A 57,671-nucleotide genomic window follows, 5' to 3' on the forward strand; every position below is an offset into this window, starting at 1 on the left:
ACGCCCACCCCATACACACATTTCGAGCATTAACCCAGCATGCCGCTGTCGGGAACAGCGAATGGGCAAATAAAAACGTGTGCCGAGTGCAGCTGACTGTTGCCAGCTGCACTCGGCACACGCCCAAGGACTGTCTGCCTTATCCCTTCACTGCGCCTGCAGCCAGGCCCGCCCGCCAGTAGCGCTGCAAGGCAAGGAAGAGGACGATCAACGGGATAACACCTAAAAGCGCTCCCAGCATGACCGCACCCTTTTGAGGTGCGAAGTAGCTCATCATGCCGTACAGGCCAAGGGTCACTGGTTTGATCTCCGGGGATGAGACCATCATCAGCGGCAGCAGGAAGTTGTTCCATGTCTGCACGAAGATAAACAGGAAGATCGTGACCATCGCGGGGCCGAGGAGACGCAGGACAACTGTGAAGAAGATACGTACCTCTCCGGCTCCGTCAATGCGTGCCGCCTCCAGCAGCTCGGTCGGCACTGATGTAGACGAATACACCATGCCGAGGAACACACCAAACGGTGAGACCCAGCTTGGAATAATGATCGCCAGCATGGTGTTGGTCAGACCAAGAGAGTGGAACACGATGTACAGCGGCACTGTCAGCAGTGCTATCGGGATCAGCATACCTGCCATGATGGTTCCGAGTACGATTTTCTTTCCCGCGAAGTTGAACTTGGACAGTGCGTAGCCGCACGCCACTGAAATCAGTGTGCCGATGACGCCGGCAACGGTTGAATACAGCAACGAGTTTCCAACCCAGCGCCAGAAGAGGCCACCAGTCCATTCGTTGAGCTTGTAGTAATTTTCCGCCAGGTTCATGCGTGCGAACCAGAAGCCGTTCGAGGAGGCAAGGTCAGCGTTGGTTTTTGTGGATGAGAAGATGACCCACACGATCGGGATCAGGAAATAGATCAGCGCACCGATCAAAACAACAGCTGTGATGACGCGTGCAAATGTGGACGGTGCCAGCGACCGTGGAGGTTCGGGTCGGCTGCTTTCACGGCGTGCGGCTGGCTTACGGAATTTTGCGCTCCATGGACGAGTGTGCGTTGCGATGCTCATCGGCTGACCTTCCGTTGGACCAATGCGTAGATTGCGGCAAGAACACCCGCAATGATCGCCATCACTATTGACACGGCGGAAGCCGGGCCGTCACCGGATGGTGAAAGTGTTCCCATCATGGTGTTGTAGGACATCATCATCGGCGTGTAGTCCTTACCCATCCAAGTGTTGACTGTTTCCATTACTGTAGGTTCGTTGAACAGCTGGATCGTGCCGATGATCGACAGAAGAACGGACAGCAGCAACGCGCCTCTGACCATGGGGACCTTGATATGTCGGACAACTTTCCAGCCGTTCGCACCGTCAATGTAAGCCGCATCGTACAGGTCGTGAGGAATTGACTGAAGCGCGGCCATGAAGATCAGCATGTTGTAGCCCGTGTACGTCCATGTCGTCATATTCGCCATCGACGCGAGGATGATGTTCTTCGACATGAAGTCAATGCTGATGCCAACTGATGCCAGCCCTTTAACAATCGGGGAAATCTCGGGGGTGTACAGGTACAGCCACACCATGGCAGCAACAATTCCAGGAATAGCGAACGGAAGGAAGTAGCCGAGTCGGTAAACGGTGACGTGGCGAGTCAGGAATGAGTCGAGCAGAAGCGCCAACCCCAAAGCAGCCAGTGTCATGACGGGGATCTGGAAGAGCGCGTAAATGAGAACGCGTCCGACACCTGCCCAAAAGCGCGGATTTCCCAGCACTTCCTGATAGTTCAGGAATCCGACGAACTGTTCAGTACTTTCGCCGCCGCCAAATAGCCCGCCTCCTTTGGGAACCAGTTTGAAGAAGGACTTGTACAAGGACACGAAGATAGGAATCAGGAAGACGAGGACGAATGACAGGAAGAACGGGAGCGCGAAGCCCCAGCCTGCAATTGATTCCCTCCGGGCGCGCCTGTTCGATCCGCGGCGTGGCGTGGCGTGAATGGATGATGTTCTCGGTGAGTCCTGTCTCACCGTTGTCCCTGTCATACCTCTACTGCTCCTTTGAATCATCTACGGCAGGCGCGCTGAGCATATGCGCTGTATGTTCGTGGCGTATACAGTGATCAGTCGGCCAGAACGCCTGCATATCTGTTCTGACCGACTGATCATCGTGATAGTTATTCGGCAACCGGCAGACCGTTGTCCTTCAATGTCTTAATTGAAGTCTCCTGTGCTGCCTTGTAGACGTCAGCGACTTTTCCTGAGCCGTCTGCAGCGCCTGCCGCAGCTTCCTGCATCTTCGGCACCACTGCCGAGAAATAGGGCATGAAGCTGAAATTAGGCGCCATTGCTTCGTTGGCCTTTGCGAGTTCAGCGAAGACATCCTGACCACCGTAGAAGCTCATCACAGCTTCCGGTGTCTTCATTTCGCCAAGCGCGGCCACGACTAGGCCTTGGGAAACGAGGTCATCGATCTGAGTGTTGAACCAGTCGTTGAATTCCATGGCCTGTTCGGGGTACTCGCATCCCTTCATGACTGCCGTACCGGACCCACCGTCAGGTCCGGTCAGTGCGCCTGCACCATAATCGGGGAGCTGAGCGACAGCCCATTTGCCTTCATTGTCGGTGCCCTTCATGGTGTCCATGAGCAGAGGAGCTTCCCAGCTGGCGCCGACAGTGCCAATGAGCTTTCCTTCGACAAGAGCCTGGGCGAATGCGTCGCCCCAGCGCTCGAGAGGCAGCGTGGTCTTGTCGTCGAGCATCTTCTGCCAGAAGTCGGCAACGACTGCGGACTTGTCTGAGTCTGCGTTGACCTTCCACTGGTCATTTTCAGGTGTATACCACTCACCACCAGCTGCAGCGGCCTGAGCGCTGTACCAGTGTGCTTCGTCAGGCAGGAATGCTGAGATGTACTTGCCGGCTTCAGCAGCCTTCGCAGCTGCAGCCTGAAACTCTTCGAGGTTCGTCGGAACATCGATGCCGAGCTCTTCAAATGCAGCCTTGTTGTAGTAGTAGACCAGCGGGCCGGTATCCTGCGGCAGGCCAACGGTCACGTCGCCGACCTTCATCAGGTTGAAGACGCTGGAGTAGTGATCTTTGTACTGATCCGCCAGCTCGGTCACGTCCTCGACCAGGCCTTTGACATACATTTCGGGGACTTCGGCGTATCCGAGCATCGCCAGGCAGGGGCCCGAGTTAGCCTTGATATCCGTTTCAAGTTTCTTGATCATTTCGTGTGCGGCACCATCGAACTTCGTTGTGGTGACGTGAATATCAGGATGCTCCGCGTTCCAGCGGTCAGCAATTTCCTGTACCTTCACCATGCCGTCGCCGTCAGGCAGACGGTGCATGTAAGCAATCTCCACTTTTCCGCCGTCACCAGCCGGAGCGGCCGTTGACTGACCGCCAGATGCGGAATTCGACTCACCGCCGTCACCATTGGAGCATGCTGCAAGTCCCATCATGCTGAGGGATGCCACCGCTCCGAGAGCGGTCACCTTCTTCAGTGAATTGGCCATCGTGTTGTCTCTCCTTCGAGCTTGAATGTCTGAGGCTCTTGACGCAAACCTCAAGTTCACATAAATAGTACCCGTGCCACATGGATCTTTGCCAAACCGATCCTCGTGACACGTAACATTCGTTAACGATCTGTGACACATCGCCGCGTCATCAGTACCACTCCTCCGGCGCAGCCGAGAAGAGCCCCAAACAGTGCCAACGCGCCATTTCCACCGGTTCTTGCAATGAATGTGAGGCCTTCGTGTGAATGGCTGGCGTCGTCATCAGGTTTCACTGCGGGACGTTGGTCTGTTCCCGGTTGAGCAGCCTGGTCACCTTGATTACCGCCATTTTCTCCCGGATTCTCGCCATTGTGAGAATTTTCATCACTTTCCGGATTATTTCCGCTTTGGGGCTCTTCGCAGACTTCGTTCAGCGGATAGGCATAAGCTTCGAGCGCTGCCACGGCGACTACCGGCTGAGCCCACACCTGACTCTTGAGGGTCAGGCGGATAAATCGTCCTGTTGTTTCCGGCAATTCAATAAGCTGCCATGAGGTGCCTTCGACAAATTCACCTGAGACCAGTGGTTTCGTCCAGTTTTCTCCATCAACGCTGGTCGCGACTTCAAAGTGGCGAGCCTGGCCGTTCATGCCGATTTGACGAGGCCAGTAGTTCAGTGCCGTGATGCGCCTGACTTCTCCAAGGTCGATGGTCACCCAGTGCGGGAAAGGGAGGATTTCTGGCTGCCATTGCGAGTGCCACAGTTTTTCGGGGTCAAGATTGAGCACATTCTCCGGCAGTCCGTCCCAGTTCGAATCGGAGGCTGACGCTTTGAGCGGGACGAACGTGTAGCGGAAACTTGCCCCTGCCTGCGTGCTGTGTTCCTCTGCCCCATCGTTCCAACTCACGGTTGCCAGAACTTGTGTCTGACCGAAATCAGCACACCGTGGAGAAAGGACAAGTGGCACCTCGACGCTCTGGCCGTCTTCAATGGTTTCCGGAATGGCGCCTGTCGATTCGACTGTCCACTTTGGTGTTTCCTCGACGGTGAGCTTCACGTTGGTCACTGTTGCTCCGCTGTTATTTGTCAGCACAGCTGTGATGGCTGCTGATTCACCGTAGTGAACACGTGGTTCGTCAAAGTTCAGAGCCAGGCCGAAAGCTCCAACTATCTTCCAGCGGGCCTGCGTCTTGTCATATGGGAGCTGCGCAGCGCGAACATCCTTGTCAGCCATCAGCATCATTGACGCCGCGTTCATCACCACCGCGTTGTTGTGGTCATTGCTGATCTGCCACTTTTGTCGTGACGTATCACTGCACGCGGCCAGAGCCAGTGATCCGCCCTCGTCAGCTGGAACCTGGAGGCGTGTGGGCTCACCTGCCAGGTCAAGACACTTGCCGGTCACGGAGTCTCTGATCGTGAAGTAGCCGTCATCAGTTTGCTGGACGTTCCACACATACCGGTTCTGAGTCAAATGCGCTGACTTGTCATCAGCGACATTCAGGTATCGCCCATTGTCTACCAGTTCGATCGTGTAATTCCCATCGCGCAGCGTGGGTTCCGTGGGTGGTATCCACTTTGCTGAATGCCCCAGTGTGTCGATCAGCGTCTTGAACTCGTCCCATGTATCCAGTTCGTATGCGTCTGACCACGTAATCTGTGCGACGTAGCGCACCGGATCATTCTGGAGGCGTTCGACCTGGTTCTGAGTCTCGGCAGCGCTGTTATCCGGCCACAGGCTCATCTTTGCGCCCAAAACGTTGGGATGAGGCGCGCCCAATTCCCCGACCTTTTCGTCCTTGTCGAAGTTCGCTACGCTGAAGCGTTCGCCATAGAGCCTGGGGGTGTCGATTTTCAGCGAGCCGCGCGTCTGATAGAGCGCCACATTCGCATTCATGACCTGATGACCGCTGTCCACTAGGTTCTGTGCTTTTCGATCCTTGGCCAGCCAGTGTTCCACAATGATGTCGGTGTCAAGAGCCTGAGTTCCGGTCTCAAGCGGGTAGCCGTCATTCCAGATTCGCAGCGTCTTTCCGTACGTGTCCTTGACGTAGTCGTTGACACGGTTGACAAAATCCACATATGCATCGCGCGGAATTGCGGACTGGCCCCACTTGTTCTTCGCATACTGCGCCATCTGCGGGAAGTCTTCGTATCGTCCCCAGATGTATTCATCTGCTCCCATGTGCCAGTACTGTGAGGTGAACAGCTTCATGTACTCGTCGATCAGGCTGGTGTAGAAGTCGAATGCTTCAGGCGTGGTGATATCCAAGTCGCCCTCGTATTTCTTGCCGTGCCTGTCGGATAGCTGCAGGTCCGGATAGTTTCTGATCCATGGTTCCATGTGTCCGGGCGAGTTGATCTCGGGAATCACGTCGATTCCTCGTTCGGCCGCATATTCCAGAATGTGGTGAACCTGGTCGGGCGTGTAGTACCCCCATTCGCTTGATTTCGGGTAGTTTTCGTTGGGGATCTTCACTTCCAGCAGCACCTGGTTCAGCTTGAAGTAGGCCATGTCGTCGAGGAGACGCTCGATGTAGTCCATCGACAGGTAGAGCCAGTTCGCTGAGAGGGTCACGCCGCGCTCAGCGTAAGCGGGCTGGTCGTCGACTTGCCCACGCGGGACGGTGAGCTGCTGGGAGAAGATCTGCGCGACGGTTTGGCTGCCGTACAGTGCTCCAATTGACGAGGGCGACGCGATGCGCACCGAATCATCAATCGTCAATCGGTAACCTTGCGCTCCCAAGTTGTTCAGGCTGACGTCCTGCATGATCGCAATGTCGCCGGATTCGGCCTGTTCGATCGGAACGATTTCATGAGAGCTTCCTGTGGCGCGGTCAAGTTCGCTTTTCAACGCGCTGGCAGCCAGTTTGGAGTTATCATCAGCCGCAATCTTCGCGGTGGCGCCAAGCGTAAACGTCGTGTCCTGGAGCGTCCATTGTCCGGTCAGCGAAGGAATGACATGTGGCATAGCGACTGCTTCGGCGACTACCTCGGAAGCTGTTGCGGCACTGTCAGCCGAGTCTGCTGCATACGCAGCGTCTCCACCTCCCACGCCGAGGGCAAAGCACACGACTGCTGCAATGCCGAGAACGCATTTATACCTAAAGCGATTATTCGTCATATTCTTCTCCAATGCATTCATCGTTGAATGGCATCGAGACTAACATCATGCTGTCGCTTTGTCTGCCGGTCAGGGCAGTAGTTTGATACGTCTTGACCGAGTCAGCATGGCTGTCCATTGTCGGTTTTGGACTCAGCTCTTTGTCAGTGTAAGAGACGGATCCTTGACGACATATGCCTCGCCTCCCGCATAGTCAGTGAAGACCGCATATCCGAACTCAGCATCGAGTGAGTAAAAGGCCGATTGCCATCGTCCTGTTTCCCCATTCATCAGTCCTGTCGAGCAATTCTGGCCTTCGATAAAGCCTGGCTGATCAACCATCTTCATCTCATTTCCATTGATGTCGTAAGCGGCCAAGTTGAACTGATAAGGACCATGACATTCTTTGTCTACGGTTTCACTTGTCGTATTAGTCCACATGATGTCGAAGTACCACAAGCGCTGCCCCTCCGGAGGGACAAAACTTGGCTCGTAGTCGGGAAAAGCAGAGTTAATCATGTCTCTCTGCTCGATGGTCACCACGGTGAACGTCGCGGAAGGCAGAACAATCTCCTCTCCGACGGTGTAGGTGTCGACCATTTGCTCGGTGGGTTCGGGTTTCGAAGGCATCGACTGCTGTGTTGGTATAGAGGACTGTTCGGCCGTTGTTGTCGCGGTAGTCCCGCTCTCTTTTATCGCCTCATCTGTCGAATTCGCTCCGCATGCACTGAGTGCGAGGGATGCTGAAAGTGCGAGGGATGCTACGAGCCGAGCTCGCTTGTGAATAAGAGTATGCACGTACTCATATTACGGCACGTCTGGCAACAGCACTCTCTCGCATCTCTGCTCGCCATCTCGCCCAGCGCTCTGGAGGTACGAAGACGTCCGGGTTCCGAGCATCGTTCGTTGTACAGTAAGTAGTGCTCGCGGTCCCCTTGCGCTTCTTCTGATCAAAGTATCTGACAGCCCCCTCAGACCGCTGGTAAGACAAGCTGCAAGCTTCGACCTGAGTCTCTACAAAATCGTGCAACAAATCTCAGTGGAAGAGCACCCACTCATCGAAGTCATTAGTCAACGGAAGGCCACTGCAGTCCAGCGAAAAGGACTGATCCTCATTTTACGGGAGCACCTATGGGCAGCGAGTCGCTCCACCCTCAGGAACGATTTCGCCGCAGCCCGTAATGCCCCTCACCAGTTTCTACCAATAATTGCTCTCGTCTCCGCAGGGAAATTTCTCGCAGCTATCGCGGATCTTTTCCCGAGCTCAATTAGATAGCGACACGCAACACGTTGCGTAGCTCGTCGCAGGGCTGGCACTCCCCCACAAACTTGAAACTAAGATAGCAACTCAGGCAGACGATTCTCACGCAGCGCCTCTTTGATGCGTATTGACATAGGAATCTCCAACACGCTTCTTAAGCAGACGGTGATTGCCTACCGTATGGACAATCTCCGCGCTCAAGAGAGCAAAACAGTCTTCCCGTGCCCCCGAGACGATTCGAACGTCCGACACCCGCTTTAGGAGAGCGGTGCTCTATCCCCTGAGCTACGAGGGCAGTGCGCCAAGGCGCAAGGAATAGAGTATCACCCTCGTTTTGGTTCACCACATCGCGGCCGCATGCGACTTAGGGCGTCTCAGCTACCTTGCCGCGCTCAGCACTGGCTAGCACACTACCGCCATCTGTATTGAGACGCTCGGAACTGACCAGCGGCACGCTAGGTACCGTGCGCCGCTCCGAACTGACTAGCGGCGCTCCCAAGTGCCTTGCGGCGCGGGTGAGTCATCTGTGCGTTCAGAGGGGACGATCATGACCGGGCAGGTTGAATGGCCCAGAACCGTCTGAGAAGTCGATCCCAGCAAGACCCCTGCAAACCCACCGCGCCCACGTGTTCCCACAACCACTAAGTCAACGGCTGTTGAGAACTCGATGAGAAGCGACGCGGGCGATCCGTCCAACGCGTGACGCGCCACATGGATGTCACGGCCAGCCAGCGCAGAATCAATCGCCATGTTCAGTCCCTGACGCACGTCGGCCAGCAGCGCTTCGCGGTCAATTGACGTCGGCATCCACGCCATCATCGAGTTGCCCTGCGCGATCGGTACCGCCGAAATTGCCGTCAGTTCAGCGTCCCACACTTCAGCTTCATCAATGGAGCGCTTCAAGGCGGCAGAGGCAACCTCGGAGCCATCACTGCCGACCACGATTCGCTCCACAGGGGTGAACGACTTGCCGCTGGTATGGCGCGGCACGACAACCACAGGGCACTTCGCGTGAGCCGGCAAGGCGCTGGAAACTGTTCCCAGCAGCCGATCGGCAAACCCGCCACCGCCGCGCGACCCGACAACGATCATGTCCACTTCTTTGGACATGTCAACCAGGACGCCTGCAGGATCTCCCGGCTCAATCGAACTGGAAACGTGGATGTCTCCCTGCTTCTTCGCATGTTCGACAGCTTCATCGACGACAGTTTGTGCCCCACGCTTGAGAGCTTCGTCGTCCAGCATGGCGTACCCGCCGTCGAGGGCGGCCGCAGAATACGAGGCAAGCGCATAGGTACAGATCACATGGACTCGCGCACCCGTTCGAACCGCGCGGTCACTCGCCCACTTCACAGCAGCCAGAGACTCAGTGGAACCATCCGTTCCGACGAGGATAACTTCCTTGGACCCCATATTGTCCTCCTTCATGAAGTGTTACCACCATTGTGCCTTGAAGTTGGCCTTTGTGGGGCGAATAGAGATCGAAACGGCGTAAAACGATTCCTGCTCGCATGAAAACGTGGGCCTCACCTTACGGTGAGACCCACGCGTGACAATCAGGTCAGAGCCCGCATCCAAGGAGCCCTGCCGCCTTGCTGAGGTCAGTGAGCGACGCGGATGAACTCGTAGCTTCCCCACAGACCCTGGACCTTGGTCACGGATCCAGGTGTGGTGGCTTCGATAACCATTCCGTTTCCGGCGTAGATGCCGACGTGGCCGTATGCGTGCCACACGAGGTCACCAGGCTGAGCTTCCGATGCAGGAACCGACACGCCGGCCGCTCCCTGCGCTCCGGAGGTGCGGGGAATGGAAATGCCCGCCAGGCCGTAGACGTACTGTGTGAAGCCCGAGCAGTCGAATCCAGCCGGTGAGGAACCACCGTAGACGTAGGGCACACCCAGCAGAGACATGGCGATCGAAACAATATCGCCAGAAGCAGCGTTCACTGCGATCGGAGCCTGCTCACCGTCGGTAAGTTCCGCGCGCGCCTCATCGCGGTTGGCGGCCTCCATCCCGTCAGCTTCTTCAGTAGCTGGCGCTGCCTCTTCAGGGGCTGCTGCCGTGACTGCAGCTTCGTCACCGATCAGGTCAGATGCTTTCCAAGCGATGTTCGGAACGCTCAGGGTCGGTGCTGCTTTTTCAGTGCCAGCAGTAATGCCTTTGACGTGAATGGAAGGCGCGTCAGAACCTTCCGGGGTTGCCTGAGCGGTGCCGACAACAGCAGCGGTCAAAGCAAGACCCGTCACGGAAACAAAAGCTGTCCCACGCACGGGCTGAAGGGTAACCGACGATACGGCATCAGTAATCGGTGTCAAGGGTGTCAAAGGGCGGCATGCCTTGCGATGCCGCAGAACGGTTTTCGTTCGTTTCACTTCTTTTAAAATCTCCACTTATTCGCTTACGAGGTCAGCTGTCGGGTTCGGACTGGAGTGTCCGGTCCACTTTGGGACTTCACCCCAAGATCGCCAGGCGATCACGTCAGGTTTTGGGTCCCCCGCGCCAAACAGGTGCTTCCCACGCTCACCATTGTTTGGCTTAAGCGGATGGTGTGTGGGTGGATGCGTCGCAACCAAGAGATACATTAGCGCGTCTACCCCTCAAATGTCACGCAATGGTAACGGTGATGTACGCAATCTTTTGGAGCACCCCTACTTGCGTTCCATCGCAAAGAACAGATGCGGGACGAAAGCCACATTCAGCCGAAGGAAATGAGCGTCCTCGCCCTCGTCGCTGAGCGCCCGAATCAGGACATCTCCCGTCTTCTCATCAGCCACGGCAACCGCCATGACCGTGGGAAACAGGCCGAGTTCTTCGAAGCGTGCCAGCACATCAACCTCTGCCTGGATGGGTTCACCAATGCGTGCAATGGGAGCTACAACACGTTCCGATTCTCTGAGCGCAACCTCCACGGACACTTCCGGACGGTCGATCTCAATACCCGGAAGAGGGTTGCCATACGGATCCGTCTGGGGGACACCTAACAGTTTGACCAGGCGCGCTTCGACCTGTTCGGACATCACGTGTTCCCATCGGCATGCTTCCTCGTGGACGTCCGCCCATCCCAGACCGATGATGTCGAGGAGGAGGCGCTCAGCGAGACGGTGCTTGCGCATCACTTCCCGCGCCCGGTACCATCCGTCTCGCGTCAGTTCAAGGCGTCGATCCCCCAACACGTGCAGCAAACCATCGCGCTCCATGCGCGACACCGTCTGTGAAACAGTAGGGCCGGAGTGACCGAGCCGGTCGACGATCCGGGCACGCAGAGGTGTGACCCCATCTTCTTCCAATTCAAAGATGGCCTTGAGGTACATCTCCGTCGTGTCGATGAGCTCTCCCACTGTGTCCTCCATCCCCATTTCGTGACGTGGTATTAGCCACAACGTTAATGACTTTAGTGTCGAACAGTGAAAAACGCCGCAGATAGCTGCAGAACGCCGAAAAGTCAAGGTGCCTGCCGGCCGCTGTAAACGCTCGTATTCGGAAGGCGGGCGTTGCCTTATTCGCGGCGGTGCTCATGCAGCGCAGATGCTTCGACGGCACGAGTGTCCACCCCGCCAAGGCTGGCACTCTCGAGCCTGAAAAGGGACTACCTTGGGGGCTATGACAGATCAGTTGGACGCTCAGTGCCCTCGCATTCCTGACACGCTCTTGCCTCACGATGGCCGGTTCGGCTGCGGCCCGTCGAAGATTCGCACCCAGCAGCTCGACGCGTTGATGCGTCCACTCGTCATGGGAACGTCTCACCGTCAGCAGCCTGTCCGCTCCATTGTGGCATCGATCCGCAGTGGGCTATGCGATCTGTTCTCCCTGCCCGAAGGGTGGGAGGTCGCCCTCGGCAATGGTGGATCCACAACATTTTGGGCCGTCGCTACGACCTCACTGATTCGCAGGCGCAGCGCCCACGCCGTTTTCGGCGAGTTCGGCTCGAAGTTCGCTGACGAGGCCGCCCGCGCGCCCCACCTTGCCGCACCCCTGATTGTGAAAAGTGAGCCTGGCACGGTGGCCACACTCATTGACGAGGGTGCCGTCGGCCATGATTCAGGGGAACCGATCGACGTTGCGGCATACCCGCATCACGAGACTTCCACTGGTGCTCTCAGCCCGCTGTATCGGGTCAACGTTGATGACTGTCTGACCGTTGTGGACGCCACGTCGATCGCCGGTGGTGTACGCGTCGATCTGAACAATGTGGACGTCTACTATTTCAGCCCTCAGAAGTGTTTTGGCTCCGACGGAGGCCTGTGGGTCGCGCTGCTCTCCCCTGCGGCTCAGGAGCGCGCCGAAAGGTTGCACGGCGATGATGCACGCTGGATGCCGCAGATCCTGGATCTGTCAATCGCATGCAGGAATTCGAGCAAGGATCAGACGCTGAATACTCCTGCCATCGCCACGCTCATCATGCTGGATCAGCAGATTCAGTGGATGCTGGCCGGTGGTGGCCTGCAGGTGATGGAAGCTCGCTGCCTCGAATCTTCGGACGTGCTGTACCAGTGGGCGGATGCGCACTCGCACCTGACGCCGTTCGTCTCCAATGCTCAGTGGCGCTCCCCCGTTGTTGTCACGGTGGACTGTGACGACACCGTCGATGCGGCGCGCGTATGCCGGATTCTGCGTGCCAACGGGGTTGTCGATGTCGAACCGTACCGTAAGCTCGGGCGCAATCAGCTGCGCATCGGTACATTCCCCTCGGTGGAAAGCCGGGACGTTCGCGCACTCGCACAGTGCGTGGACTGGGTGATCGACAATACCCTCGCCTAGCGCCTGAACCAGGTCGCTATCCACCTTCGGATGCGCGTCGGGTGGCCTCGGCCGCATCCTGAGCGGCCCTGGCGCGTTCAACAGGGCCGACCGCTTCGAGCGGGTGGAATGACCAGTGCAGTCGGACGCGGATTTCCCAGTGGATAATCGCCCACACGCCGGCTGCAATAGCGATCAGGAGGGAGAAGATTCCTCCGATCAGGATTGACCAGCGGGCACCGAACTGCTGCCCTATCCAGCCGATCAGCGGGGCTCCCAGCGGAGTGGATCCCATGAAGATCATCGAGTACAGTGCCATGACCCGTCCGCGCATCTCCTCAGCAGTGGAGATCTGGATGGCGGCATTGGCCGCGGTAATCATGGTGAGCATCGCCAGGCCAGTCGGAATCGAAATGAGAGCGAACGACCAGTAGTTGGGTGCAAGTCCCAGAATGATTTCAACCAGTCCGAATGCTGCTGCAGCCAGAACAATCAGGCGAAGGCGCGGTACGCGTCGACGTGCTGCGATAAGGGCGCCGGTCAGCGCTCCGATCGCCATGAAGGAACCAAGAATTCCGTAGTCGCCGGCCTGACGGTGGTAGACCTCTGTGGCCATCATGGCGGAGGTCATCTGGAAGTTCATGCCAAGGGCTGACACCACGGACACGACGATGAGGATCAGGATGATGTCGGGGCGCGAGCGCACGTAGGCGAGACCTTCGCGGATCTGGCCCTTCTCGCGCTTGACGTGGCGCTGAGCGTTCAACTCATCTGTGCGCATCAGTGCCAGCGCAATCACAGGCGCCGCAAACAGCGCACCGTTGATGATGAAGACCCAGCCCGGACCCACCCAATCAATGACCAGGCCAGATAGTGCCGGTCCGATGAGGCGGGCCGAGTTGAAAGCAGTTGAATTCAGTCCCACTGCGTTCGGCAGTGATTCAGCGGGAACAAGTTCGGACACGAATGCCTGGCGGGCAGGTGAATCGAGGGTCGATCCGATTCCACCGATCAGGGCCAGCACGTAGACGTGCCACAGTTGGGCGGTGCCCGTCAGCACGAGGGCACCCAGGATCAGCCCGAGAGCCGCAGTCAAGACCTGCATGGCCTGAATGAGGTGTCTGCGGTTGAGGCGGTCTGCCAGGACACCGGCCCATGGTGACAGCACCAGCAGTGGTATGAACTGCAGTGCTGTCACCACGCCGACCTGGAACCCTTCGTTATCCGTCAGGACGGTGAGAACCAGCCAGTCCTGAGCCACACGCTGCATCCACGTACCGGTCGAGGCAATGATGTTGCCGATGAACCAGTAGCGGAAGTTGGTATAGCGCAGCGAGTGGAAGGTCCGGGACACCTGACGAGCTACTCCTTAAAGGTTGAGCGTTCAGCCAAGCAGTGCGCGCTGAATCGGGCCCAACGCGAAGTAGGCCACGAACAGAATCGACACGACCCACATGAGCGGGTGAATCCTGCGTGCTTTGCCGATCGCTATTTGAATGGCTGTGTAAGCGATGAATCCAACGCCGATACCTACCGAAATCGAGTAGGCGAACGGCATGAAGGCAATCGTCAAGAATGCCGGAATCGCTATTTCGGGCTTGTGCCACTCCATGTCGGTGACCTGCACCATCATGAGGAACCCGACGAAGACCAAAGCCGTTGAGGCAGCCTCGGTCGGCACCAGGTTGACGATCGGTGCAAGGAAGGTCGAGACAAGGAACAGACATCCCGTCACTACCGATGCTAGACCAGTTCGTGCGCCTTCGCCCACGCCGGCCGCTGATTCGATGAAGGACGTGTTCGAGGAGACGCCACCCATACCGCCAGCCATTGCTGAAACGGAGTCGATGAGCAGAATCTGCTTGGATCGCGGCGGGTTACCCTTTTCGTCCAGCAGGTCACCCTCGGCGCCCACGGCCACCATCGTTCCCATCGTGTCGAAGAAATCAGCCAGCATCAGCGAGAAGACCAGCAGAATCACTGCGAGGGGTCCCAGCTTGCCGAATGCGCCGAACATGTCGACCTGGAAGAGGGAGGAGAACTGAGGAAAAGCCACCGGTGCGCCATCGATTTGAGGAACTGACTGTCCCCAGCCGGTCGGGTTTTCGTCGGACTTCTGCCCGATCTTCACGAACGCCTGGATGATGATGGCCAGAACGGTCGATGAGAGGATGCCGATCAGGATGGCGCCACGCACCTTGCGCACGTACAGGATGATCGTCAGGAACAGGCCAAAGACGAAGATCACTGCGGGCCACCCGTCGAGGGAGCCGTCAACACCGAGCTGGACGGGTGTTCCGCCCGGACGGATGATGCCGGCGTTCAGCAGACCGACAAAAGCGATGAACAGACCGATGCCCACAGAAATAGCGGTCTTCAACTGGCGCGGAACCGCCTTGAAGACCGCTTCCCTGAAGCCTGTCAGCACCAGGATCGTGATGAGGATACCTTCCCACACGATCAGGCCCATTGCTTCCTGGAAGGTCAGACCTGATGCGCCGACCAGGGTGAATGCCACCATAGCGTTCAACCCCATGCCTGCTGCCAGGCCCAACGGGTAGTTGGCGACGACACCCATCAGGACGGTCATGATGCCTGCAACAAGCGCGGTGCCGGCGGCGACTGCCTGGGTCGAGATGTTCTCAGGAAGAGCTGACGACAAGATGATCGGGTTAATCACCAGGATGTAGGCCATCGAGAAGAAGGTGACGAAGCCGCCGCGGATTTCCCGGCCCACCGTGGAACCACGTTCGGTGATTTGGAAGAAACGATCGAGACCGTTTTGTGCAACACCGCTGCTTGCAGAACGCTGTGACTGAGCTGCGGCGTTTTTCTGATTCTTTACACTGTGATTGCGCGCATTGTTGCGCTGCTTGGAATTTTTGGAGCTCACCTGAAAATGGTGCCCCGCTCGACGTGACTTTTTCAAGCTGGGTAGTGCTGAAAGAGACCGATATAACGCCGCGCCACCTCGTCAGGCACCTTAAGGCCTCGTCACGGGCACAAATTGACGAGGGAGACCTGCCTGGTTCGCCTGCCCCAGCTCGACCGTTTCCACTCCAAAATCGTTGACGTGAGATGGGCGCACAGGCCACTGAGTTTTCCGATTCGGTGTATCGGTTTCCGAGTGTGCACCACACGCATGGTCGAGGCTGACAACCTTTCCATCGTCCTGAGCCCACTCATTGGCACACACACCAAATACGGTGCGGAACTCCCCTGGCAGCTTCACCAGGAATCCACAGGTCGAACACGGATTATTCGCCAGGCGGCCTCGTGCCGGACCCTGCTGAGAGTGGTACCAGCGTTCGCTGGCACTGCGACGGCCCTCGGTTGAAAGGATGCGCGCACGGCCCAGGCCAAGCTCACGCGTCGTCGGCAGGTCTGGATTCTCCCCGGCGTCCTCGTAGGACTGATCGAGGCGCTCATCATCTGCGCGATACGGCAGGACATCTGAGCGTGAAAGGTCGTCGGGAGTCAGACGCTCAGCCCATGGCACCCACGGCGGTGCAAGCAGCGAGTCGTCACCGGGGATAAGGGCGACTTCGCAGATCGTTGCTTTGCGTCCACGCGGAACGCGGGCAACTGTCACTGCCCATGTCCACCCGCGGTAACCGGGATCGAGGTTGTCGAACAGATGGGTGAGCAAGCGGTCACCGTCGACGCGGATGCCGACGTGTTCACCAACTGTGCCGGGGCGTGCGACGTCTTCAGCGGCTTGGCGCGCAATCTCAACCGCGCCTTCCAGCACGACGTCTTTCTTGCGACTCCTGGGTCGCGTTGTCTTTTCAGGCATCGAAATCCTCTGCGACAGCTTGCAGCATTTTGGCTACCTGTCGCGCATTTTCTGGGTAGTGGCCACGTCGAAGTGAGTTCGACGCGTCATCGAGCAGTTTGATGAGGTCCTCAACAACGGGAACCATGGCTTGGGGACGGCGACGGTGCGCTTTTGCGATGGAGTGAGCTTCCTTAATGACGCGCACGGAAAGAGCCTGGGGCCCTTTACGTCCGTCAGCAACCGAGTACTCAACGCGGGTTCCTGATTTGAGCGTAGGTGTCTCGGGTGGCAGCGCAGAGGCATGGAGGAAAACCTCAACTCCATCGTCTCCACCAATGAAGCCGAAGCCACGGTCAGCATCGAAGAACTTCACTTTGCCGGTCGGCACGATCGCGCTCCTTTTAAAGTAGAGTCCCTCAGGGCAGCTGTGCCGCCCTTCGGGGTCGGTGTGCGCGCCGCGGTGGCGCGCATGTGTCCTGTCTATGATAAGCCGGGAACCTGTCCCGGGCGATTCTCCAGGCTGTTTTTCGCCAGCCGCGCAGCGAGGCGACCGACGGACACCCTCATAAATCTATCGAAGAAACGTCGAAAACAGTAGGCTATCAAGAGAAAGAATTATGCCGACATTCTGATGAAGCGGCAACCCGTGAGGAGCAGCGATGAAGACGTTGAAACGAGCATGGATGCTGGCGATCGGGTTGATTGCCGCTTGCGTGATTGCCTCACCTTCGTGGGCAGTATCTCCCGATGAGCTGGATTTTGAGTCAGGATCGTGGGTGGTGGATCCGTCTTCGATGCTCTCGCCAGATCAGCACTCCACCCTGCAAGAACGTGCATCTGCGGCGCAGAGCGACGGCCACCCGGTACTTTTTGCCGCTATCTCCTCATTTGATTCGCTTTCTCCTGAAGACTGGTGTGAGGACGCCCTCGACAATTTCATCGACGCGACCGGGCAGGACAAAGCGAGCCTGTACGTGCTGGCCTTGGATGACCAGCTTCAGGGCATGTGCGGGCATTCCGAAGCCAACTCAAACCTGTCTGCAGCATTCGACGCGGCAACTGACGTCATCAATCAGGGCAGTGGGGCCATTACGAGCGATGAGTTCGTCGCCGCAAGTACCGCGGTTGCTGATGCCTTGACCAGGTCGGGTGCACCGTCACCGTCAGATTCCTCGTCAGGCTCGCCGTCGCAGTCCGGGTCGGGCACCTCGTTCTGGGCGATCGCGGTGGTGATCGCGGGCTTTCCCGTGCTGTTCATTGCCCTGTATTGGCTCAGGCGCCGCAACAGGCCGCAGCAGGGGCAGCAGGGTGCGCGTGGTCAGTATGCGGATATGAGCACCGAGGAGCTGGTATCGCTGGCGGGTCAACGCCTGCTCGCCGCTGACGAAACTGTTCGCAGTGCCACCGATGAGCTGTCGTATTCTCGCGCCCAGTTTGGTCGCAACCGCACTCAGGACTACGACGAGGCGATCCGCCGCGCGCGCAAAACTGTAGACGCTCAATTCGCGAATCAGCAGAAACTGCTCGAATCAGATGACGAGGGCACGAAGCGACAAGCCGCATTGACTATCCTCCAGGCGCTCGAAGAAGCGATGGGGCCACTCGCTCAACAGCACGACGAGTTCGCTGTGATGCGTGAGAAAGAGGCCAGCGCTGATGAGCGTGAACGCGCTGTTCGCGAACGCATCAACCAGATCGAAGGCAATATTCGCGTTGCCGAGGGCGAATTGCGCACCCTGACGGCTGCATATTCGCACACGATGATCGCCTCGCTGCTCGACAACCCTGAGCAGGCGCGCACCTTGATCGAATCGGCTCGCACTTCTGCCGATGAGGCTCACGGACTGTTGAATACGGACCGCGGGCGCGCCAACCAGCTTCTCGATATTGCCGAGCGCGCGCTGGGTCTTGCGCAGGTACAGGTCGACGCGATTTTGAAGGCGCAGGAAAATGTGGCGCATGCTGCGGACAATCTGTCGCGCGCGATTGCCTCGATCAGCTCGGATCTTGCGGACGTGACGAAGTTGGGTGCCGACCAGGAGGCCTTTGCGCCGATGCTTGCCGATGCGCATGAGGCGGTGGATAAGGGCAGGCTGGCGCTGAAGAAGCAGGCGGATCCGCTGGAAGCCCTGGAGTCGCTACATCTGGCAGAAAGTGCACTCGACGCCGCGTTGGATCCATTGCGCTCCCAGGCTGAGCAGAGCGAGCGCGCAATTGAGCGTGCCCACAAGCAGCTGTCCAGTGCACGACTTTGGATTGAGCGTGCGCGTCAATTTGTGCGCTCCTCGGGCGCTTATTCGCCTGAGGATGCTCGCTCAGCTCTCGCCCGTGCCGAAGAAGCCTTGCGGCGCGCTGAAGAGCTGGTTGACTCCGACCCCGCTCAATCCGAGGAAGCGTCCAAGACTGCCTATCAGGCGGCGCATCAGGCCATCGAGGCGAGTAAGCGTGGCAATCAGGATAATCTCTTCGATTCCGATTCGTTGCTGAGCAATCCCTTCTTGTGGACCCTGTTCGGCTCCACCCTGGGTTCTAACCGCGGCGGAGGCTACTGGGGCGGTTCCGGTTCACGCTACGGTGGCGGAAAGTTTACGCGTCGCGGCGGTGTGGGTGGCTCTGTCGGTGGCAGTTTCACGCGTCGTGGCTCTAGCGGCCTCGGCGGAGGATTCGGCGGAGGATTCGGCGGCGGCTTCAGCCGCGGCGGTTTTGGCGGGAGCTTCGGCGGCGGCTTTAGCCGCTGACGTCTTGGCAGCGCCTTTGGCGGCGATTTCAGCCGCTGGCCCCTCCGGTTCACTGACGACACCGGCTCGCTGGCAGGGAGCCTTCCTGGCGCGCGATTCACTTACTCGCTCGAGCCAGCCAGGCCTTCAGCCACGTCACCGTCCACTCGCGTCAACCAGTGATTTCCTCCCCCCCTTACCACTGGCCTCTATGCGCGCGATAAACGGGAGGACCGCATCAAAGTAACCCTGCGGCCGCGAGCGCCGCACATTGTGCACTCCGCCGTGCACGATCACGCATTCCACACACCGGTTGCCGATTTGGCGCAGGATCTCCATCCCCTCGAGCCCGACCCGCGATTCACCCACAACATCGCCAGTGACAACCAGGGTCGGCACCTTCAGTCCTGCCATGACTTCTTCCCATTTGATTTCGGGCGCGACGACTCCCGTCTGAAGAAGCCGCGGGTCACACTGCTGGCTCGCCCACAGACCCGGTAAAATCTCACTGCTCGGCGCGGCCCCTGCCGCCAGCTCACGCGTCAGTGCACCGACCAGGTCATTCGCAGTTTCTTGAATCTTAGCTGCGCGCAGTTTCCCTCGTTCATGAAGTTCTTCCAGCGAGCGCGACCCAAAACGTGCGGGGTCTTCAGCCACGACTGCGTCCACGAGGTCCGGCCTGCGCAACGCGACTGCCGCCGCCGTCGCTGCTCCCATCGAATGCCCGATCAGGATTGTTCGCGGCCCACGATTTGTGCCCGAGGGGGACGCTGCTTGGTGAAAGATCTGGTGCGAGGGAGATCGTCTGCACGCCCGGTCCCGTTCGATCGCGTTCACAACATCGTCGATCAGCTGGTCGCCTGCTCGCGCAAGTTGATCGTCACTCCAGCGAGGCGATAAACCGTGTCCCCTGGCATCCAAGGCGATAATGCGACGCGAAGGATGCGCCAAGCGAAGCTGAAGGTCGGCCATCGCACCGGCGCAGCTCGTGATGCCGTGGAGCAGGTAGATCGTGGTAGGGGCCGAGGGATTGCCGGTTTCAATGCGCGCGAGCGGCTGGCTGTCTTCATCTGAGTGCTCAGGTGCACCAACCGTGGGTGAGGGTGCGCCCCAGCTGGGAGCGCCGTTCGCAGGTGCGGGCGCACCCTGGTCAGGTGCACCCCGGTCGAGAGCATCGTTCTTCGGTGTGGGTGAGCCCTGGTCAGAGTCACGTGTGTGCCTGTTCAGCATTTCTTGCCCCTTCCATGGCATCGCTGAGAGCCGAAAAGTAGCTGAGTTGTCGTCGTCACCAGGCAGCGGATGCCACAGATCTATAGTATTGAATCGAAGCGTGAGACGAATCACGTCATGAGATACGGGAGGAGCCCCGATGGCAGAGAAGCAGACAATTCTAGGACGGATGGCACAGCTGGCGAAAGCCAACATTAACGCTTTGCTGGATCGTGCCGAAGACCCACAAAAGATGCTTGATCAGCTGATTCGCGATTACACCAACTCGATTGCGGAAGCTGAGAATGCTGTCGCACAAACAGTTGGAAACCTGCGCCTGGCCGAACGCGACCATGAGCAGGACACCAAGCTTGCTGCTGACTGGGGTCAGAAGGCGGCTGCTGCCTCGAACAAGGCTGATCAGGAACGCGAAGCTGGCAACCAGGAGGAAGCCGACCGCTGGGACAAGCTCGCGCGAGTCGCAATCGGCAAGCAGATCCAGTTCGAGAACGAAGCCAAGCAGGCTGAGCCGATGATCGCCTCGCAGACCGAGGTTGTCAACAAGCTCAAGGACGGCCTGGCTGTCATGAAGGACAAGCTGTCTGAGCTGAAGTCGAAGCGCGATTCTCTGGTTGCTCGTCAGCGCACCGCCGAAGCACAGACGAAGGTCAACGATGCGCTTGGCACAATCAACGTGCTGGATCCGACATCTGAATTGTCACGCTACGAGGATCGCGTCCGCCGCGCCGAGGCGCTCGCTCAGGGCAAGATGGAAGTCGCGTCCTCCAGCATTGAGGACCAGTTCGCAGAGCTGGAAACCGATTCGTCGCAGATTGAGATCGAGCAGCGTCTGGCTGCATTGAAGAAGCACGAGTAGTTCGCCGCGTACACGCCGAGATTCTTCAAACGTCCCATCACCTCTATTGTGATGGGACGTTTTATATGTTGAACTTTTAACAGACTGAGTATGAAAACACGTTTCCTTTCTGAAACGCCTGGGACTAATCTGTAATCCATGGATGAAATAACATATTTAGTCGTCGATGGCGAAAACATAGATGCAACATTAGGTATGTCAGTTCTGGAACGCCGCCCTAATCCGGAGGAACGTCCCCGCTGGGACCGCGTTCTCGATGCAGCGACCCACACATGGAGCCAGCCAACGAAAGGATTGTTCTTCCTCAACGGTTCCAATGGGCACCTCCCGATGGGTTTCATACAGGCTCTGACCGCCATGAATTACACACCAATCCCTCTGGCATGCGAGTCCCCCACCGTCAAGGTTGTCGACGTCGGTATTCAAAAGACCCTGTCAGCCATCGCAGAACTCGATGGCGCCTCAGTGATCCTGGCGAGCCATGACGGAGACTTTGTCCCGCAGGTCCGCGAGCTCCTGTCAATGGGGCGCAAGGTCGCGATCGTATGCTTCAAGGAGTTCCTTTCCGCCCAGCTCCAGGAGCTTGTTGACGAGGGACTTGAGGTGCTCGACCTCGAGCATGACCTCGACGCTTTCCAGGTGGTGCTTCCTCGGCTTCAGATCATCGATCTGGACGCTTTCGACCCCTTCGCATTCCTGTAAGCCCCTCCCTCAACGCTTTTCGGAAGCAGCACCTTTCCGATGCGCTCGTGCCGCGATGGCATGCTGGCGTGGGTGTGCTACAGGCTCGGCTTTCTCAGTGACCAAACCCGCGTGAGGAGTCCCAGGTCAGATAGCTCGCAGTGCCCACTGTCCGCTCACCGCGAGCCTCGTACACCATGCCCTAGATCTGTCTTTCGCACATGCACGATCCCCTAGATCTACCCCTCACACATGCACATACCCCTAGATTCTCCCTGTTTTTTGCACGATCCCCTAGATCTAACGCCCCGTCATTGTGCCGCGTTCCTCAAAACGCAGGTCACAAGACATTCCAATTTTCGAGGGATGTCCTGTCCTCTGTTGATCTAGGGGGTTATGCACAAATCCCCCTAAGATTTAGGGGTTCGTGCAGGAGAGCATTCAGGATCTAGGGGTTCGTGCACGAAAGAGGTTAAGATCTAGGGCATTGTGCAGCGAGCGGTACATGGCCTGATCAACGGAGCACCCACGACAGGCCCAACGAGCAACCGGTCAAGATAGTGCGGACTCGTGGCGACAACCGGTCAAGGTCTTACGAGGCCACGCTATCCGGGGTAAAGCGTGAGGGTGCATCATCCCCGAGCCTCCGCGCAACGCACCGTTAGCCAAGCGGGGCGACGCGGCGTTGACCGGGAACAAAGCTGAGTGCTGATTCAGCCCTGGACGTCAGGAGCAACGTCCTTGAAGGGCCGGATCGGTTCTACCTGCTCGCGGACGGCCTGCGCTTGCTTCTCATCCCAGATGCCTTCGGCTTCACGCTCAGCATCGCATCGCGCCTGATACGACGCCTTCTCACGCGCGGTCGTTTCTTCATCCCAATCCAGCATTGCAGCCGCGATCTGAGCCACCGCATCCAGGGATTCCACTCCGCGATCCTTGTGCTCATAGTGGATGCGGGTACGACGTGTCAGCAGGTCCTCGATGTGCAGGGCTCCCTCGTACGCAATGCCGAATGCAATTTCCGCCCTGAGATATTCGGGCGCGCCGGGCAACTCGTCTCCGAGAGAAGGATCCTCCTTAATCATTGACAGCACCAACTCGATATCGGCCCCGTATCGATCCAGGAGATCTTCGACGTGGTCGACGCTTAGACCAGACTCCTGCGCCAATTTCTTGCGGGATTCCCACATCGCGAAGTAGCCGTTCGCTCCCTCGAGCGGTGTCTTTTCTGTGACGCACGGCTTGTTCTTCGCCCCAGAGCCGAGCGCAAAGTCCACTGCGTCCTGCGCCATCTGGCGATACGACGTCAGCTTGCCGCCCGCGATCACCGTCAGCCCAGGAGCGGCTTCCGTCACCGTATGTTCACGCGACACTTTCGTGGACTTGGTTTCGTCATTGTCGAGGGTTCCGGGTTGAAGCAGCGGACGCAGACCGGCATACGTGCCGATAATGTCGTCACGCGTCAGCGGGGTCGCCAGCACCGAGTTGGCATGTTCAAGCAGGTAGTCGATATCCTCCCTGTCGGCAACAGGTTCGAGGCGATCCTCATGGTAGGCGGTGTCTGTCGTGCCGATGATCCAGTACCGCTTCCACGGAATAATGAAAAGAACGGATTTCTCGGTACGCAGGAAGATACCGACTTTCGACTTGATCGCATCTTTGGGCACCACGATGTGAATACCTTTCGATGCCAGAACTTTCAGTCCCCCGCCGGTGTGCGCCAGCGACTGCGTTTTCTCAGTCCACACACCCGTCGCATTGATGACGCTACGAGCTTTGATATGCAAGTCTTCGCCAGTTTCGAGGTCCACCACATGCGCCCCTCGAACCCGGCCAGAGGAATCCTGATCAAGTTCCTGAACCTGAACCCGGTTGGCAGCCAGCGCACCGTAACGCACCGCCGTGCGCACAAGCGTCACCACCAGGCGCGCATCATCTACACGCGCGTCGTAGTAGACGATCGATCCTGTTAACGCATCGGGTTTGATGGCGGGCGCCAGCTTCAGGGACCCTTTCTTCGAGTAATGCTTCTGGATCGGAACAGACCCGCGGTGCGCAAACTGGGCCAGTACGTCATACATCCCGACACCGATAGCCGAATACGTGCGCTCAATGACCGGAATCTTCAACGGCCACAAGAACGGCTGCGCCTTCACCAGGTGAGGAGCGTTCTGCGTCAGCAGCAGACCGCGTTCCCGCAAGGATTCGTTCACGAGTTTGAAGTCGAGTTGGTACAGGTAGCGCAACCCGCCGTGCACCAGTTTCGAGGAGCGCGACGAGGTACCCGAGGCCCAGTCCTGCGCTTCCACGATTCCCACCCGCAGGCCACGCGTGGCGGCGTCAACGGCGATACCTGCTCCTGTCACTCCGCCACCGATGACGAGTACATCCAGCTCGGGGCCTGACGCCATCTCCTGCAGGGCATCGTGTCGGGCTGTGGGTGATAGAACTGGGATACTCATCTGCGTCTCCATCGATCGTGTTGTTGGACCGTACTTCTTTATCGCGACATTGAGTCGCGCTGCCTGCTCGCGCTAATCGATCACGCTCTTAGACGCGCTTCTCGATCGTGCTTGACGAGTTGTTGCCTTCATTATCTCAGAAATGCACGTCTACCCAAAGGTGTTGGGCATTTGTGCATGAGAGACTGGGAGTCGTGAGCAAACGTGATGAGCTGGCACTGCAAGCGGCCGTTCTGTACTACATCCGCGAAGAAAAGATGGAGGCGATAGCCTCCCAATTGAACATGTCGCGCTCGTCGGTTTCACGCCTGCTGTCCTACGCCAAAGAGGTGGGACTGGTGCGCATCCAGGTGCAGGACCTGGCCGGTGCGCGCACCGACCTGGAACGCGAAATTGCGCAGGCGTTCCACGTCAACGCAGTCGTCGTCCCTGTTTCATCAGTAGACACCCCTGTCGCCACGCTTGAATCGGTGGCGCAGGTGGCCGCGGCGCAGCTCGCCAACTTGATGCAACCTGGCGCCACGCTTGGAATCGCCTGGGGCAATACAACAGCAGAAGTCACGCGCCACTTGACCAGGACTCCCCTGCCCAACGTCACGGTCGTCCAGCTCAACGGGGCCGGCAATGCGGCACAGTCAGGTGTCCCGTACGCGGGTTCAATCATGTCGCGCGCTGCTGAAGCGTTTGGTGGCCAGACGGTCTACTTCCCCGTCCCCGCGTTCTTCGACTATGCCGACACTAAAGAGGCACTGTGGCGCGAACGCTCAATTCGCCAGGTCCTGACGACGATCGAGTCGTCAACCGTGGCACTGTTCGGTGTGGGTTCGCTCGACGCAGCGCTCCCCTCGCACGTGTATTCGGGCGGATATCTTGACGCCACCGAACTGCACGCAGCACGCGCCGACGGAGTAGTGGGCGACGTCTGTACAGTACTGATCCGCGAAGACGGCTCAACGAATATGGAGCTCAACCATCGAGCATCCGGTCCCATGCCCGACGTATTGCGGCGCATCCCCGTGCGGCTGTGCGTCGTCTCCGGCGTCTCGAAAGCGATTCCCTTGCTGGGAGCGTTGCGTGCAGGGGTGATGACGCACCTGGTGGTCGACTCCGAAGCGGCACGCGCACTGCTCAACCGGATGAACCGCGAGCACGGTCAGTGATTGTCTCGCTAACGGGCCCGCTCACGCACGTCAAGCAATTCGAGCGCGGGGGTTGCCACGTCAATGCCTGACACGCTCATCACCTGCTCGATGACGGTGTTCGGGAAGACACTGACACCGCATGTCGCACCCAGCATTGCGCCGGTAATCGCGCCGATTGTGTCCGTGTCGCCTCCAATATTGGCGGCCTGGAGCAGAGCCTGATAGGGCTGCTGCGCGTAGCGGCGCGTTAACGCGAATGCGGCCGGAACAGCTTCATTGGATTCGACGGATGTTCCCACCATTTCGCGCAGCCAGGTTGCGAAGTCTTCCTCGTTCCTCTTGCGGGCATGATTGTGGGCGTACTGCGTGCGTGCAACGACGCTGGCTCGCGGACTCCAGTGTCCGGGCGAACCCAGTCGGTCGATTTCGGTCAGCGCAAGTTCAAGTGCTGACAGGGTATCCAACCCGTTGATCCCCAGGCTGACGACTCCGGCGACGAGCGCAGCACTTTCAAAACCCTGCGTCGTATTGTGCGTCACCATGCATGATTCGCGCACTACGCGCGTGAACGCTTCGGCCTCGCGCATGTCGATGGCTATGCCCACCGGCGTCACCCGCATCGCGGCGCCGTTGGTCGTGCCTTCCGTTCCAGTGGTGCCGTATTCGGCGCCGGCACGGATTTCTTCGAGTGCACTCTTGGTGGAGGGGCCGAGCAGGTCGAGGGATCCTCGCGCTCTCATCGTGTCTTCCCACGCGAGCAGGCGGTGCGCCAGTTCAAGCGAATCAATGTGCCCGTCACCGTCGATCAACAGGGAGGCAACCAGGAGGGCCTGTTCGGTGTCGTCGGTGACATGGCCAGCTTTCATGGAGGGCGCGATGGGCTGCGTCGGGCTCGCATCGACGAGGCCGTCCACACGGATGTACGCCTGATGAATCTCCTCATGGCTCATCGATTGCGTGGGCATGCCGAGCGCATCACCGAGAGCAAGTCCAGTCAGAGCGCCGATCGCCCGATCCGCTTTGAGCGCTTGCGTTTGCTTCACGAAGTTCGTCACGAATTACTGCCTTAGTGGTTCTGCGTCGTTTTATTAATGTACGAGGGCATCTTTGGGCGCTGCCACATGAAAGCGCATGGGAGCCAGCAGGTGCCTTTCGTTTAATGTAAACACAGAACCTGCATGTTGGCTGAGAAGTTTCGGAGCGTAGGGCTCGTGAGCAGATACGGCCGGCATATATGTGTCCTGCCAGGCAGATGCGCTCAACAGGCGAAAGTCACTGCCAAGCGGGCACGGTCGACGGGCGAAAGTCGCCGGTAAGCAAGTACGTCCAGCAGGTAAATGCCACTAGCAAGCAGTACCCGTATTTGAGCTCCACTGCTTGCGCCTGCGCAGTCGATTGGTCTGCACCGCGGCATCAGGCTGTGAGCAGCGCTGCCATCATCGATCCAACAATGAGCAGTCGCTTCTGGCTCGCCCGGCTCCGATTCATCATGGTCGTGTCCTTCTCATCGATGCAGTGTGGTGGTGCAGGCAGCTCGTAGCGGATCAGATCTTCTTGACCAGCGGGAACGTGATGGTTTCTCTGATTCCCTGCCCCGTCAGAGCCATGAGCAGGCGATCCAGCCCCATTCCCATGCCGCCCGACGGAGGCATGCCGTATTCCATCGCCATCAGGAAGTCCTCGTCCAGCACCATAGCTTCCGGGTCGCCTTCAGCAGCGGCGAGTGCCTGGGCTTCGAAGCGCTGGCGTTGGATCACGGGGTCGACCAGTTCCGAATAGGCTGTGGCCAGTTCAAACCCTCGCACATACAGATCCCACTTTTCCACCACGCCGGGCTTTGAGCGGTGTCCTCGTACCAGCGGTGAGGAATCTTCCGGGAAGTCGCGCACGAAAGTCGGTGCCCACAGACTGTCCCCCACGGTCTTTTCAAAAATGACTTCCGCAATCTTGCCATTGACGTAGTGGTCGGGGATCTCTTCGCCCAGATCCGTTGCGATGCGCACCAAATCCTCGCGAGAAGTCTGCGGGCTGATCGCGGTTCCGACCGCATCCGAAATCGAGTCATACAGGCTGATCGACTCCCACGATCCCGACAGGTCGTAGGTCGAACCGTCGGGCAGGGTGACGACTTCGGTTCCCAGTGCGTCGCGCGCGGCTTTCTGAATGAAATCACGGGTACGCGTGGCCATCGTGTCGTAGGTTCCGTACGCTTCGTACGCTTCCAGCATTGTGAATTCAGGTGAGTGTGACGAGTCAGCGCCTTCATTGCGGAAGTTACGGTTGATCTCGAAGACCTTGTCAACACCACCGACAACTGCGCGCTTGAGATACAGCTCAGGGGCGATACGCAGGTACAACTCCGTGTCGTAGGCATTCATGTGTGTTGAGAACGGGCGTGCTGCCGCACCGCCGTGCAGGACCTGCAGCATCGGCGTCTCAATTTCGATGAACCCTGCGTCATGGAAGTAGTCGCGCAGTGAACGCACAACGTTGGCTCGCATGCGCACCATCTCGCGAGCTGCGGGGCGCACGATCATGTCGAGGTAGCGGCGGCGCACGCGCATGTCCTCCGACAGCGCCATTTCCGTGCCGTCTTCAGCGGTGTAGGTCTTGGGAAGTGGACGCAGTGCCTTGGATGCGATCTTCCATGCGGGGGCATCCTCGCCCTCCCCCGGCTCTGCCATAATCGACAGTTCTCCGCGCCTGGATGAAATCACTCGCCCGTGGACGAAGAGGTGGTCTCCCAGGTCAACCTCGGACTTGTAGGTTGCGAGCGAGTCCGGTCCGACGGAGGCGGCGGACAGCATCACCTGGATGCGCACACCTGCGCCGTCCTGCAAGGTGGCGAAGCAAAGCTTTCCGCCGTTGCGCATCAGCATCACACGGCCGGCGATTCCCACCACATCGTCGGTTTCTTCACCGGCTTCCAGATGTCCATGCGCCTCGCGCACCTGAGCGATGGTCGACGTGATCGGCAGTTCAACCGGGTAGGGCTGCTTCCCCTCGTCCAGCATGGTTTGACGTTTACCTGCACGGACCCGCATCTGTTCAGGCGCGTCGTCACGGCCCTGTCCCGCTTCCTTTCGAGGAGCGTTCGAATCGTCGTGTCCGGCCGGTTTCTGGGGCGTTAGTTCTTCACTCACGTGTGCCATGGTATCTGTTTCAGTCTTTCTTCGAAAAACGAGGGAGGCCTCCACTGTCTCAGTTCATACCTGAACTGTGCAGATCCAGCTCGCGGGCGCGTTCGGAGTCCTCGGGCACGCGACCAGGATGAGAGCCACATTCCACGATGTGATTGTCGCGGTCAACGAAGACCACATGAGGCTGCCAGGATTCCAGTCGTGATTCTGGAACGGACACGTACGCCATGATAATGACCAGGTCCCCCACGCCGATTTTTCGGGCTGCGGCACCGTTAAGCTGCACCACGCCCGAACCGGCCGGCCCGGCGATGGTGTACGTCGTCAACCGCTCACCGTTATTGATATCGACGATATCCACCTGCTGGCCTTCACGGATGTCGGCTGCTTCCAGCAGATCCGCATCAATCGTCACCGACCCGACATAGTGCAGGTCGGCATCGGTGACGCGCGCACGATGAATCTTGCCGCATATCATCGGGCGGTACACTTCCGCGGGCGAGCTGGCCGCGCGCGGGCCCATCGCTGGTGCGCTCTGGTCAGTCATTGGCATCCCCCGAGGCGCCCTTTGGGCGGTCAATGATCGTATTGTCGATCAGGCGGGTCGACCCCACGCGCGCTGCCAGCAGCACATATGCGCGGTCGGGCCACTGATCGGTGGTGGGCACCGTTACTCCTGACTGGTCAGAGTCTGCGAGCGCCACGATCTGAAAAGTCGCTTCGTCTGTCAGCGCCACATAGTCACGCTCCACGCCTTCGGCTTCGTCGAGCACCTGCGCTGCAGCTTCCACGACTGCGCTGGGCGAGTCACCCTCGTTGGCACGTTGATGAGCGGTGCGCAGGGCGCGCGACAATGTCAACGCGCGTTCACGTTCCTCATCCGAGAGGTACTGGTTGCGGCTGGACAGTGCCAGGCCGTCTGTATCGCGCGCAATCGGCACGCCTTCGATGCGCACCGGCACGTCGAGTTCGTCCATCAGGTTGCGTACCATCGCGAGCTGTTGCGCGTCCTTTTGGCCAAACAGCGCAACATCGGGGCGGACGCGCTGGATGACCTTGGTGACGACAAGCGCCACGCCAGCCAGGTGCGTGGGCCGGGTCTTGCCTTCCAGAACGCGCGCGATTGGCCCCGGATCAATGGTCACGGCGGGTTCGTGCGGATACACGTCATCGGGCGTCGGGGCGTACACCACGTCCACATCAAGGTCACTGAGCTTGGCGAGGTCGGCGTCAAATGTGTGCGGGTAGGCGTCAAAGTCTTCACCGGGTGCAAACTGCGTCGGATTAACAAAAATCGACACGATCACGTGATCTGCCAGTTCCTTGCCGCGCCGAACGAGCGACAGGTGTCCTTCGTGCAGGGCGCCCATCGTCATGACCAGTGCGCGCGTGCCCGTCATGTGTGCCAGCGCATCATGTAGTTCGGCGCGAGTATGTGCAACGATCGGGGTCATCGTTTCAGCCTCCTTCAGACCCTTCTATTGTTCCCCCGTTTGAGCCTGCTTCCCACCACAATTGGTGCGCAACTGGTCACGATTGACGAGGCTGGCGCACGCGCCGCTGATCGCACGCGACATTGAAGGTGCTGGGGCGAAGCGGTTATGACTCCATCAGGGCGGTGCGCAGCTCGTCGGCTGCGCGTTGGGACAGGCGGCCACTGCGCGTGAACATCGTGATCGTTGCCTGCGCCATATCTGCGTAGTTGTCGGCAGAATCGGTCAGCCGCGCGCCTGCCTGCTCGTTGTCCTCGGCGGCCAGGCGCGCAGCTTTGTGGAGTGCGGTGATGTGTGCGCCGACAGTTCCTGAATCGGCGCGCACGATCGGGCCGGTCAACCCCTGTTCTCCTTCGGTCAGCGCGCGATCCAGCGCAGCTTCGACCAGGGGTCGCAGGTACGTGCCGGACTGTTCGACTCCGGCAGCTTCCAGCATGCGTCGAGCGTGCACGATCAGTGTGACGAGGTGGTTGGCACCATGCGCAAGTGCCGCGTGATATAAGGTGCGGTCGTTTTCCTGTACGATCACGGGTTCTCCACCCAACTCCACCACCAGTGCCTGCGCAATCGGCACCAGCGCAGCAGGCGCGGTCACGGCGAATGGTGTGCCCACCAGGCGGGACACATCGATGGACGTGCCGGTGAACGTCATTGCCGGATGCAGTGCGATCGGCAGTGCGCCTGCCTGTTGGGCTTTGTTCAAGATGGCGACGCCGTGCGTTCCGCACGTGTGCGCGACGATCTGGCCAGGACGGAACGCTCCCAGATCTGCCAGTCCGCTCACCAATGATTCGATCGCATCGTCAGGGATGGCGATGAGGACCAGGTCGGCGGCGGAGATGACGTCAGGAATATCCATGATCGGCACTCCCGGCAGCATGACCTCTGCACGTTCGCGCGCCTGGGGTGACGACGCATTCACCGCGACGATATCGTGACCGGCTGCACGCAGCGCGGATCCCAGGGGAGGACCGACATGCCCCATCCCAATGATTCCGATATGGAGCTGGTCAGGGCGCGGACGACGCGACGGTTCGCCCGCATGCTCATGCGCGCTGCGTCTCGGGCAAGCATGCGCGTCGTGCAGGGGATTCACAAGTGTTTACCCTACCGCTCGTCAGAGCCCGCTGCGGGCAAGGCGCCGGCAGCAGGTGCACTAGCTGCGGGCGGGGCGTCAGTGTCAGCTCCAGCTGCGGGCGAAACATCCTCAGGTGAATCCTCGTAAGCATTGGCACTGTGTTCAATCTGCTCGGCAACCTTCGGATCGGACACTGACTGGGCCACGCGACGCATCCAGCGTTCAGGCGGCTCATGGTCACGGCGAAGTCGCCCTCGTTCCATCAGGGTTGCAACCATCGTGGTGGCGAATTCCAGGTCAAGATGGTGAGCAGCAATCGGTGCCTGACCGTTGACCAGTTTCGGATTGACCACAGCGAGCTTGCGTCTGCGCAACCACGGCCCCTGGTAGATGCTCACAGACTGGAAACGCTCATAGGGCATGATCGTCAAGGTGTGAGTGACCCGCCCATCGCGCACCGCCATCACCCGTTCGGTCAAAGCCGAGCCGCGCCTGCGCCAGACAATCGGATCCATGACTTTTGAGCGCTCCGGGTTGGGCACAAAGTAGCGGCTGGAACTGCGGTTATCCCCATGCAGGCCGTCGTGGATCAGGGCGAGGGGGTCATCCACACCCAGGTCCTGGATCACCATCCACACAGCCAGTTCAGCTTCTTCGCGCGTGCCGACCGGGAGCAGCACGTAGGAGGCGTCAGCCATTTCCGATCCGTTGGAAGAATTGCCTGCGTAGCCGGCCATCGAGACGGTGACGCGGTACCAGTCTTTGGTGCGCCACAGGAAGGGTTGCGTGATACGCACGGAGTGGACGCGTCGCGGCGGAATGGTTTGGGAACGCGTCGAAGTCAGGCCCTTGCGAATACGGATGCCCGAAGCTGAGATGCCTGCGCGGAAGTCAAACGCGCCGGCAAAACGGCTCCACACAACACTGCCGATGGGCAAAATACCGACGATGATCGGGATGAAACCTGACACGCCTGCCAGCCCCTCCGTCAGTATCAAGGCGATCATGCCGATCATGGCGGCCAGGAACACCAGGAAGGAGATGATCAGGCCAACCGACATGAACAATGAGGCAATGAGACGGCCAGATGGCACACGGAAGACTTCATTTTCCTGTGCCTCCGGAGCAGGAGCACCAGTGCCGATACTGTCACTTGCGGCGACCTGTTCACCGAGGTCAACGTCGGGAGCTTCCGCGGCAGCTTCACGTGCCTGACGCGCCAGTGCAGCGGATGCTGATCCGGATGTGACACCCGCAGCCAGTGCGAGGATTTCGGCGCGCAGATTGTGGAGTGTTTCAGTTTTCAGGTAACCGAACTCCAGGTTCGAATGTGACCCGCCTGCCACTTCGATGGTGACTTTGCCCAGACCGAAAATCCTGCCAAGCAGAGGCTGGACGATGTCAACCGCCTGGATTTTTTCCAGTCGGGCGTGGCGTTGTACTCGGAAGATGATGCCCGACCGGTACCAGACGGCTTCATCGGTGAGAGCGTAGGCTGTGCGCTTCCACGCACAATAGGAGTACACGCCCACCAGCACCGAAAAGAGCGCGATTGCTCCCAGAATGTAGCCCACGATATGGAGTCCCGGCGTGTGGGAGATGACGTCCGAGTCAAGCAGCTCAGAGATCACACCGGTGCCTTGGTAGGCCAGGAATGCCACCAGGGCAGCAAAGAACTGCCACGTGTTGAGGACCGGTGAAATGCGGTGGACTTTACGCCAGCCTTCCTCCGGCAGCGCATTGTCGAGGGCGCTCGCCGTGCACTTCTTTCGCTCGGACTGTGACGGCGTGCGTGAAGCGGGCAGAGTCGCCCTCGTATGCGGAGTCGATGCAGCGGACGAAGGTGACTGCGAAGGCGAGCATGACTGTGCGGGCGTCGTTCGCGTTGTCGGCTCTGCTGGTTCTGTGGGCGCAGGTGCGCCCGATGGGTCTGCGGTCTCGTTGCTCATATCGCTCACAGTCCCGTCAGTTCTTCAGAGCCACGCTTAGCCAGCATGTCGCGCAGCTGGGCTGCCTGGTCGGTCGGCAGGCCATCAATCGAGCCGGCCGTTTCGTTGGACGCTGTATTGATCTTGATGGACGCAATGCCGTAGTGACGGGCTATCGGCCCCTCGGACACATCGACATACTGGATTCGACCGTAGGGGATAATGCTGAGATTGCGGAACATGATGCCGGAGCGGATCATGAATTCGTCGTTGCTGAATGCGAATCCCAGCGCGCGTACCTGCCGCTGGATCAGCCAGATCTGCCAGATGCTGTACGCAATGATGACTCCGGTGCCGATCCACCACCAGGGAAACGACACGATAGCCAGCACTGCGAAGATCAGGGCAGGCGGAATGACAAAGATCAGAACTCCAATTGTGCGCACTCGAGCCAGCGCCGGCGACACCGGCGTAAATGTGATGCCTTCCGGACTCATTGGATCTGTCATCACGGTCTCCCTCATCATTCGTTCAATTTTCATCGTCAATAGTGGCACATCGTTGGGGCGAAGAACATGCTGAACTCTCACGCGTCGTTCAGCCAACTTTCAGGATGAACCGCCACACTAACTGTATGGCTGTTCATATCCCGACTTCCTCCGACTCCACCGAAGCACGTCTGCTCGTCGTCGATGACGAGCCGAATATCCGCGATCTCCTCGCATCATCATTGCGTTTTGCTGGATTCGAAGTGATCGCTGCTGCGGATGGTGCCAGCGCTTTTCACGAGGCCACGCAATCCCACCCTGATCTCATCGTGCTGGATGTGATGCTGCCCGACATGGATGGCTTCACGGTGACGCGGCGTTTACGCGAAGCGGGTATCACGGTTCCGGTCCTGTTCCTGACTGCGCGTGACGATATGCGCGACAAAATCCAGGGGCTGACAGTGGGCGGAGACGACTATGTCACCAAACCTTTCGGCCTGGAGGAAGTCGTCGCTCGCATCCGCGCCATCCTGCGCCGTACTCACCACAGCGGCGAAGATGACGGCATGCTGCGTGTGGGGGATTTGGAACTGGACGAGGATGCTCACGAGGTTCGCCGCGCGGGCATCGATATCGAGCTATCCCCCACCGAGTTCAAGCTCTTACGCTACCTGATGATCAACGAGGGGCGCGTCGTCTCCAAGATGCAGATCCTTGATCACGTGTGGGAATACGACTGGGATGGTGAAGCAGCCATCGTTGAGTCGTATATTTCCTACCTGCGTCGCAAATTGTCAGTCGAAGGATCGTCGGGCGAGCTCATCCACACTCGCCGCGGCGTGGGCTACATGCTGAGGGAAGACAGCTGACAGTGCAACCCGTCCAATCTGCCCGGCAGATATGGGAACACCGGCCCCTGTCATCACGCATGGTGATCTTGACAGTGGCCTTGCTGGCCCTCGGCCTGACAATGGCTGGAGCAGCAATGATCGGCCTGCTTCAGCGTCACCTGACCTCACAGATCGACGCGCAACTGGTCTCGTCAGCATCACCCCTGGCCCGGCAATCCCTCACCGAATTGACGAACACCAACGCTTATGTTCCAACCCGATTTTTCATTCGCGCGGTGCACGCCGACGGGCAGACCTGGACCTATACGTCGCCTGAAACCTTAGAGTACTCGGGCACGCCGAATATTCCCGACCTGCTCGAGCCGGGCGAATTTGCCAATACTGAATCCGGGTGGACGCGGCCCGTCACCGTCTCATCGTCACTGCCCGGCTCCACGTGGCGGGCAATGGCGATTCCGCTGGGAGTGCGAGGCAGTCAGGATCCCGTTGGGGTCATGACCATTGCACTTCCACTCACTGACGTCCAGCGCACACTGTCAGACACCGCTTTCTACTTCCTGCTGACCTCCATGATTATCGTCATCGCAGGAGGGACGATCGGCCAGTACCTGGTGCGCAAGTCTCTCAAACCGCTGCGCAATATTGAGGTCGTTGCCGGTCGCATCGCTGCCGGAGACCTGAGTCAGCGCATCCCACCCGAACCGCCAACCACTGAAGTCGGATCGCTGGCATTGTCACTCAACACGATGCTCAGTCAGGTCGAACAGTCATTCCATACGCGCGCCGAGTCTGACCGTAAGATCCGTCGTTTCGTCTCTGACGCGTCACACGAGCTGCGCACTCCTCTTGCCGCCATCCGCGGGTACGGCGAGCTCTATCAGATGGGAGGCGTGCCCGGCAACCAGGTTCCAGAAGTCATCAGTCGTATTCACTCCGAGGCCACGCGCATGGGAAACCTCGTGGAGGATCTGCTGACGCTGGCACGAATTGACGAGGGGCGACCTCTTGCCCTGACTCCGGTGGACCTCGTCAAAATTGCTGACAATGCTGCCTCCGACCTTGAGGCGCTCGATCCTGCACGCGACATCACCGTCAGGTCACTGTCCGGGCGTAAAGCTCCGATGACGTTGACGGTCAATGTGGACCGTGACCGCATTCAGCAGGTTTTCACGAATCTGGTAGGCAACATCAACCGCTACACGTCCAGCGATACGCCAGTGGAGCTGGCTCTGGGGCTCAACGACGGCATGGCGATCGTGGAATTCCGTGACCACGGTCCCGGCATTGCTGAAGACGAACAAAAACGCGTCTTTGAGCGCTTCTACCGCACTGAGGATTCACGCGCGCGCACGACGGGCGGATCTGGTCTGGGATTGGCGATCGTTGCTTCGATTATTGGGGCGCACAACGGCACCACTGAGCTGAAAACGACCCCTGGTGGTGGCTTGACGGTGCGTATTGAACTGCCCACACATTTGACTGCGGAGGACCTCACAAACGAGGCAGATCAAGGCATGTGAGGCGCTGCGCGCTGGGCGCGCGATGCTATTTCGCCCACACATCCGCCTTTTTTGGGACTCTCGGGTAGGAATATGACACCAAGTGCGGCTACCATAGCTCGGTATCATCCCTTTCAAGGAGTGTGAATCGTCATGGGTGCTGAAGCACCTCAGTGGCTGTTCAGTTCATTTGTTCAGTCAATGCAGGAGTTGGGGGCTACCGCAACGCCCGCTCAACTTGACGCCGAGGCTCGTGAACTCCTCAGCCGGTGGAATGAGCCGGGTCGAACGCTGCACAATGTGCGGCACCTGATCGATGTACTGGCGCATCTCGATGAGCTGTCGGGGTCAACACACGATCCCGATGTTCTTCGTATCGCAGCGTGGTACCACGGTTTGATCCTGAACCGCGCTGTGCAGGCGGCTTTGTGGGGTTCAAGCCCGCAGGCCGTCAGCGCCGAGTGCGCCGAATTGACTCACGAACACTTGACCGGACTGGGAATCAGCGACGACGTGGCAATGCGGGTTGCCGACCTGATTCGCATGGTCGCCATACACACCGCCCCGCGTGATGACGTGGACGCGCAGGTTCTGGTGGACGCTGACCTCGCTTCGATCGCTGCCGCGCCGCAGGAGTACAAGAAATTCCGTCAGTCGCTGCGTGAAGAATACGAACAAGTCGATGATTTGGCCTACTTGCGTGCCCGCCGGATCGTGGTGCGCCGCCTGCTGGCTCGCGATTCGGTCTTTCACTCCCCTGGCGCTGCTGAATGGGAGTCGCGTGCCCGCGAAAACCTAGAAGCTGAGCTGGCCAAGCTCGATGAAGCAATTCTTGAGAAGGATCCTTCTGATATCTCATCGGCCAGTGACAACACCTCCGGCATCGAAGTGGTGGATGGACCCACAACCGGTCAGTTTGACGATGCGCAAGTAACATCGTCGGGTGCCATCATCATTCGCCGCAAGCATTTGAAGTGGAATAACTGCTCGCAGATGCAGGATGAGGGTGACGACGATGACGTCGAGACGACATCCACCATCCCTGTGCTGGCTCCCGAGGCAGCGGATGGTTACGCGGCGCGCCCCGGTTCCGATGGGGATGACGACTCCGACAACGAAGATGCTTCCTCACTGGAAACAGCTATCGAGACGCTGGATGTGCCCAGCCGCCCCAGTTCTCAGTCCTGAAGCCGCTCGTCAGGCTCCCCCTCGACGCGCGTTCACAGGAGGAGGCGTTCTTCCCGCGCGTTCACAGGAAAAAGCATTCTTCCTGCGCATCCACAGGAGGAGGTATTCTCTGCGCGCATCCACAGGTTCCAGGCGCAATGTTTTCGAGGGCGGCTGCCCTTCCTACGGTATGTGTGACGAGCCCACCGCGGGTTCGCGCAACCGAAAGGATGATCCCCGATGGCAACATATAACGTCGACTCAGATCTAGTTGCTGCATCTGCGGCCAATATCGGCGCCACAGCCGAACGTATTCGAACAGAAGTGGCATCCATGATGGCTGATCTTCTGGCCCTGCAGGACACATGGACGGGAGTTGCGTCAGCTAATTTCGCTGAGCTGACCGCCTCCTGGCGCGCAACTCAAACGCAGGTTGAATCGTCATTGGATTCGATCAGCACGCAGCTATCCGCTGCTGCCAACGTCTACGCTGATGCCGAGTCGCAGACCGTGTCGTTGTTCGCGTAAGTGACGATGTCGCGAACATGCGAGGAAGCCCCGCCGAGCACGTGTGCTCAACGGGACTTCCTCGCGCTTAACTGGATATGCGGTCAGCACCTTCCAGTCAATTGGTGTCTGTAGGTCAGATGCGGCTTAGTACATTCCGCCCATGTCATCGCCACCGGCAGCGGGCGCTGCTGGCGGTTCTGGCTTGTCGGCCACAACGGCCTCAGTGGTCAGGAACATTCCGGCGATGGATGCTGCGTTCTGCAGTGCGGAACGAGTCACCTTGACCGGGTCGGAGATTCCTTCAGCCATCAGGTCACCGTATTCGCCGCTGTCAGCGTTCAGGCCTTCGCCCGGCTTCATGGAGGACACGCGATCCACCACGACGCCGCCTTCGAGTCCGGCGTTCTCAGCGATCTGCTTGATAGGAGCTGCAACAGCCAGGCGCACAATGCCCACGCCTGTTGCCACGTCGCCTTCGACCTTGAGGTCGTCCAGCGCTGCGTGTGCGGCGTGGAGCAGTGCCACACCACCACCGGCCACGATGCCTTCTTCAGAGGCTGCGCGGGCGTTACGGATAGCATCTTCGATGCGGTGCTTACGCTCCTTCAGCTCAACCTCGGTTGCGGCGCCGGACTTGATAACGGCGACACCACCGGAAAGCTTGGCGAGGCGTTCTTGCAGCTTCTCGCGGTCGTAATCGGAATCGGTGTTCTCGATCTCGGTCTTGATCTGGCGGATGCGACCATCGATGGCGTCCTTTTCACCGGCGCCGTCCACAATGGTGGTCTCGTCCTTGGTGACGACAACCTTGCGGGCGCGACCCAGCAGTTCCAGATCGGCGTTCTCGAGGGAAAGGCCAACAGTCTCGGAGATGACCTGACCGCCGGTCAGGATGGCCATATCCTGCAGCATTGCCTTGCGGCGATCGCCAAAGCCGGGAGCCTTGACGGCCACTGACTTGAAGGTTCCGCGGATCTTGTTGACGACCAGTGTAGCCAGCGCTTCACCTTCGATGTCCTCAGCAACAATCAGCAGGGACTTGCCGGACTGCATGACCTTCTCAAGCAGGGGCAGCAGATCCTTGACATTGGAGATCTTGGATTCCATGAGCAGAACGTAAGGGTCCTCAAGGACTGCTTCCTGACGCTCAGTGTCGGTGACGAAGTACGCGGACAGGTAGCCCTTGTCGAAACGCATGCCTTCGGTGGTCTCCAAGGTGGTGTCGAAGGAGTTGGTCTCTTCAACAGTCACAACACCTTCGGCTCCGACCTTTTCGAAAGCTTCAGCGATGAGCTTGCCGATGGCCGGATCATTTGCCGAGATCGACGCGGTTGCAGCGATCTGGTCGGTGGTTTCGATCGGCTTGGCGTCCTTGTGCAGCTGCTCAACGATTGCTTCAACTGCCTGGTCGATGCCGCGCTTGATTCCAATCGGGTTGGCGCCGGCTGCGACGTTACGCAAGCCTTCGTGTACGAGTGCCTGGGCAAGAACGGTTGCGGTCGTGGTGCCATCACCGGCGACGTCATCGGTCTTCTTGGCAACTTCCTTCACCAGTTCGGCGCCGATGCGCTCGAACGGATCTTCGAGGTCGATTTCCTTGGCGACAGACACGCCGTCTTTGGTGATCGTGGGAGCTCCCCACTTCTTGTCGAGGACAACGTTGCGGCCCTTGGGGCCAAGCGTGACCTTGACGGTGTCAGCCAGAAGATTCAGACCGCGCTCCATGCCACGGCGCGCTTCCTCATCAAAATGAATGAGCTTGGACATGCTATGTATATTCCTTCCGCATTGCGGATCGTAGGGACGGTGCCCGCGACGGACGATTCCACTGGCAACGTTCTTGTCTCGTTGCCGGTGTAACCTCACCAGCCCTAAGGTCTTTTATCACTCTGCCTTGGCGAGTGCTAATCCAATTTTGGCACTCTCGACCCGAGAGTGCAAGACGGGCATAGTCGCTCATAGCGAACAGTCATGAAGCGGGTTGTACCGGCGGATAGCCCGCCCAGCGGCCACCTTGCCCGGCAGCTGTGACCGACGGCGCTGAGCTGCGCGTTCTTTAACATTCAGTCAGTGCGGGAGGGCGCTCGTCTTCTCGCACAGGGCCAGGCGCTGTTCCTTGTCCGAACGGTTGGCCGCCCAGCTGCTCGCGATCATGTTCTTCCAGAAGGTACGACAGATCCGGTCCCACAGGGACAACGCGGGTGGGGTTGATTTCCTCGTGCACGATGTAGTAGTGCTCTTTGATCTGTTGGATGTCCACCGTGTCACCGAAACCCGGTGTTTGGAACAGGTCCTGCAGGTAGGCACGCAGTACCGGCATGTCACGGATCATCATCCGATTGGCTTTGAAGTGCCCGAAATAGACTGCATCGAAACGCACAAGGGTGGTGAACAGTCGCACGTCAGCCAGCGTGATGTGGTCACCGACCAGGTAGCGGCGGGAGGTGAGCCGATCACTAACCCAGTCCATTGCGCGCCACAGATCTCGATAGGCGTCCTCGTAGCTGGATTGGTCAGCGGCGAAACCGCACCGATAGACACCGTTGTTGATGTTCGGGTAGACCTCGTCGTTGACGGCTTCGATTTCGTCCACTAACGACTCTGGATACAGGTCCGGAGCGCCGTCACGCTGCACGCCTGACCACTGTGTGCACATGTCGATGGTCATCTGGTTAAAGTCATTGGTCACCACGGCACCACTGGGGACATCCACAATCGCAGGGACGGTGATCCCTTTCGGATAGTCGGGCATGCGCGCAAAGTATGCGTCCTGGAGGCGCTCGATGCCAAGCACCGGATCACGGTCGTCGGGGTACATCCCACTGTAGTTCCATGACCGGGCATCGTGGGTGGGGCCTGCCAGACTCAGTGTCAGAGCGTCCTCCAGACCCATGAGTCGGCGGATGATGACAGCGCGGTGTGCCCACGGGCAAGCTCGGGCGGCCATGAGGCGGTAGCGGCCAGATTCGACCGGCCACAACATGTTCCCCACTTCACGTGCATCGCCTGATCGCGGTTGCGGAGCGGATCCTGGCGGGATCGACGACACAATCCTGTCAGCAATGTAGGCGGTGTCGCGTACGTACGCGCCTTCGGTTGCGGCGTTGTGAGCTTTCTGAGCGTCGTCAGCCATATTTCCGCCTCTTCTTGAGGGGTTCCTCTTATCTGAGCAGGACGACCACGTCGTAGTCACCGACATCATCGAGGTTCTCGCGAACCTCGTCAATTCCCAGGACTCGGGCGATTTCGTGGGCGGATTTTTCGATCTGCGGATCGGCGTAGTACACCACAGAAACGTCGGAGACCCAACCTTCTGCGTTCTCAGCGATAGTTCCGGGGAATCCTGCCTCGTTCAGCGCTGCGGATTTTTCGGCCGCAAGCCCCTCGATACCCGTGCCGTTGAGGACGCCGATCTTGACATGCTTGTCGATGATTTCTTCAGTTGGCTCATCTCCGGACGATTGAGCTTCTTCTCCCGATACCTGCGTGTCGGTTGAGCCAGTTCCCGAAGCTTCTGGCTTCTCATCTGCCTGCTCGCCCGATTGCACATCGCCCGAGGGGGGCGCGACCGACTGTGCGACCGACTGAGTCGAATCGGACTGTGACGGCGTGATTCCTGCATTGGTGAGGACTCGCGCGAGACCCCATCCGAGCAGCGGGATAACGATGAGAAGAATCAAGAACGGCGCGACTGAGCGCCATTTCGAGGGCTGGGCGCGGTGCATACTGACCGGCATATCTTCGCCAGCTCGATCAAATTCATCCTTCGGATACTGTGAGCTCACGCGCTTAGACTATCTGTAACTGTCACTTTTGTGCGGCCAATCGGCCGGGTGTCGCATCGGCAGCGCCGGTTACGGCTGTCTCAACATACCGCTCAGACCGCGGCTCGAAGGGCACCCTCGTCAATAAGACGGGATACGCTAGGTACGTGAGCGAAATTGAAGGCGGCACCGGCCCGCGACCATTGAGTGAGCTGCTTGATCCGGGATGGGCGCGGGCGCTGGCTCCGGTTGAAGAGCGCGTGCATGAGCTTGGACAGATGTTGCGCTCGGAGATTCAATCTGGTCACGGGTACTTTCCTGCCGGACGGGACGTGTTGCGCGCGTTCACATATCCGTTTGATGAGGTCAAGGTGCTCGTCGTCGGCCAGGATCCCTATCCGACACCCGGGCACGCCATGGGGCTGTCGTTTTCTGTTGCTCCCGGGGTTCGCCCGCCTCGCTCCTTGGAGAATATCTTCACTGAGTTGGTGGAGGATCTGGGTGTGCCTCGTCCGACCAGCGGTGATTTGACTCCCTGGTCACGCGAGGGAGTGTGCCTGCTGAACCGCGTCCTTACTGTGCGCCCTGGCGCGCCGGCTTCGCATCGTGGCCGCGGCTGGGAAGAGGTGACGGATTGCGCGATCGATGCTCTTGTTGGACGAGGGAGGCCTCTGGTCGCTGTTTTATGGGGTCGCGATGCTCAGGGACTGAAGCCGCGACTGGGTGCAACACCTGTGGTGGAGTCTGCTCATCCGTCGCCGCTTTCTGCTCGTCGCGGGTTCTTCGGTTCGCGGCCGTTTTCGCGTGTCAATGCGCTGCTGCAGTCTCAGGGTGCGGAGCCGGTCAACTGGCAGTTGCCGTAGGAATCTTAGGGCCACTCTTTCAGGCGGGACCGCTGGCCGCGGATGCAGATAGCGGCGCAGAGGCCGGCAATCTGAAAGCGAACTTTCGAGGACGGGTTGGTCGCAATTAGGCAGAACTCTGCTCTCACGGCCGTGCTGACCCCTGAAAGTTGGACAGTTATGTGTTCAGTCGTGAGTGCGAGGAGTCAGTTCATTCAAAACGGCAGGAGATACGAGCGCGTCGCTTTTACTCTTTGCTCTTGTCGTATGTTGCGTTGGCGATGTGGAGATTCGCGAGGAAGCGAGGGATCAGACTGAGCCTTTGCCAATTGGCGGAGGCTAGCCCCGTAGCGGCATACCTGATTCGGCAGCATCCCCTGGCAGCCAGCAGTAGCCGCCTTGTATCCACTTCGTACCAGTTCCCGGTCCGGCCTGTGGTAATGTACCGCGGGACGCTGTTGACGCGCCCATACGCATCGTACTAGCAGATAAAGAAACCGAGGACACGCGGTGAAACGTTACGCACTACCACTTCTGACACTTGCAGCAGCTTTGACACTCACTGCGTGTGGCGGAAGCAATGCCGCCGAAGGCGACAAGACAGCGTGCGGGCTGTACAAAGAGGCCGTTGATATCTTCGCCACCATCGAGGATCGCTCGGCGCCGAATGAGGACGCACTGTCGCAGATCACCGACAAGCTCAATAATGCGGAACAAGCAGCGGAAGATCTTCACCTCCAGGACAAGCTCGTGCGGACAAGAAACAACATTGAAAAGTTCGGCGAAACCCAGAATCCTGGCATGCTTGACTCATTTGCCTCCCAGACAACCGGAATTGTCGAAAGGTGCCAAGAGCTCGGTGTCACAGTTAAGCTGACTGGGGACCTCCAGCCGCCCAGGTGATCGACACAGGACAGCACTTTGGCGCGTTTCTTAAGGTGTAGTCAAGGCGTCACCAACAAGCGCATCTGCTGTTCACTGCGATAGACGCAATTCCTCTGAAAACGAATGCGTCGAGCATTCAGGGTTAATGCCCGAAATACACCTGTTGAAGCTGCAAATACGGGAACTACCTAAGAAAGCCAACGTCCCGCATACACCACATAGCGGGGATGCCCTCATCGATTCAACGCAATCGGCCACCGATTGGGTCGCGTCGATCACCCCGACACCGCTACGACACGCCTTTTGAGTTCGTAGCCCCGTCACGATGGGCAATCGTGCTGCACCCCTCCGTGTCCATTGTGACAGCGTTCGTCTTACCGTCCACCACGGTGACGCTGATCCAGCACCACCACCAGGCTCACCCTTGCACTCGAGGAATGTTCAGGGGACGGGAGACACCCTCGGCTATATGCACACCAATTATTCGCCGGCCTGACGTCATCCAATTCGAAAGTATGGAGCCACCTGCGAGACTCGAACTCGCGACCGTCCGCTTACAAGGCGGGTGCTCTACCAACTGAGCTAAGGTGGCCAGCTCACATATCTTGCCATGAGCACACCAGTGAACACCAATCGAATCTATTGAGTGTGAAGAATCCCTCGAGACGACTACTCACCGCTTACGGCAAGCGCGAACCGCTTACTCAGCCATCCCCGAAATAATGTCGGAGGCAAAGTTCTCCAGCGTGAACGGAATAACCTTCGTGCCATCCTTCACGTATTCGGGGGTGCCGTACGAATCGCCGCGACCCGCGAACTTCTTCTCGCCCCATACTTTAGTGGAGTTCGCCAAGTAGGTTTGCACCGCATTGGCGTCGAAGGTCGAGACAACTTCGTCAGGAACTCCCACGGAACGGGCGAGTTCCGCCACCTTGTCAATGGACTGATCCATTGATTTGACGACGCGTGTATCGCCAGACGTCCACTGCTCATTGAAGAAGCCCATCAGCGCGTGATGGAACGCCACCCAGTGTTCGGGATCCTTCTGTGCAACGATCAGCGATGCTGTGGTCGCGGGTTTCGCGTAGTCCATGCCAACTGTTGTGACGGGCTGGTAGGCAATGTTGAACTTCCCGTCAGTAGCAGCCTGGACGATTTCTTCACCGCCCGCGGTGTCAACCTGCGCACATACGTGGCACGAGTAGTCAAAATAGATCGTCAGCGTCGGCAGGTTGGGATCAGGATCCTCAATGCCGTTGTGGGAGTACACCACCGGCGACGAATCTGCGTACGGTCCCAGCAGCGCTGCGGCCTCCTCGTCAGGCAGAGCCGAACCTTTCGGGCGATACGTCAGCATCACTGCCGCCACAGCTGCAACCACGGCGACAACAACCAGCACGACCACGCCGATGATGATGACGCGGGTACGCTTTTCCGACTTGAGCTGGGCTTCGCGCATCTCCCGCGCCTTCGTGCGCGTATCACGCGATGATTCTGACTTCGCCATCGGTTATGTGCTCCTCGCTTCGGGCAGATACTGATTTTCACGCAGGATCATTATGACGCGATGACCCACCTGACGCGAACCCAACAGGCCTGAGCATCCACAGCCGTCTCTCTCGGAAACCGCCGTCAGCACATCTAGGAAACCGTCGTCAGCCAGAACGCGACCGGGATGGCCAGGAAAGCCGCACTCAACAACGCACGCCCCCACCACGGCGGCGACACGGTGCGGAACACGATCGCCATTCCATCACGCACTGATTCAGTAAGCTCGAGGATCCTGAAGCTCATCAGCAGCACCAGTGAGACAGCCATCAGCGCCGTCAGCGGAATCATCTGAGTCGCAATTCCACTGGGATCGGAGAGTACCCCGCCCCATAGCACCAGGTCACCGGGCCATTGAAGGGTTTCCAGAGACATCTCAAGATAATCCCTCAGCACCGTCACAATGGCGATGGCCCACACGATCGCCGCCCATATACATGCGATCACCGAAGCGAGGGCTATGCTCAGCACACCGACCACCACCATGATCGGCACTTTGAGAAGTGTCATGGCCGTATCTCCCGGCCCCGGCCCGTTGCGATCCCTCTGCCGGTTGACCTTGCGTTCGCGGAACTGCCCGATCACACTGAATACCAGGAGGGTTGCGAGCACTGCGACCAGTCCCGACATGCCGTATGCGACAGGCAGCAGCGAGAGGGCCGCCATCAGGCAGGTCGACAAGACCCCCGTTCTCTTCAGAGGGGGAGGTTGCCATTCAGGTTCACCATCGGTTTCCTCGACGTCCCCTTCGCCCGGCTCCGCCAGTTCGAGGGGCGCAGGCTTGTCCACCGTAATTGTCGAGGGTGACTGCGCATCATCCCACGTCGGAAGTTTCTTGAACGACTCGCCGCCCTTGTTGACCAGGAAGGGGCCTGCGCTTTGCCACCCTGGTTGCGCCTCATCGGGCGGAAGCGGAGGCACGTCGGTGGGGATGACAGCCGTCTGGTCGGGAGGAGACACCGGGTAGGGCACGGTGACAGGCGGCTCCCACTGATTGGGCTGCCCGGCAGAGAGCTCTGGCTGGCCGGGTTGCGGTGCGCGATACACGTCAGTGCTCTGAGTCAGAGGCTGGGTGTACGCCTGATTGGTGGTCAGATCGGGATACTGTGTTGTCTCAGGCGTGTCACTCGTGTAGTCGTCCTCGTCAAATGATGAGGGCATGAATGTTGAGCCCAGGTCACCCAGGCTGGAAGTGACCAGTGAGCTCCCCGTCCACGTGTCTGAGTACTGATCAGTTTCGTCGTCGCGGCCGGAGCCGTATCCATCGCGAGCGTGTGAATCTGCCGCACCGTTCAGAACGGAGCACAGGCTTTCGAAGCTCATACGGTTGTCGACAGTAGGATCCAGGCATCGTTTCATGGACGATGCCAAGCGAGGAGGCAATCCCGCGATATCCGCATCACCGGCAAGGACGCGCGAAATGATGACGCCGGGTGCTCCGCCTCCAAAAGGTGGTCGGCCGGTCAATGCGTGCAGGATCGTGGCGCTCAGGGACCACCAATCAGCCTGAGGAGTCACCGGACTGCCCGTCATTACTTCCGGTGCGGTGTAGCCCGCAGTGCCGGACACCAGTCCGGTCGCCGTCAGCCGGTCATCCCCATCCCCGACCGCGATACCGAAGTCGATGAGCACGGGGCCGCGTTCGGACAGAATGATGTTCGACGGTTTGATGTCACGGTGAACCACCCCTGCCCCGTGGACACGTTTGAGGATACGGTTCAGTGCTGTGGCCAGGCGCGCCACTTCGCTCAGTTCCATTGTCCCGCTGCGGATGCGCGAGGCGAGGGTTGGGCCGTTCACGTATTCGGTGACAACGAAGGGTTCGGCGGCTTCCGTTTCAACATCGAGGACGCGCACGACGCCGTCTGATCGGATTCGATTGACCGTGGCAGCTTCTCTGCTCAGACGCTGTCGGGCTTCCTCCGTGGCAGCCTGAGCCGGGTGCAGCATTTTCAGGGCGACTTGTGCTCCTCCATCGTCACGAGCCAGCCAGACAGTGCCGGCACCTCCCGTGCCCAGACGGCTGACCAGTTCGTAGCCGCCAACGCGTTGCCCGATATCCACATCCTTGAGCGTATCGAATGATGACGCTCTGCAGGACTTAGATTCGAGGATTTTCGACAATCACGTAAGAGCGGGCGCGGGAAAAGCTCCCAGTGAGACTGTGGGCCATGCGCGAGTCCAAGAATGACGAGACCTCTTTCACTCATGGCTGATTCTTGCACTGTCATAGCTGATGATGCTGGTCAGTGACATGCGCAACAGGACTGATTCACTATCTCAGGTATCCCCCGCTGTCGATCTCATGGTATTTTTAATCCAGTGCTTTCGTTCACAGGGGGAACGGCAGCATCGGCAGCGGTGAAGACGCCGTTGTCCCGGCTCTCTACTTGGATCGTCCGGCACGTACCTGTCGGTGGAGGTTAAAAACATGGCAACAGTAACGTTTGATAAGGCAACCCGCATTTACCCGGGTTCAGACAAGCCAGCTGTGAAAGAACTGTCCCTGGAAATCGCTGACGGCGAGTTCCTCGTCCTCGTTGGTCCTTCCGGCTGCGGAAAGTCAACGTCACTGCGTATGCTTGCTGGTCTTGAAGACGTCAACTCTGGACGCATTTTCATTGGTGACCGCGATGTCACCGATGTTCAGCCCAAGAACCGCGACATTGCAATGGTCTTCCAGAACTACGCTCTGTACCCGCACATGACTGTGCGCGACAACATGGGCTTTGCTCTGAAGATCGCTGGCACGGATAAGAACGAAATCCGTGAGCGCGTGAACGAAGCAGCACGCATCCTTGACCTGGAGCCCTACCTGGACCGCAAGCCGAAGGCTCTGTCCGGTGGTCAGCGTCAACGAGTCGCAATGGGACGTGCAATTGTTCGTAAACCGCAGGTGTTCCTGATGGACGAGCCGCTATCCAACCTGGATGCCAAGCTGCGTGTTCAGACCCGTACACAGATCGCATCACTGCAGCGCGAACTCGGTGTCACAACCGTGTACGTGACCCACGACCAGACCGAAGCTCTGACAATGGGTGACCGCATCGCGGTTCTCAACAACGGCATCCTTCAGCAAGTTGGCACACCTCAGGAAATGTACGAACGCCCCGCCAACGAATTCGTCGCAGGATTCATCGGTTCACCTGCAATGAACCTGGGTCGTTTCAAGGTCGAAGGCAACTGGGGCGTCCTCGGAACTGCTCGCGTTGCCCTGTCGGATGCCACCATTGCGGCTCTGAAGCCAGAAGACAACAACACGGTCGTCATCGGTTTCCGTCCTGAGGGACTTGAGCTGGTTGGTGAAGATGTCGAAGGCACCATTCCGATCGAAGTCGACTTCGTTGAGGAACTCGGCTCTGACGCCTACATCTACGGACACCTTGCAGGTGTCGAGGGAGGCCACGGCCTTGGATCGGGTACCGACGAGAATCCTGATGAGAATAAGGAAGACAAGAGCGATCAGTTGATCGTTCGCGTTCCTCCGCGTACCGCCCCGAAGACGGGATCTGTGATCCACGCTCGCGTCATTCCTGCGCAGCAACACAACTTCTCGGCGGCAACTGGCGAGCGTCTGCCTGCCTAAGCTAAGACTCACGAGGGTCAGCTGACGATGCAAATCTGATGCTGTTCCCCCACTGAAATATCACCGGTGGCTCGCCCCAACATGGGGCGAGCCACCTTTTCGTATCTCTCTAGACACAAATTTTACACTCTGTCAAATTTGGATCGAACACTTTGCTCTTCACTGGTGCAGTTGAGGGCTTGGTGGAGGCAAGCAGCGTTCTACCAGGGGCTCTAGCTCTCGTGAGGAGTACGACAAGGTGGAGCGGTCCCAACAATTTGCTTGCATATCGATTCAGCTTCGAACAGGCCGTTGATGGTTTCGGGCGAGGGCTTCCGCGTCACAATCACATACATTACCCGTTGCCGGTTTATTCCTGCACGTCAGCGACGTTTGTCGTTTGAGAAAACACACGCTGCCATCGGCCCACCATCGGTAGGACGATCCGCAACCATCCTGACCTCGCAGCACCTCAACTCCCGCCAATACCTCCCCACCACATTCCCAAACCTCCGAAACACGTAGAACAAAAGCGCAACGCTTCGTTTCAAGACCACTGAGGGAATCTTCAGCGCACTATTTGCCTGACTCATCCTTCCACGAGCACTTGTCACGACCCGTGGCCGGTGAGGCGGGCGATGTGGTGGTGGTCATCCTTCCACGAGCACTTGTCACGACCCCCTTTTTCTTTACTCCAACCTAGTGGTAAGCTTTCGTTGATTGTCTCTCACAGTTGCACGGCAGCATAACTCAAACCCATTGACAGGTGATCACATGTTTATTGCACCCTCTCGTCCAGGGCACAGTCCGACACGCACTCGCACATCGACTTTCACACATTTGGCAGCATTATGCGCGGCAGCGCTCGCGTGTACCTCGAGCCTCGTAGTTGGTTTCGTCTCCCCGACTTGGGCTGATGACGCCGCCTCCGACTCTCCCGAAGCCTCCAATACCATTGCAGATTCACCGCAAAGCGGTACTGAATCGCCCTCAGAGCAGGGAGGCCTTCATATTCCTGAAAATCCGGGAGATCCCGCTGTTGTCGGTACTGTGGAAGATGAAGACTACTCCACAGCAGCCGACGCGCCGATGCCTGGAGCTGCCCCATTGATGACAGCGCCGGCCACCGATTCAGCACGCACCAGTACTCAACGGTCAGCCGCAACCGAATCGGCGCCAGATCCTGAACGCACTGAGGTCTATTGCTACACGCCTCAGCAAGATCTCACGTGCAGCGAGGACCAATTCCGTTCACTGATCACACAGGCTGGCTCCACACCAACTCGCATCGTTCTGGGAATGGTCGGCCCCTATCTCACCGACACTGTCACGATTCCACGCGGAGCTGACATTGAGCTGGTCAATTATCCTGCCAATGCGTGGGGAGCCAATTCCTCGTCGCTCATCGCTGAGGACGGGTTCACAGGTTCTGCTCTGTTCAACGTCGAGGAAGGCGCTACCCTGACCATTTCTGCTCAGCCCGAAGGCGGCGAGATCGAGATGGGCGCTCGCGGCGAGTACGTTAAGAATGGGCAGATCCTTGTCCACTCACGAGGAGCATTTGTCCTCAATCAAGGCACGCTCAGCGGCGTACGCGACCACTCAGGATCTCACATCGGTGCAGTGACCGTCACGGGTTCCAAAGCTTCGTTCACCATGAATGGCGGCACCATCACCGATAACCACAGACGACAAGATCCCACCACTACTCAAAACGGTGCAGGCAATATCGCAGTCAGCGATGGTGCAACGTTCATCATGCATGGAGGACTCATCACCGACGGTTGGGGCTCAGGCGTCAGTGAGCACTCACCGTACGACTACGGTGAAGCAGGAGGGGTCGGCCTGTACAACGGTGGCCACATGGTGATGAATGGCGGTGAGATCTCCAGCAACAACGGCTTCGCCGGAGGCATTCTCGCAATGTCGTGGCCGTTCTCGAAAGAAGAAGCTGAACAGACCAAAGAATCAGCACGCAATACAGTAGAAATCAACGGCGGAACGATCACCAACAACACCAGTCGATTCAGCGGCGGCGGAGTTTTTTCATTTGGCAACTCCGTTGTGACAATGAACGGCGGAACGATCACCAATAACACCGCTCCCAATGGAGGCGGCGTAGGAACATTCGATGACTACGTACAAGGCGCTGAAAAGACATGGGCAGAGATCCCCAGCACAGGAAAGCAGGCTGGGTACACCCCTGATGCCTGGGCAGACCTTTCTCCGGCAGCTTTTATCATGAACGGCGGGACCATCTCCCATAACAGTGCCTCTCGCACCGGCGGCGGTATCAACATTGTTAGCAACCGGGTTACTTTACGCGGCGGAAACATCGAAGCGAACACGGCGAAGCAAATGGGGGGCGGTGTCTACGTGGCCACCAAGTCCTACTCAGCGCACTTTGAAAACGTTGCAGTTAACCATAATGACGCGGGGTATATCGGTGGCGGAGTGTGGGTCTGCCCGACCGGCTCCATCGACTTATACGTGACAGAAGGTGCCGGGATTTTCAATAACTCTGCCAGCCATTTCGGTTCCGATATCGCCCACGACAATTACGGTTCCGCCGGGTCGATCAATTTACGCTTGGCCAATCGTATGCTGGGTGGCGGCGACGTCACCTACTACTTCGATAACAAAGACCAACGTTTCTCCCCAGAGGCTCCAGGCGACCCGCAAGATTTCTGGGATCGGCCGCTCCGAAATGAGGGTCTCCACTCAGAGGCTACAGATCACACGAAGAATGATGCATCAGCGCTGGCCAAGCTCACAATCACGAAAAACAGTGCCGAACGAGGTGCAGGAATCGGTTCAAACGGCAACGTCACTTTCGGAAAACCCGACACAGTTGATCTGGAAGTCGCTAAGCAGTGGCATGACAGTGAAGGCACCGAGATTCCCGGTGCGTCGCCCTCGTTGCCCTCAAGCATCACGATCCAGTTGATGCGCCAAATCGGGCAGCACGATCCGACTCAGCTCGGCGATCCCATTACCATTACTCCTGATAAGGACGGCAACTGGCGTCACACGTTTAAAGGCCTGCCAACAACCCTCATCAACGCTGGCAGCGACGAGGCTGAAGAGGTTACATATTCAATTCACGAGTTGCACGTCGACGGCTATGATTCAGTCATTTCCCCCATCACCATGATTTCGGATGCCCCGCAGGTGCGCGCACTCACCATCACGAATACGCAGACTCCAATGACTGTGACGGTCAATAAGATCTGGCAAGATGTTGATGGCGAAACGCTTGAAGGCACCTCCCCCGCCATCCCGGACAGCATCACGGTCCAGCTCACCCGGCAAATTGGCGAGGGCGACCCAACCAACGTGGGCGACCCCGTCACCATCACCCCAGATGCTGACGGCAATTGGACTTACACCTTTACGAACTTGCCACGAACCGTTGCAGGCGAGCCGGTTCGGTACGCAGTGGTCGAGACGCCAATCGAAGGATTTGACTCAGCTGCGCAGCAGGCAGCAACGCAGGAGGGCTCTCACGATGTGGTGGTGACACTGACGAACAGGCAGAAGCCACCGACACCACCTACTCCACCCACCCCGCCGACGCCCCCGGCACCGCCTCATCTGGTGAAAACGGGAGCTGATTCCACGGCGCTGTGGTTGTTCGGCGCACTGGGCGCTGCAGGAGTCGCTGTCAGGGCTGGAGCGCGTTTACGGCGCAGGGCTGAGAGATGAGAAGCTGCCCTGATGGCGAAGATCACGCCCCTGCACGGTTTTCACCATCAGGGCTGATCACCTGATCGTACAGCTTTCGCTGGAAGGCAGGGCGATATCGAGGACGACACGGATCGCCGTCAGGCCCCCACGGTCAGTGATCGTCGCGATAGCGTTCGACCCGCAGATGCAGCGCGTACTTCTCACGTAGCTGCGCGATCTGCGTCATCATCTCAGAATGGTGATGCTGGTCAAGGGCTTCTTGGTCATGCCAACGGTCGATCAACAGAACCGTCTCCGGATCATTCATCGGGAAGAAATACTCGTAACGTTCATTACCTTCCTGGGCGCGAACTCGATCAACAATGCCGCTGGTTACCATCTCCTGAGCAAATGCGCGGGCGCTCCCATTGCGTCCTGTGTAATACAGATTAACCGTTAGGCTCATCGTGACCCCCTGTGTCGCTACGTCCAGCGATTTACCGACCAGCCTATTCCTAGCGGCCTGTTCACGCGTTCTGTCCCCTTCACAAGGTATTGTCATGACAGAAGGGGCCAGCTGCGGCCGCTCCTCGGGCCATCATGGAAGGATGTCAAATGCGTCGTCTAGTTGCATCAGGCATTGCAGTGGCATGCCTCAGTCTCCTCGCACCGCTTACCGCGCACGCTGAAAGCGCCACCGCATCTGAGTCACCCTCGACCCCGCACAATATTCTGCAGCTGGGCGATTCCTACTCGGCAGGAAACGGCGCGCAGAACTACACGGACACGAACTGTTACCGCTCGCCCAATAATTACGGTGCTGTCACCGCTGAACGCCTTGGCGCCTCGTACACAAACCGTGCCTGCTCAGGTGCACAGTCGAAGGACTTCTACTCCTCACAGTCCCTGGGGTGGAAGAAGTCGGTGACGAAGACCTACGTTCTACCCAAGTCGACCTACCCTGACCAGCCCGCTGAATGGCAGCGCCGCGTCGAAGAATCCCAGATCTGCGGCGTACTTCCCGAGGGGAACTTCACGTGGGATATTCGCCAGGTCGCTCCCGCACCTGCCGGTTCTCTCTACACGGCCACCGCCGAATGCCACCTGTACGCGCTCCCTCAGCTCGACGCCGTCACCCCCGACTATGACTCCGTGTTCCTGACAATTGGCGGCAATGATGCCAACTTCTTCGGCATCATCGTGTCCTGCTTCATCGGGCGTGATGCCTCGTCCTGCCAGCAGCGCATGAACGAGGCTACCGTCACCGTCGACACCTTCCGCACGCGCCTCACCACCCTTCTGAGAGATATTGACGAGCGTGCCGCCGGCAACGCTGACATCTATCTGCTGTCCTACCCGGATCTGCTGAGCACGCCGTCCTACATGCTTCCCGAAGGTCCTGCAGGTTGGTTCGATGCCGGCACCACGCTGCGCACCCTCCAGGCTCGCTACACCGACCTGCAGTCCAGCATCATCAGCGATCTGAACAAGGCCAATGGGACGACCCGCTTCCACCTTGTTGACATTCGAGACGCCTTCGACGGGCACGGCCTCGATCCGCACATGGCGGCGTCCCAGGATCATTCCTGGATCTCAGCACCTTTCGCCTCCACCGACCTTATGGGCTACATGCATCCCACGCCCAGTGGCTGGGCAGCGGAAGCCGACACGCTCACCGACGCGATTCTTGCGCAGCGTTAAACTCGCGCACAAGGCAGAAACCGGGTTGGCCAGTCGCTCCTCGTGATCTTTCACTCTCAACGAGGGCGACCCCACCCCGCGCATCTGCAAGCCGGCGTCCGCCGGTCCATCCATGCGTCCCACATGACACGCCAATAAAGTGCGAGAATAGACCTATGCCTCAGTCCATGGAGATCACTGCTGCACGCGTCGATCCTGCGTTGCTGGACCTTCCGTGGGAAGTTCCGCTGGAAGACTGGCCCAGTGAGATTCTGGCCGCGCTGCCGCGTGGAATTTCGCGACACATCGTGCGTTTCGTCAACCTGTTCGGGCGCGTGATCGCCGTCAAGGAGATTGGCGAGTCGGTTGCCCACCACGAATATCAACTCCTGCGCGATCTCGTGCGTCTGGATGCTCCGTCCGTCCAACCTACAGCTGTCATTACTGGCAGACGCGACCCGCAGGGCGAAGAGCTCAACGCCGCACTGGTTACAGAGCACCTGCAGTTTTCACTGCCCTACCGCGCATTGTTCAGCCAGTTCATGACTCCCGACACGGCGACTCGTCTCATCGACGCGCTTGCCGTGCTGCTCGTTCGCCTCCACCTGCTCGGCTTCTACTGGGGCGACGTGTCCCTGTCGAATACACTGTTCCGCCGCGATGCCGGGGCATTTTCGGCGTACCTGGTGGACGCGGAAACCGGCGAGCTGCACCCGAACCTGACGCCCGGTCAGCGTGACTACGACGTTGACCTGGCGCGCACGAACATTATCGGTGAACTGATGGACCTGCAGGCTGGCGGTTTCTTTCCGGAGGACGAAGACCCGATCATCGTGGGTGACCGCATCCGTTCGCGCTACGAGGACCTGTGGCACGAACTGACCGCATCCGAATCCATCGAGCTCAATCAGCGGTGGAAGGTCGCTGAGCGCATCGAACGCCTCAACGACCTGGGTTTCAATGTGGGCGAACTGCAGATGGTGTCAGATATTGACGGCACGCACCTGACGATCACGCCAAAAGTGGTGGATGCAGGGCACTACCATCGACAGATCATGCGTTTGACGGGAATGGATGTGGGCGAACAGCAGGCACGCCGCATGCTGAATGATCTGCAAACGTATCGTGCGATCACCGGTCGTCAGAACATGCCCATTGAAATCGTGGCGCACGAATGGATGCGTGACGTGTTCGAACCGATCGTCACCGGCGTGCCGCCCGAGATGACCCGGAAACTCGAGCCGGCGCAGATTTTCCATGAAGTTCTGGAGCACCGCTGGTACCTCGCTCAGCAAGCCGGACATGATATCCCGCTCGCTGACGTCATCGATTCCTATACGCGTTCCGTTCTGCCTCAAAAGCGTGACGAGGCTGTGCTTCTCGATCCTGACCCGCTCGATACTGCAGAGTTGCCTGCCTTCCACAATGAGGATATGTATTAACGAGGGCGACGTTGCACCGCCCCTGACTACGTCTGAAGGAGAATCCGTGTCTGAGTTTCCTCACCTTTTCGCCCATCGCGGGGCCTCGTCCCTTGCGCCCGAAAACACGATGGGAGCGTTCGTCAAAGCGATGGAAGTCGGGGCTCGTCGCATCGAGTTCGATGTCGACATCATGGGCGATGGAACATTACTGGTCATGCACGACCAGACTTTCGACCGCACCACGTCCGGTACCGGCGGCTACTACGACAAAGGTTTCAATGACCTGCGTCGCCTGGATGCGGGCGCGTGGTTTTCCGACACATATCGCTTTGAGCGAGTTCCTGAGCTGAGCGAGGTGCTCACGTTCCTGGACGCCAATCAGATGATCGGCAACCTGGAGATCAAGCCGTGCCAGGGTGGGCAGACGCTGCGCAGCGAGCTTATCGACCGTATTTGCGTGCTCGTGGCCGGTATGAAGAATCCGTCGCAGATCCTGGTGTCCTCCTTTGATCACGCCCTCCTCTGCGACTTTTCCGTCGCATGGCAGGCACATCACCAGGGCGACCAGGCCAGCGCCTTCGGTACGGTGCGTCGATCCCTCGATCTGGGCTGGCTCGTTGACCCCGAATCCGAGTCGATCACCAGTGCCGTCGATGCCGCCGCCAAACTGGGGTGCACAGCGGTTCACCCTGCAAATGAGGCTGTCACACATCGCGACGTGGAGTATGCCCGTCAGGCTGGCCTGGAAGTGAACGTGTGGACTGTCAACGATGTTGATCGCGCACGCGAACTGGCCGCATGGGGTGTCACAGGTATTTTCACTGATCGGGTTCAGGACTTCCCGGCTGAGGCTCTGCGCGCCTAGGAGACGTTGTGGCGCGTCGGCCGTATGCCGGTCGACGCGCCGTCTCCTTCTGGCAGTTTCTGATACGCCAGGTGCGCAGCGTATCAACGCACATTCGACGAATGGCCATCAGGCTACTACCATCAAAGAAAACGGTTCGAAAGGATTCACACTGCCGTGATTCGTGAACGTTCACATTTATCGTTTTTTTCTCCGTTACCAGGCGCACTGCCTCTCAAGTCAGTCACAGTTACTGATGATTTCTGGTCTCCACGTCGCGAAATCGTCCGCACGCGCTCACTTTCCCATCAGCAGGCTCAGATGAGCAAACCGGGGCATCATTTTGATGCGCTAAAAATGGCGTGGAAACCTGGCCAGACACCAGAACCTCACATCTTCTGGGATTCAGATATCGCCAAATGGATCGAAGCTGCATCGAATTCTCTGGCCTCCCATCCAGATCCCGCCCTCGAAAAAGCCGTTGATTCCACGATTGAACTGCTTGCCGGCGCCCAGCAGGACGACGGCTATCTCAATACCCATTTCACGCTGGTCGAGCCTGACAAGCGCTGGACAAACTTGCGAGATCAACACGAGCTGTATTGCGCCGGCCATCTCATTGAGGCTGCCGTCGCGCATACGTATGCAACCGGCTCGACAAAACTGCTGGGTGTTGTCACCCGCTATGTCGACCTGATTGACCGTGTGTTTGCAGATGATGGACCCTGCAGTGGCGGCTACCCAGGTCACGAGGAAATTGAACTCGCTTTGGTAAAGTTGGCTCGTCTTACGAACCAGACACGCTATCTTGAATTGGCGCAACGCTTTATTGATCGGCGCGGCCAGAAACCCTCATACTTCGCACTCGAAGAACGCGCGCGGACAGGCATGCAGTCAGATGACACATACGAATATCATCAGGCGCATCGACCCGTACGCGAGCAGGATGAAGCTGTCGGGCACGCAGTGCGAGCCATGTACCTTTATACCGCAATGGCTGACCTCGCAATCGCCACTCAAGATCAGCGTCTGCGCGACGCATGCGAGACCCTGTGGAATGACGTGACGACACGCAAAATGTATGTCACGGGCGGAGTGGGATCCGAACCAGCACTCGAATCCTTCGGGCCTGCCTATCATCTGCCGAACGAACACGGCTACGCCGAAACATGCGCAGCTATCGGCCTCGTTTTCTGGGCACAACGCATGGCGTACATGACCGGTCAAGCACGTTACATTGATGTTCTTGAGCGCGCACTGTACAACGGGGTGCTTTCCGGAGCCTCACTCGATGGCATGAGCTATTTCTACGATAATCCTCTTGAGTCCGATGGGACACGTTCGCGCTCACCGTGGTTTGGGTGCGCATGCTGCCCGCCGAATTTCGCACGTCTGCTCACTTCGCTCGAACACTTTATTTACTCCATCGACGAGGGCGACTCTCCTGCCACTTTTTCCGCAGATACCACGTGTCACACTGCTGACGATCACAAGGCTGAAGTGATGACCGTCAATCTCTATATCAGCAGTGAGGCATCGTGGCCTGTTGCAAACGGCAGCATGAAAATCCAGCAGACGAGCAACATGCCATGGGATGGCGACGTCAGTCTCACTGTCAGTGCCAGTTCCCCGACAGAGCACATGCTGCGTTTACGAATTCCGCAATGGGCTTCGTCATTCGCACTGGCCATCAATGGCGAGTCCGTTACCCCTGCGATGCGCGACGGGTACGCGTGCATCGAACGAACGTGGCACGACTCGACGCAGTTGGACCTTCGTCTTGCGATGGACACAACCCGCGTGTGGGCAAATCCCCGCGTAGGAGACTGCGCCGGCA

At 58.6% G+C, this 57,671-nt stretch carries 44 protein-coding genes, 2 tRNA genes and 1 riboswitch (1 of these 47 running past the window's edge); of the genes, 17 read left to right on the forward strand and 29 right to left on the reverse strand.

The annotated features are described in order from the left end of the window. Window positions 1–139: 139 nt before the first annotated feature. From HMPREF2975_RS10235 to HMPREF2975_RS10275, 9 genes are all read right to left on the reverse strand, one after another. Entirely contained in the window at window positions 140–1,066 is a 927-nt protein-coding gene (locus HMPREF2975_RS10235; protein ID WP_082628580.1) for a carbohydrate ABC transporter permease, read from the reverse strand. Then, on the reverse strand, window positions 1,063–2,040 hold the full coding sequence (locus tag HMPREF2975_RS10240; RefSeq protein WP_070727608.1) for a carbohydrate ABC transporter permease: 978 nt from the start codon (window positions 2,038–2,040) through the stop codon (window positions 1,063–1,065). The genes HMPREF2975_RS10235 and HMPREF2975_RS10240 overlap by 4 nt, the downstream gene beginning before the upstream one ends. A 131-nt stretch (window positions 2,041–2,171) precedes the next feature. Continuing rightward, on the reverse strand, window positions 2,172–3,512 hold the full coding sequence (locus HMPREF2975_RS10245; protein WP_070727610.1) for an ABC transporter substrate-binding protein: 1,341 nt from the start codon (window positions 3,510–3,512) through the stop codon (window positions 2,172–2,174). 122 nt (window positions 3,513–3,634) lie between these two features. Further along, window positions 3,635–6,619, reverse strand: coding sequence for a family 20 glycosylhydrolase (locus HMPREF2975_RS10250; RefSeq protein WP_070727615.1), 2,985 nt, complete (start codon window positions 6,617–6,619; stop codon window positions 3,635–3,637). 132 nt (window positions 6,620–6,751) lie between these two features. Next, window positions 6,752–7,228, reverse strand: coding sequence for a hypothetical protein (locus tag HMPREF2975_RS10255; protein WP_070727617.1), 477 nt, complete (start codon window positions 7,226–7,228; stop codon window positions 6,752–6,754). Window positions 7,229–8,081: 853 nt separating this feature from the next. Beyond that, a tRNA-Arg gene (locus HMPREF2975_RS10260) sits at window positions 8,082–8,154 on the reverse strand. A 188-nt stretch (window positions 8,155–8,342) separates the two neighbouring features. After that, on the reverse strand, window positions 8,343–9,272 hold the full coding sequence (locus HMPREF2975_RS10265; RefSeq protein WP_058237245.1) for a universal stress protein: 930 nt from the start codon (window positions 9,270–9,272) through the stop codon (window positions 8,343–8,345). A 188-nt stretch (window positions 9,273–9,460) separates the two neighbouring features. After that, window positions 9,461–10,183: a C40 family peptidase gene (locus tag HMPREF2975_RS10270; protein ID WP_227469374.1), complete on the reverse strand. Its 723-nt coding sequence runs from the start codon at window positions 10,181–10,183 to the stop codon at window positions 9,461–9,463. Between the two features lie 56 nt (window positions 10,184–10,239). Further along, window positions 10,240–10,411, reverse strand: a riboswitch (cyclic di-AMP (ydaO/yuaA leader). Window positions 10,412–10,507: 96 nt separating this feature from the next. Further along, the gene (locus tag HMPREF2975_RS10275; protein ID WP_058237879.1) at window positions 10,508–11,197 is read right to left on the reverse strand and encodes a metal-dependent transcriptional regulator; all 690 of its coding nucleotides are present in this window, start codon (window positions 11,195–11,197) and stop codon (window positions 10,508–10,510) included. Window positions 11,198–11,459: 262 nt separating this feature from the next. Between HMPREF2975_RS10275 and serC the strand changes: the two genes are divergently transcribed. Continuing rightward, window positions 11,460–12,617, forward strand: coding sequence for a phosphoserine transaminase (serC, locus tag HMPREF2975_RS10280; protein ID WP_070727620.1), 1,158 nt, complete (start codon window positions 11,460–11,462; stop codon window positions 12,615–12,617). Window positions 12,618–12,633: 16 nt separating this feature from the next. Here serC and HMPREF2975_RS10285 read toward each other — a convergent pair whose 3' ends face one another. The 4 genes from HMPREF2975_RS10285 to HMPREF2975_RS10300 form a co-directional block, all read right to left on the reverse strand. Then, window positions 12,634–13,950 (reverse strand): MFS transporter, encoded by a 1,317-nt coding sequence (locus HMPREF2975_RS10285; protein ID WP_058237247.1) that lies wholly within the window; start codon window positions 13,948–13,950, stop codon window positions 12,634–12,636. Window positions 13,951–13,980: 30 nt separating this feature from the next. Continuing rightward, on the reverse strand, window positions 13,981–15,354 hold the full coding sequence (locus tag HMPREF2975_RS10290; protein WP_058237880.1) for an NCS2 family permease: 1,374 nt from the start codon (window positions 15,352–15,354) through the stop codon (window positions 13,981–13,983). 225 nt (window positions 15,355–15,579) lie between these two features. Next, the gene (locus tag HMPREF2975_RS10295) at window positions 15,580–16,392 is read right to left on the reverse strand and encodes a DUF3027 domain-containing protein (RefSeq protein ID WP_070727623.1); all 813 of its coding nucleotides are present in this window, start codon (window positions 16,390–16,392) and stop codon (window positions 15,580–15,582) included. Continuing rightward, window positions 16,385–16,762, reverse strand: a complete 378-nt coding sequence (locus HMPREF2975_RS10300; protein WP_058237249.1) for a cold-shock protein — start codon at window positions 16,760–16,762, stop codon at window positions 16,385–16,387. Before HMPREF2975_RS10300 ends, HMPREF2975_RS10295 begins: the two co-directional genes overlap by 8 nt. A gap of 271 nt (window positions 16,763–17,033) precedes the next feature. Here HMPREF2975_RS10300 and HMPREF2975_RS10305 point away from each other — a divergent pair, with 271 nt between their 5' ends. Then, complete coding sequence (locus tag HMPREF2975_RS10305) at window positions 17,034–19,112, forward strand: TPM domain-containing protein (RefSeq protein ID WP_070727625.1); 2,079 nt, start codon at window positions 17,034–17,036, stop codon at window positions 19,110–19,112. Between the two features lie 135 nt (window positions 19,113–19,247). On the opposite strand, the gene HMPREF2975_RS10310 is transcribed toward HMPREF2975_RS10305, so the two are convergent. Continuing rightward, window positions 19,248–20,321, reverse strand: a complete 1,074-nt coding sequence (locus HMPREF2975_RS10310; RefSeq protein ID WP_083314556.1) for an alpha/beta fold hydrolase — start codon at window positions 20,319–20,321, stop codon at window positions 19,248–19,250. Window positions 20,322–20,460: 139 nt separating this feature from the next. On the opposite strand from HMPREF2975_RS10310, the gene HMPREF2975_RS10315 reads away from it, so the two are divergent. Beyond that, window positions 20,461–21,177: a PspA/IM30 family protein gene (locus HMPREF2975_RS10315; RefSeq protein ID WP_070727629.1), complete on the forward strand. Its 717-nt coding sequence runs from the start codon at window positions 20,461–20,463 to the stop codon at window positions 21,175–21,177. Window positions 21,178–21,315: 138 nt separating this feature from the next. Continuing rightward, window positions 21,316–21,879, forward strand: coding sequence for an NYN domain-containing protein (locus HMPREF2975_RS10320; RefSeq protein ID WP_070727632.1), 564 nt, complete (start codon window positions 21,316–21,318; stop codon window positions 21,877–21,879). 692 nt (window positions 21,880–22,571) lie between these two features. Here HMPREF2975_RS10320 and HMPREF2975_RS10325 read toward each other — a convergent pair. Beyond that, window positions 22,572–24,320 (reverse strand): glycerol-3-phosphate dehydrogenase/oxidase, encoded by a 1,749-nt coding sequence (locus tag HMPREF2975_RS10325; RefSeq protein WP_058237254.1) that lies wholly within the window; start codon window positions 24,318–24,320, stop codon window positions 22,572–22,574. Between the two features lie 233 nt (window positions 24,321–24,553). On the opposite strand from HMPREF2975_RS10325, the gene HMPREF2975_RS10330 reads away from it, so the two are divergent. Beyond that, window positions 24,554–25,480, forward strand: coding sequence for a sugar-binding transcriptional regulator (locus HMPREF2975_RS10330; RefSeq protein WP_070727916.1), 927 nt, complete (start codon window positions 24,554–24,556; stop codon window positions 25,478–25,480). Window positions 25,481–25,488: 8 nt separating this feature from the next. Here HMPREF2975_RS10330 and HMPREF2975_RS10335 read toward each other — a convergent pair whose 3' ends face one another. The 7 genes from HMPREF2975_RS10335 to HMPREF2975_RS10365 all read right to left on the reverse strand — a co-directional run bounded on the left by HMPREF2975_RS10335 (window position 25,489) and on the right by HMPREF2975_RS10365 (window position 33,610). Further along, window positions 25,489–26,505, reverse strand: coding sequence for an ADP-ribosylglycohydrolase family protein (locus HMPREF2975_RS10335; RefSeq protein WP_070727919.1), 1,017 nt, complete (start codon window positions 26,503–26,505; stop codon window positions 25,489–25,491). Between the two features lie 501 nt (window positions 26,506–27,006). Beyond that, the gene (gene lysS, locus HMPREF2975_RS10340) at window positions 27,007–28,614 is read right to left on the reverse strand and encodes a lysine--tRNA ligase (protein ID WP_083314541.1); all 1,608 of its coding nucleotides are present in this window, start codon (window positions 28,612–28,614) and stop codon (window positions 27,007–27,009) included. A gap of 49 nt (window positions 28,615–28,663) precedes the next feature. Continuing rightward, window positions 28,664–29,149, reverse strand: a complete 486-nt coding sequence (gene panD, locus HMPREF2975_RS10345) for an aspartate 1-decarboxylase (protein WP_371935793.1) — start codon at window positions 29,147–29,149, stop codon at window positions 28,664–28,666. Further along, window positions 29,142–30,056, reverse strand: coding sequence for a pantoate--beta-alanine ligase (gene panC, locus HMPREF2975_RS10350; RefSeq protein ID WP_070727636.1), 915 nt, complete (start codon window positions 30,054–30,056; stop codon window positions 29,142–29,144). Before panC ends, panD begins: the two co-directional genes overlap by 8 nt. A 145-nt stretch (window positions 30,057–30,201) precedes the next feature. After that, the gene (locus tag HMPREF2975_RS10355; RefSeq protein ID WP_227469375.1) at window positions 30,202–31,191 is read right to left on the reverse strand and encodes a Rossmann-like and DUF2520 domain-containing protein; all 990 of its coding nucleotides are present in this window, start codon (window positions 31,189–31,191) and stop codon (window positions 30,202–30,204) included. Between the two features lie 11 nt (window positions 31,192–31,202). Further along, window positions 31,203–33,122, reverse strand: coding sequence for a PH domain-containing protein (locus HMPREF2975_RS10360; RefSeq protein ID WP_070727645.1), 1,920 nt, complete (start codon window positions 33,120–33,122; stop codon window positions 31,203–31,205). Window positions 33,123–33,127: 5 nt separating this feature from the next. Continuing rightward, window positions 33,128–33,610 (reverse strand): PH domain-containing protein, encoded by a 483-nt coding sequence (locus HMPREF2975_RS10365; RefSeq protein ID WP_070727929.1) that lies wholly within the window; start codon window positions 33,608–33,610, stop codon window positions 33,128–33,130. A 125-nt stretch (window positions 33,611–33,735) separates the two neighbouring features. Here HMPREF2975_RS10365 and HMPREF2975_RS10370 point away from each other — a divergent pair, with 125 nt between their 5' ends. From HMPREF2975_RS10370 to HMPREF2975_RS10385, 4 genes are all read left to right on the forward strand, one after another. Then, window positions 33,736–34,458, forward strand: a complete 723-nt coding sequence (locus HMPREF2975_RS10370) for a response regulator transcription factor (RefSeq protein WP_070727648.1) — start codon at window positions 33,736–33,738, stop codon at window positions 34,456–34,458. A 59-nt stretch (window positions 34,459–34,517) separates the two neighbouring features. Beyond that, complete coding sequence (locus tag HMPREF2975_RS10375) at window positions 34,518–35,960, forward strand: sensor histidine kinase (RefSeq protein ID WP_082628585.1); 1,443 nt, start codon at window positions 34,518–34,520, stop codon at window positions 35,958–35,960. Between the two features lie 132 nt (window positions 35,961–36,092). Next, window positions 36,093–37,127, forward strand: a complete 1,035-nt coding sequence (locus HMPREF2975_RS10380) for an HD domain-containing protein (protein WP_058237259.1) — start codon at window positions 36,093–36,095, stop codon at window positions 37,125–37,127. A 219-nt stretch (window positions 37,128–37,346) separates the two neighbouring features. Further along, on the forward strand, window positions 37,347–37,634 hold the full coding sequence (locus HMPREF2975_RS10385; RefSeq protein ID WP_058237260.1) for a WXG100 family type VII secretion target: 288 nt from the start codon (window positions 37,347–37,349) through the stop codon (window positions 37,632–37,634). Between the two features lie 126 nt (window positions 37,635–37,760). Here the strand turns inward: HMPREF2975_RS10385 and groL are convergent, their stop codons facing one another. The 3 genes from groL to HMPREF2975_RS10400 form a co-directional block, all read right to left on the reverse strand. Beyond that, entirely contained in the window at window positions 37,761–39,383 is a 1,623-nt protein-coding gene (gene groL, locus HMPREF2975_RS10390; protein WP_058237261.1) for a chaperonin GroEL, read from the reverse strand. A gap of 289 nt (window positions 39,384–39,672) precedes the next feature. Then, complete coding sequence (locus tag HMPREF2975_RS10395) at window positions 39,673–40,749, reverse strand: glutathione S-transferase C-terminal domain-containing protein (RefSeq protein ID WP_070727651.1); 1,077 nt, start codon at window positions 40,747–40,749, stop codon at window positions 39,673–39,675. Window positions 40,750–40,777: 28 nt separating this feature from the next. Beyond that, a complete protein-coding gene (locus HMPREF2975_RS10400; RefSeq protein ID WP_070727654.1) occupies window positions 40,778–41,401 on the reverse strand; it encodes a LytR C-terminal domain-containing protein in 624 nt (207 codons plus the stop codon). Between the two features lie 146 nt (window positions 41,402–41,547). Between HMPREF2975_RS10400 and HMPREF2975_RS10405 the strand changes: the two genes are divergently transcribed. Both HMPREF2975_RS10405 and HMPREF2975_RS10410 read left to right on the forward strand, forming a co-directional pair. Further along, on the forward strand, window positions 41,548–42,243 hold the full coding sequence (locus tag HMPREF2975_RS10405) for a uracil-DNA glycosylase (protein WP_227469376.1): 696 nt from the start codon (window positions 41,548–41,550) through the stop codon (window positions 42,241–42,243). A gap of 489 nt (window positions 42,244–42,732) precedes the next feature. Further along, window positions 42,733–43,125 (forward strand): hypothetical protein, encoded by a 393-nt coding sequence (locus tag HMPREF2975_RS10410; RefSeq protein WP_070727658.1) that lies wholly within the window; start codon window positions 42,733–42,735, stop codon window positions 43,123–43,125. A 498-nt stretch (window positions 43,126–43,623) separates the two neighbouring features. On the opposite strand, the gene HMPREF2975_RS10415 is transcribed toward HMPREF2975_RS10410, so the two are convergent. The 3 genes from HMPREF2975_RS10415 to HMPREF2975_RS10425 form a co-directional block, all read right to left on the reverse strand. Continuing rightward, window positions 43,624–43,699, reverse strand: a tRNA-Thr gene (locus HMPREF2975_RS10415). 108 nt (window positions 43,700–43,807) lie between these two features. Beyond that, window positions 43,808–44,614: a DsbA family protein gene (locus tag HMPREF2975_RS10420; protein ID WP_070727661.1), complete on the reverse strand. Its 807-nt coding sequence runs from the start codon at window positions 44,612–44,614 to the stop codon at window positions 43,808–43,810. Window positions 44,615–44,748: 134 nt separating this feature from the next. Next, window positions 44,749–46,719 (reverse strand): serine/threonine-protein kinase, encoded by a 1,971-nt coding sequence (locus HMPREF2975_RS10425; RefSeq protein WP_070727664.1) that lies wholly within the window; start codon window positions 46,717–46,719, stop codon window positions 44,749–44,751. Window positions 46,720–47,086: 367 nt separating this feature from the next. Here HMPREF2975_RS10425 and HMPREF2975_RS10430 point away from each other — a divergent pair, with 367 nt between their 5' ends. After that, window positions 47,087–48,241 carry an ABC transporter ATP-binding protein gene (locus tag HMPREF2975_RS10430; RefSeq protein WP_058237274.1) on the forward strand — a complete coding sequence of 385 codons (1,155 nt, stop codon included), beginning with the start codon at window positions 47,087–47,089 and terminating at the stop codon, window positions 48,239–48,241. A 753-nt stretch (window positions 48,242–48,994) separates the two neighbouring features. Continuing rightward, window positions 48,995–51,925, forward strand: a complete 2,931-nt coding sequence (locus HMPREF2975_RS10435) for a Cna B-type domain-containing protein (RefSeq protein ID WP_070727667.1) — start codon at window positions 48,995–48,997, stop codon at window positions 51,923–51,925. Window positions 51,926–52,058: 133 nt separating this feature from the next. On the opposite strand, the gene HMPREF2975_RS10440 is transcribed toward HMPREF2975_RS10435, so the two are convergent. Continuing rightward, window positions 52,059–52,352, reverse strand: a complete 294-nt coding sequence (locus HMPREF2975_RS10440; protein ID WP_070727935.1) for a putative quinol monooxygenase — start codon at window positions 52,350–52,352, stop codon at window positions 52,059–52,061. 149 nt (window positions 52,353–52,501) lie between these two features. On the opposite strand from HMPREF2975_RS10440, the gene HMPREF2975_RS10445 reads away from it, so the two are divergent. From HMPREF2975_RS10445 to HMPREF2975_RS10460, 4 genes are all read left to right on the forward strand, one after another. After that, a complete protein-coding gene (locus HMPREF2975_RS10445; protein WP_157886389.1) occupies window positions 52,502–53,587 on the forward strand; it encodes an SGNH/GDSL hydrolase family protein in 1,086 nt (361 codons plus the stop codon). A 155-nt stretch (window positions 53,588–53,742) separates the two neighbouring features. Continuing rightward, window positions 53,743–55,008, forward strand: a complete 1,266-nt coding sequence (locus tag HMPREF2975_RS10450) for a DUF4032 domain-containing protein (RefSeq protein WP_193600047.1) — start codon at window positions 53,743–53,745, stop codon at window positions 55,006–55,008. 46 nt (window positions 55,009–55,054) lie between these two features. Then, a complete protein-coding gene (locus tag HMPREF2975_RS10455) occupies window positions 55,055–55,855 on the forward strand; it encodes a glycerophosphodiester phosphodiesterase family protein (RefSeq protein ID WP_070727672.1) in 801 nt (266 codons plus the stop codon). 156 nt (window positions 55,856–56,011) lie between these two features. Next, a protein-coding gene (locus HMPREF2975_RS10460; protein WP_227469377.1) for a glycoside hydrolase family 127 protein crosses the window boundary here: on the forward strand, window positions 56,012–57,671 show its 5' portion. It continues 305 nt past the right edge of the window; 1,660 of the gene's 1,965 nt are visible here — the first part of the coding sequence; the start codon lies at window positions 56,012–56,014; the stop codon falls past the right edge of the window.

The sequence above is a fragment of the Actinomyces sp. HMSC065F12 genome, assembly GCF_001814535.1.
GTDB classification, from domain to species: domain Bacteria; phylum Actinomycetota; class Actinomycetes; order Actinomycetales; family Actinomycetaceae; genus Pauljensenia; species Pauljensenia radingae_A.

Excerpts from the sequence above, each read along its gene's own strand:
- HMPREF2975_RS10320 (WP_070727632.1), top strand. The coding sequence starts at position 21,316 with ATGGATGAAATAACATATTTAGTCGTCGATGGCGAAAACATAGATGCA.
- HMPREF2975_RS10375 (WP_082628585.1), top strand. The coding sequence starts at position 34,518 with ATGGTGATCTTGACAGTGGCCTTGCTGGCCCTCGGCCTGACAATGGCT.
- panD (WP_371935793.1), bottom strand. The coding sequence starts at position 29,149 with ATGACTGACCAGAGCGCACCAGCGATGGGCCCGCGCGCGGCCAGCTCG.
- HMPREF2975_RS10440 (WP_070727935.1), bottom strand. The coding sequence starts at position 52,352 with ATGAGCCTAACGGTTAATCTGTATTACACAGGACGCAATGGGAGCGCC.
- HMPREF2975_RS10315 (WP_070727629.1), top strand. The coding sequence starts at position 20,461 with ATGGCAGAGAAGCAGACAATTCTAGGACGGATGGCACAGCTGGCGAAA.
- HMPREF2975_RS10450 (WP_193600047.1), top strand. The coding sequence starts at position 53,743 with ATGCCTCAGTCCATGGAGATCACTGCTGCACGCGTCGATCCTGCGTTG.
- groL (WP_058237261.1), bottom strand. The coding sequence starts at position 39,383 with ATGTCCAAGCTCATTCATTTTGATGAGGAAGCGCGCCGTGGCATGGAG.
- serC (WP_070727620.1), top strand. The coding sequence starts at position 11,460 with ATGACAGATCAGTTGGACGCTCAGTGCCCTCGCATTCCTGACACGCTC.
- HMPREF2975_RS10420 (WP_070727661.1), bottom strand. The coding sequence starts at position 44,614 with ATGGCGAAGTCAGAATCATCGCGTGATACGCGCACGAAGGCGCGGGAG.
- HMPREF2975_RS10235 (WP_082628580.1), bottom strand. The coding sequence starts at position 1,066 with ATGAGCATCGCAACGCACACTCGTCCATGGAGCGCAAAATTCCGTAAG.
- HMPREF2975_RS10395 (WP_070727651.1), bottom strand. The coding sequence starts at position 40,749 with ATGGCTGACGACGCTCAGAAAGCTCACAACGCCGCAACCGAAGGCGCG.
- HMPREF2975_RS10435 (WP_070727667.1), top strand. The coding sequence starts at position 48,995 with ATGTTTATTGCACCCTCTCGTCCAGGGCACAGTCCGACACGCACTCGC.
- HMPREF2975_RS10295 (WP_070727623.1), bottom strand. The coding sequence starts at position 16,392 with ATGCCTGAAAAGACAACGCGACCCAGGAGTCGCAAGAAAGACGTCGTG.
- lysS (WP_083314541.1), bottom strand. The coding sequence starts at position 28,614 with ATGGCACACGTGAGTGAAGAACTAACGCCCCAGAAACCGGCCGGACAC.
- HMPREF2975_RS10385 (WP_058237260.1), top strand. The coding sequence starts at position 37,347 with ATGGCAACATATAACGTCGACTCAGATCTAGTTGCTGCATCTGCGGCC.
- HMPREF2975_RS10380 (WP_058237259.1), top strand. The coding sequence starts at position 36,093 with ATGGGTGCTGAAGCACCTCAGTGGCTGTTCAGTTCATTTGTTCAGTCA.
- HMPREF2975_RS10365 (WP_070727929.1), bottom strand. The coding sequence starts at position 33,610 with ATGACAGATCCAATGAGTCCGGAAGGCATCACATTTACGCCGGTGTCG.
- HMPREF2975_RS10255 (WP_070727617.1), bottom strand. The coding sequence starts at position 7,228 with ATGCCTTCGAAACCCGAACCCACCGAGCAAATGGTCGACACCTACACC.
- panC (WP_070727636.1), bottom strand. The coding sequence starts at position 30,056 with ATGACCCCGATCGTTGCACATACTCGCGCCGAACTACATGATGCGCTG.
- HMPREF2975_RS10445 (WP_157886389.1), top strand. The coding sequence starts at position 52,502 with ATGCGTCGTCTAGTTGCATCAGGCATTGCAGTGGCATGCCTCAGTCTC.
- HMPREF2975_RS10370 (WP_070727648.1), top strand. The coding sequence starts at position 33,736 with ATGGCTGTTCATATCCCGACTTCCTCCGACTCCACCGAAGCACGTCTG.
- HMPREF2975_RS10245 (WP_070727610.1), bottom strand. The coding sequence starts at position 3,512 with ATGGCCAATTCACTGAAGAAGGTGACCGCTCTCGGAGCGGTGGCATCC.
- HMPREF2975_RS10240 (WP_070727608.1), bottom strand. The coding sequence starts at position 2,040 with ATGACAGGGACAACGGTGAGACAGGACTCACCGAGAACATCATCCATT.
- HMPREF2975_RS10430 (WP_058237274.1), top strand. The coding sequence starts at position 47,087 with ATGGCAACAGTAACGTTTGATAAGGCAACCCGCATTTACCCGGGTTCA.
- HMPREF2975_RS10360 (WP_070727645.1), bottom strand. The coding sequence starts at position 33,122 with ATGAGCAACGAGACCGCAGACCCATCGGGCGCACCTGCGCCCACAGAA.
- HMPREF2975_RS10310 (WP_083314556.1), bottom strand. The coding sequence starts at position 20,321 with ATGCTGAACAGGCACACACGTGACTCTGACCAGGGCTCACCCACACCG.
- HMPREF2975_RS10250 (WP_070727615.1), bottom strand. The coding sequence starts at position 6,619 with ATGACGAATAATCGCTTTAGGTATAAATGCGTTCTCGGCATTGCAGCA.
- HMPREF2975_RS10325 (WP_058237254.1), bottom strand. The coding sequence starts at position 24,320 with ATGAGTATCCCAGTTCTATCACCCACAGCCCGACACGATGCCCTGCAG.
- HMPREF2975_RS10305 (WP_070727625.1), top strand. The coding sequence starts at position 17,034 with ATGAAGACGTTGAAACGAGCATGGATGCTGGCGATCGGGTTGATTGCC.
- HMPREF2975_RS10265 (WP_058237245.1), bottom strand. The coding sequence starts at position 9,272 with ATGGGGTCCAAGGAAGTTATCCTCGTCGGAACGGATGGTTCCACTGAG.